This window comes from Pseudomonas sp. Mn2068 (genome assembly GCF_049319725.1).
GTDB classification, from domain to species: Bacteria; Pseudomonadota; Gammaproteobacteria; order Pseudomonadales; family Pseudomonadaceae; genus Aquipseudomonas; species Aquipseudomonas gingeri.
In genome coordinates this window covers 112,367-167,758 of sequence record NZ_JBMOUG010000011.1, presented here as the reverse complement: position 1 = coordinate 167,758, position 55,392 = coordinate 112,367, and the positions used below count along the sequence as shown (strand labels likewise).

53 protein-coding genes, 1 tRNA gene and 1 pseudogene (2 of these 55 only partly in view) are annotated in these 55,392 nt (G+C 62.9%); 32 read left to right on the top strand and 23 right to left on the bottom strand.

Going from position 1 to position 55,392, the window contains the following annotated elements:
* Nucleotides 1-1,833 carry the 3' portion of an ATP-dependent Clp protease ATP-binding subunit ClpA gene (clpA, locus tag ACL9RJ_RS23275; protein ID WP_017123850.1) on the top strand. The gene continues 438 nt to the left of window position 1, outside the view, so only the last 1,833 of its 2,271 coding nucleotides appear in the window; its start codon lies off the left edge, out of view; the stop codon is at nucleotides 1,831-1,833.
* Nucleotides 1,834-2,078: 245 nt separating this feature from the next.
* Here clpA and infA read toward each other — a convergent pair whose 3' ends face one another.
* From infA to trxB, 4 genes are all read right to left on the bottom strand, one after another.
* Nucleotides 2,079-2,297 (bottom strand): translation initiation factor IF-1, encoded by a 219-nt coding sequence (infA, locus tag ACL9RJ_RS23270; RefSeq protein ID WP_002553999.1) that lies wholly within the window; start codon nucleotides 2,295-2,297, stop codon nucleotides 2,079-2,081.
* 180 nt (nucleotides 2,298-2,477) lie between these two features.
* A complete protein-coding gene (locus tag ACL9RJ_RS23265; protein WP_178991472.1) occupies nucleotides 2,478-3,185 on the bottom strand; it encodes an arginyltransferase in 708 nt (235 codons plus the stop codon).
* Between the two features lie 55 nt (nucleotides 3,186-3,240).
* Nucleotides 3,241-3,921 (bottom strand): leucyl/phenylalanyl-tRNA--protein transferase, encoded by a 681-nt coding sequence (gene aat, locus ACL9RJ_RS23260; RefSeq protein ID WP_177088256.1) that lies wholly within the window; start codon nucleotides 3,919-3,921, stop codon nucleotides 3,241-3,243.
* A 9-nt stretch (nucleotides 3,922-3,930) separates the two neighbouring features.
* Nucleotides 3,931-4,881, bottom strand: coding sequence for a thioredoxin-disulfide reductase (gene trxB, locus ACL9RJ_RS23255; RefSeq protein ID WP_177088258.1), 951 nt, complete (start codon nucleotides 4,879-4,881; stop codon nucleotides 3,931-3,933).
* Nucleotides 4,882-5,117: 236 nt separating this feature from the next.
* Here trxB and ACL9RJ_RS23250 point away from each other — a divergent pair, with 236 nt between their 5' ends.
* From ACL9RJ_RS23250 to cysG, 6 genes are read left to right on the top strand one after another with little or no spacing between them, the layout of a single operon-like run.
* A complete protein-coding gene (locus tag ACL9RJ_RS23250; RefSeq protein WP_370591000.1) occupies nucleotides 5,118-7,592 on the top strand; it encodes a DNA translocase FtsK in 2,475 nt (824 codons plus the stop codon).
* 58 nt (nucleotides 7,593-7,650) lie between these two features.
* On the top strand, nucleotides 7,651-8,274 hold the full coding sequence (lolA, locus tag ACL9RJ_RS23245; RefSeq protein ID WP_017123855.1) for an outer membrane lipoprotein chaperone LolA: 624 nt from the start codon (nucleotides 7,651-7,653) through the stop codon (nucleotides 8,272-8,274).
* Between the two features lie 19 nt (nucleotides 8,275-8,293).
* Nucleotides 8,294-9,619 (top strand): replication-associated recombination protein A, encoded by a 1,326-nt coding sequence (locus tag ACL9RJ_RS23240; protein WP_177118297.1) that lies wholly within the window; start codon nucleotides 8,294-8,296, stop codon nucleotides 9,617-9,619.
* A complete protein-coding gene (crcB, locus tag ACL9RJ_RS23235) occupies nucleotides 9,616-9,990 on the top strand; it encodes a fluoride efflux transporter CrcB (RefSeq protein WP_177088262.1) in 375 nt (124 codons plus the stop codon). The genes ACL9RJ_RS23240 and crcB overlap by 4 nt, the downstream gene beginning before the upstream one ends.
* A 16-nt stretch (nucleotides 9,991-10,006) precedes the next feature.
* Complete coding sequence (gene serS / locus ACL9RJ_RS23230; RefSeq protein WP_177088264.1) at nucleotides 10,007-11,287, top strand: serine--tRNA ligase; 1,281 nt, start codon at nucleotides 10,007-10,009, stop codon at nucleotides 11,285-11,287.
* Nucleotides 11,287-12,681 (top strand): siroheme synthase CysG, encoded by a 1,395-nt coding sequence (gene cysG, locus ACL9RJ_RS23225; protein WP_177088266.1) that lies wholly within the window; start codon nucleotides 11,287-11,289, stop codon nucleotides 12,679-12,681. Before serS ends, cysG begins: the two co-directional genes overlap by 1 nt.
* 159 nt (nucleotides 12,682-12,840) lie before the next feature.
* Here the strand turns inward: cysG and ACL9RJ_RS23220 are convergent, their stop codons facing one another.
* The 7 genes from ACL9RJ_RS23220 to ACL9RJ_RS23190 all read right to left on the bottom strand — a co-directional run bounded on the left by ACL9RJ_RS23220 (nucleotide 12,841) and on the right by ACL9RJ_RS23190 (nucleotide 17,096).
* The gene (locus ACL9RJ_RS23220; protein WP_422765709.1) at nucleotides 12,841-13,839 is read right to left on the bottom strand and encodes a glutathione S-transferase family protein; all 999 of its coding nucleotides are present in this window, start codon (nucleotides 13,837-13,839) and stop codon (nucleotides 12,841-12,843) included.
* A gap of 88 nt (nucleotides 13,840-13,927) precedes the next feature.
* A complete protein-coding gene (locus ACL9RJ_RS23215) occupies nucleotides 13,928-14,929 on the bottom strand; it encodes a glycosyl transferase family protein (RefSeq protein WP_177088270.1) in 1,002 nt (333 codons plus the stop codon).
* Nucleotides 14,926-15,261 (bottom strand): TusE/DsrC/DsvC family sulfur relay protein, encoded by a 336-nt coding sequence (locus ACL9RJ_RS23210; protein WP_017123862.1) that lies wholly within the window; start codon nucleotides 15,259-15,261, stop codon nucleotides 14,926-14,928. The genes ACL9RJ_RS23215 and ACL9RJ_RS23210 overlap by 4 nt, the downstream gene beginning before the upstream one ends.
* A complete protein-coding gene (gene tusB / locus ACL9RJ_RS23205) occupies nucleotides 15,258-15,557 on the bottom strand; it encodes a sulfurtransferase complex subunit TusB (protein ID WP_017123863.1) in 300 nt (99 codons plus the stop codon). The genes ACL9RJ_RS23210 and tusB overlap by 4 nt, the downstream gene beginning before the upstream one ends.
* On the bottom strand, nucleotides 15,557-15,919 hold the full coding sequence (gene tusC, locus ACL9RJ_RS23200; RefSeq protein WP_017123864.1) for a sulfurtransferase complex subunit TusC: 363 nt from the start codon (nucleotides 15,917-15,919) through the stop codon (nucleotides 15,557-15,559). The genes tusB and tusC overlap by 1 nt, the downstream gene beginning before the upstream one ends.
* 1 nt (nucleotide 15,920) lies before the next feature.
* Nucleotides 15,921-16,313: a sulfurtransferase complex subunit TusD gene (tusD, locus tag ACL9RJ_RS23195; RefSeq protein WP_017123865.1), complete on the bottom strand. Its 393-nt coding sequence runs from the start codon at nucleotides 16,311-16,313 to the stop codon at nucleotides 15,921-15,923.
* Between the two features lie 111 nt (nucleotides 16,314-16,424).
* A complete protein-coding gene (locus ACL9RJ_RS23190; RefSeq protein ID WP_017123866.1) occupies nucleotides 16,425-17,096 on the bottom strand; it encodes a Bax inhibitor-1/YccA family protein in 672 nt (223 codons plus the stop codon).
* Nucleotides 17,097-17,218: 122 nt separating this feature from the next.
* Between ACL9RJ_RS23190 and ACL9RJ_RS23185 the strand changes: the two genes are divergently transcribed.
* From ACL9RJ_RS23185 to ACL9RJ_RS23175, 3 genes are all read left to right on the top strand, one after another.
* A tRNA-Ser gene (locus ACL9RJ_RS23185) sits at nucleotides 17,219-17,306 on the top strand.
* 377 nt (nucleotides 17,307-17,683) lie between these two features.
* Complete coding sequence (locus ACL9RJ_RS23180) at nucleotides 17,684-17,974, top strand: hypothetical protein (RefSeq protein ID WP_017123867.1); 291 nt, start codon at nucleotides 17,684-17,686, stop codon at nucleotides 17,972-17,974.
* Nucleotides 17,971-18,267, top strand: coding sequence for a type II toxin-antitoxin system RelE/ParE family toxin (locus ACL9RJ_RS23175; RefSeq protein ID WP_017123868.1), 297 nt, complete (start codon nucleotides 17,971-17,973; stop codon nucleotides 18,265-18,267). The genes ACL9RJ_RS23180 and ACL9RJ_RS23175 overlap by 4 nt, the downstream gene beginning before the upstream one ends.
* Before the next feature lie 142 nt (nucleotides 18,268-18,409).
* On the opposite strand, the gene ACL9RJ_RS23170 is transcribed toward ACL9RJ_RS23175, so the two are convergent.
* The 3 genes from ACL9RJ_RS23170 to ACL9RJ_RS23160 all read right to left on the bottom strand — a co-directional run bounded on the left by ACL9RJ_RS23170 (nucleotide 18,410) and on the right by ACL9RJ_RS23160 (nucleotide 22,161).
* Nucleotides 18,410-18,670, bottom strand: a complete 261-nt coding sequence (locus tag ACL9RJ_RS23170) for a hypothetical protein (RefSeq protein WP_017123869.1) — start codon at nucleotides 18,668-18,670, stop codon at nucleotides 18,410-18,412.
* A 213-nt stretch (nucleotides 18,671-18,883) separates the two neighbouring features.
* The gene (locus ACL9RJ_RS23165) at nucleotides 18,884-20,284 is read right to left on the bottom strand and encodes a glycerophosphodiester phosphodiesterase family protein (protein ID WP_422765708.1); all 1,401 of its coding nucleotides are present in this window, start codon (nucleotides 20,282-20,284) and stop codon (nucleotides 18,884-18,886) included.
* 272 nt (nucleotides 20,285-20,556) lie between these two features.
* Nucleotides 20,557-22,161: a tyrosinase family protein gene (locus ACL9RJ_RS23160; RefSeq protein ID WP_422765707.1), complete on the bottom strand. Its 1,605-nt coding sequence runs from the start codon at nucleotides 22,159-22,161 to the stop codon at nucleotides 20,557-20,559.
* 199 nt (nucleotides 22,162-22,360) lie between these two features.
* On the opposite strand from ACL9RJ_RS23160, the gene ACL9RJ_RS23155 reads away from it, so the two are divergent.
* From ACL9RJ_RS23155 to ACL9RJ_RS23110, 10 genes are all read left to right on the top strand, one after another.
* Entirely contained in the window at nucleotides 22,361-23,293 is a 933-nt protein-coding gene (locus ACL9RJ_RS23155) for a class I SAM-dependent methyltransferase (protein WP_177106762.1), read from the top strand.
* Between the two features lie 228 nt (nucleotides 23,294-23,521).
* Complete coding sequence (locus tag ACL9RJ_RS23150; RefSeq protein WP_422765706.1) at nucleotides 23,522-24,838, top strand: NAD(P)/FAD-dependent oxidoreductase; 1,317 nt, start codon at nucleotides 23,522-23,524, stop codon at nucleotides 24,836-24,838.
* Entirely contained in the window at nucleotides 24,835-25,752 is a 918-nt protein-coding gene (locus tag ACL9RJ_RS23145) for an ABC transporter permease (RefSeq protein WP_017123874.1), read from the top strand. Before ACL9RJ_RS23150 ends, ACL9RJ_RS23145 begins: the two co-directional genes overlap by 4 nt.
* The gene (locus tag ACL9RJ_RS23140) at nucleotides 25,749-26,564 is read left to right on the top strand and encodes an ABC transporter permease (RefSeq protein WP_103032900.1); all 816 of its coding nucleotides are present in this window, start codon (nucleotides 25,749-25,751) and stop codon (nucleotides 26,562-26,564) included. Before ACL9RJ_RS23145 ends, ACL9RJ_RS23140 begins: the two co-directional genes overlap by 4 nt.
* A 12-nt stretch (nucleotides 26,565-26,576) precedes the next feature.
* The gene (locus ACL9RJ_RS23135) at nucleotides 26,577-27,662 is read left to right on the top strand and encodes an ABC transporter substrate-binding protein (protein ID WP_422765705.1); all 1,086 of its coding nucleotides are present in this window, start codon (nucleotides 26,577-26,579) and stop codon (nucleotides 27,660-27,662) included.
* A 109-nt stretch (nucleotides 27,663-27,771) separates the two neighbouring features.
* Entirely contained in the window at nucleotides 27,772-28,851 is a 1,080-nt protein-coding gene (locus ACL9RJ_RS23130) for an ABC transporter ATP-binding protein (protein WP_017123877.1), read from the top strand.
* Between the two features lie 26 nt (nucleotides 28,852-28,877).
* Nucleotides 28,878-30,401 carry an aldehyde dehydrogenase family protein gene (locus tag ACL9RJ_RS23125; RefSeq protein ID WP_422765704.1) on the top strand — a complete coding sequence of 508 codons (1,524 nt, stop codon included), beginning with the start codon at nucleotides 28,878-28,880 and terminating at the stop codon, nucleotides 30,399-30,401.
* A gap of 103 nt (nucleotides 30,402-30,504) precedes the next feature.
* Nucleotides 30,505-31,347 (top strand): IclR family transcriptional regulator, encoded by an 843-nt coding sequence (locus ACL9RJ_RS23120; RefSeq protein ID WP_042934454.1) that lies wholly within the window; start codon nucleotides 30,505-30,507, stop codon nucleotides 31,345-31,347.
* Between the two features lie 144 nt (nucleotides 31,348-31,491).
* On the top strand, nucleotides 31,492-32,310 hold the full coding sequence (locus ACL9RJ_RS23115; protein ID WP_177088280.1) for an alpha/beta fold hydrolase: 819 nt from the start codon (nucleotides 31,492-31,494) through the stop codon (nucleotides 32,308-32,310).
* A gap of 215 nt (nucleotides 32,311-32,525) precedes the next feature.
* Nucleotides 32,526-33,764 (top strand): hypothetical protein, encoded by a 1,239-nt coding sequence (locus tag ACL9RJ_RS23110; protein ID WP_103032899.1) that lies wholly within the window; start codon nucleotides 32,526-32,528, stop codon nucleotides 33,762-33,764.
* Between the two features lie 47 nt (nucleotides 33,765-33,811).
* Here ACL9RJ_RS23110 and ACL9RJ_RS23105 read toward each other — a convergent pair whose 3' ends face one another.
* Nucleotides 33,812-34,717, bottom strand: a complete 906-nt coding sequence (locus tag ACL9RJ_RS23105) for a LysR family transcriptional regulator (RefSeq protein ID WP_422765703.1) — start codon at nucleotides 34,715-34,717, stop codon at nucleotides 33,812-33,814.
* A 95-nt stretch (nucleotides 34,718-34,812) separates the two neighbouring features.
* Between ACL9RJ_RS23105 and ACL9RJ_RS23100 the strand changes: the two genes are divergently transcribed.
* On the top strand, nucleotides 34,813-35,775 hold the full coding sequence (locus ACL9RJ_RS23100) for an NAD-dependent epimerase/dehydratase family protein (RefSeq protein ID WP_422765702.1): 963 nt from the start codon (nucleotides 34,813-34,815) through the stop codon (nucleotides 35,773-35,775).
* Between the two features lie 10 nt (nucleotides 35,776-35,785).
* Here the strand turns inward: ACL9RJ_RS23100 and ACL9RJ_RS23095 are convergent, their stop codons facing one another.
* Nucleotides 35,786-35,998: a hypothetical protein gene (locus tag ACL9RJ_RS23095; RefSeq protein ID WP_177106757.1), complete on the bottom strand. Its 213-nt coding sequence runs from the start codon at nucleotides 35,996-35,998 to the stop codon at nucleotides 35,786-35,788.
* Complete coding sequence (locus ACL9RJ_RS23090) at nucleotides 35,995-37,302, bottom strand: glycosyl hydrolase family 8 (protein ID WP_422765701.1); 1,308 nt, start codon at nucleotides 37,300-37,302, stop codon at nucleotides 35,995-35,997. Before ACL9RJ_RS23090 ends, ACL9RJ_RS23095 begins: the two co-directional genes overlap by 4 nt.
* A gap of 253 nt (nucleotides 37,303-37,555) precedes the next feature.
* On the opposite strand from ACL9RJ_RS23090, the gene ACL9RJ_RS23085 reads away from it, so the two are divergent.
* Nucleotides 37,556-39,427: an ATP-binding protein gene (locus tag ACL9RJ_RS23085; RefSeq protein ID WP_422765700.1), complete on the top strand. Its 1,872-nt coding sequence runs from the start codon at nucleotides 37,556-37,558 to the stop codon at nucleotides 39,425-39,427.
* 15 nt (nucleotides 39,428-39,442) lie between these two features.
* Here the strand turns inward: ACL9RJ_RS23085 and ACL9RJ_RS23080 are convergent, their stop codons facing one another.
* Nucleotides 39,443-40,147, bottom strand: a complete 705-nt coding sequence (locus ACL9RJ_RS23080) for a cyclase family protein (protein ID WP_177118305.1) — start codon at nucleotides 40,145-40,147, stop codon at nucleotides 39,443-39,445.
* Between the two features lie 287 nt (nucleotides 40,148-40,434).
* Nucleotides 40,435-41,337, bottom strand: a pseudogene (locus ACL9RJ_RS23075) (cupin domain-containing protein); the annotation flags it as partial.
* Nucleotides 41,338-41,441: 104 nt separating this feature from the next.
* Between ACL9RJ_RS23075 and ACL9RJ_RS23070 the strand changes: the two are divergent.
* The 5 genes from ACL9RJ_RS23070 to ACL9RJ_RS23050 are packed head-to-tail and all read left to right on the top strand — an operon-like array spanning nucleotide 41,442 to nucleotide 45,890.
* Nucleotides 41,442-42,002, top strand: coding sequence for a carboxymuconolactone decarboxylase family protein (locus tag ACL9RJ_RS23070; protein WP_177088293.1), 561 nt, complete (start codon nucleotides 41,442-41,444; stop codon nucleotides 42,000-42,002).
* A 49-nt stretch (nucleotides 42,003-42,051) separates the two neighbouring features.
* A complete protein-coding gene (locus tag ACL9RJ_RS23065; protein ID WP_177088295.1) occupies nucleotides 42,052-43,122 on the top strand; it encodes an acyl-CoA dehydrogenase family protein in 1,071 nt (356 codons plus the stop codon).
* Nucleotides 43,119-43,961 (top strand): ABC transporter ATP-binding protein, encoded by an 843-nt coding sequence (locus ACL9RJ_RS23060; protein WP_422765699.1) that lies wholly within the window; start codon nucleotides 43,119-43,121, stop codon nucleotides 43,959-43,961. Before ACL9RJ_RS23065 ends, ACL9RJ_RS23060 begins: the two co-directional genes overlap by 4 nt.
* Nucleotides 43,927-45,126 (top strand): ABC transporter substrate-binding protein, encoded by a 1,200-nt coding sequence (locus ACL9RJ_RS23055; protein WP_177118307.1) that lies wholly within the window; start codon nucleotides 43,927-43,929, stop codon nucleotides 45,124-45,126. The genes ACL9RJ_RS23060 and ACL9RJ_RS23055 overlap by 35 nt, the downstream gene beginning before the upstream one ends.
* Nucleotides 45,126-45,890 carry an ABC transporter permease gene (locus ACL9RJ_RS23050; protein WP_017123891.1) on the top strand — a complete coding sequence of 255 codons (765 nt, stop codon included), beginning with the start codon at nucleotides 45,126-45,128 and terminating at the stop codon, nucleotides 45,888-45,890. Before ACL9RJ_RS23055 ends, ACL9RJ_RS23050 begins: the two co-directional genes overlap by 1 nt.
* Nucleotides 45,891-45,926: 36 nt before the next feature.
* Here the strand turns inward: ACL9RJ_RS23050 and ACL9RJ_RS23045 are convergent, their stop codons facing one another.
* The 3 genes from ACL9RJ_RS23045 to ACL9RJ_RS23035 all read right to left on the bottom strand — a co-directional run bounded on the left by ACL9RJ_RS23045 (nucleotide 45,927) and on the right by ACL9RJ_RS23035 (nucleotide 48,251).
* The gene (locus ACL9RJ_RS23045; RefSeq protein ID WP_017123892.1) at nucleotides 45,927-46,160 is read right to left on the bottom strand and encodes a hypothetical protein; all 234 of its coding nucleotides are present in this window, start codon (nucleotides 46,158-46,160) and stop codon (nucleotides 45,927-45,929) included.
* 113 nt (nucleotides 46,161-46,273) lie between these two features.
* On the bottom strand, nucleotides 46,274-47,569 hold the full coding sequence (locus ACL9RJ_RS23040) for an ATP-binding protein (RefSeq protein ID WP_042934456.1): 1,296 nt from the start codon (nucleotides 47,567-47,569) through the stop codon (nucleotides 46,274-46,276).
* Nucleotides 47,562-48,251, bottom strand: coding sequence for a response regulator (locus tag ACL9RJ_RS23035; RefSeq protein ID WP_212810797.1), 690 nt, complete (start codon nucleotides 48,249-48,251; stop codon nucleotides 47,562-47,564). The genes ACL9RJ_RS23040 and ACL9RJ_RS23035 overlap by 8 nt, the downstream gene beginning before the upstream one ends.
* Before the next feature lie 198 nt (nucleotides 48,252-48,449).
* Between ACL9RJ_RS23035 and ACL9RJ_RS23030 the strand changes: the two genes are divergently transcribed.
* Entirely contained in the window at nucleotides 48,450-50,198 is a 1,749-nt protein-coding gene (locus tag ACL9RJ_RS23030) for an ABC transporter permease (RefSeq protein ID WP_017123895.1), read from the top strand.
* Between the two features lie 14 nt (nucleotides 50,199-50,212).
* Nucleotides 50,213-51,535 carry an AAA-associated domain-containing protein gene (locus ACL9RJ_RS23025; RefSeq protein ID WP_212810798.1) on the top strand — a complete coding sequence of 441 codons (1,323 nt, stop codon included), beginning with the start codon at nucleotides 50,213-50,215 and terminating at the stop codon, nucleotides 51,533-51,535.
* Nucleotides 51,536-51,665: 130 nt separating this feature from the next.
* On the opposite strand, the gene ACL9RJ_RS23020 is transcribed toward ACL9RJ_RS23025, so the two are convergent.
* Complete coding sequence (locus tag ACL9RJ_RS23020; protein WP_422765698.1) at nucleotides 51,666-52,244, bottom strand: DUF4337 domain-containing protein; 579 nt, start codon at nucleotides 52,242-52,244, stop codon at nucleotides 51,666-51,668.
* A gap of 208 nt (nucleotides 52,245-52,452) precedes the next feature.
* Between ACL9RJ_RS23020 and ACL9RJ_RS23015 the strand changes: the two genes are divergently transcribed.
* From ACL9RJ_RS23015 to ACL9RJ_RS23005, 3 genes are all read left to right on the top strand, one after another.
* Entirely contained in the window at nucleotides 52,453-52,737 is a 285-nt protein-coding gene (locus ACL9RJ_RS23015; protein ID WP_177088306.1) for a hypothetical protein, read from the top strand.
* A gap of 68 nt (nucleotides 52,738-52,805) precedes the next feature.
* A complete protein-coding gene (locus ACL9RJ_RS23010; RefSeq protein WP_422765697.1) occupies nucleotides 52,806-53,345 on the top strand; it encodes a GNAT family N-acetyltransferase in 540 nt (179 codons plus the stop codon).
* A gap of 122 nt (nucleotides 53,346-53,467) precedes the next feature.
* A protein-coding gene (locus ACL9RJ_RS23005) for a DUF637 domain-containing protein (RefSeq protein WP_422765696.1) crosses the window boundary here: on the top strand, nucleotides 53,468-55,392 show its beginning. It continues 5,881 nt past the right edge of the window; the window shows 1,925 of its 7,806 coding nt (coding positions 1-1,925); it begins with the start codon at nucleotides 53,468-53,470; its stop codon lies off the right edge, out of view.

Below are 55,392 nucleotides of genomic sequence, written 5' to 3'. Positions count from 1 at the left end.
GGGCACGGCGATCACTCCGAAGGCGAGCAGGATATGCAGGACGAAGAGGGCGGTGAGTCTTCATCTTCAGGCAATCCCCTGGATGCGTATGCCAGCAACCTCAACGAGCTGGCACGCCAGGGGCGTATCGATCCACTGGTCGGCCGCGAGATGGAAGTCGAGCGCGTGGCGCAGATCCTTGCGCGCCGGCGCAAGAACAACCCGTTGCTGGTGGGTGAGGCGGGCGTGGGCAAGACCGCGATCGCCGAAGGCCTCGCCAAGCGCATCGTCGACAACCAGGTGCCGGACCTGCTGGCCAACAGCGTCGTCTATTCCCTCGACCTGGGGGCCCTGCTGGCCGGTACCAAATATCGCGGCGACTTCGAGAAGCGCTTCAAGGCGTTGCTCGGCGAGCTGAAAAAACGTCCGCAGGCGATCCTGTTCATCGACGAGATCCACACCATCATTGGTGCGGGTGCCGCGTCCGGTGGCGTCATGGATGCCTCGAACCTGCTCAAGCCGCTGCTGTCCTCGGGTGATATCCGTTGCATCGGCTCGACCACCTTCCAGGAATTCCGCGGCATCTTCGAGAAGGACCGTGCCCTGGCCCGGCGCTTCCAGAAGGTCGACGTGTCCGAGCCTTCGGTCGAAGACACCATCGGTATCCTGCGCGGCCTGAAAGGCCGTTTCGAGCAGCACCACAACATCGAATACAGCGACGAGGCGTTGCGTGCGGCGGCTGAGCTGGCTTCGCGCTACATCAATGATCGGCATATGCCGGACAAGGCCATCGACGTGATCGACGAGGCGGGGGCTTACCAGCGCCTGCAGCCGGTCGAGAAGCGGGTGAAGCGCATCGAAGTGCCCCAGGTCGAGGATATCGTCGCGAAAATCGCGCGGATTCCGCCGAAACACGTCACCAGCTCCGACAAGGAACTGTTGCGTAACCTCGAGCGCGACCTGAAGCTCACCGTATTCGGTCAGGACGCGGCCATCGACTCGCTGTCGACAGCCATCAAGCTGTCCCGTGCCGGGCTGAAATCGCCGGACAAGCCGGTCGGTTCGTTCCTGTTCGCCGGTCCTACCGGTGTCGGCAAGACCGAAGCGGCACGGCAGCTGGCCAAGGCGATGGGTATCGAGCTGGTGCGTTTCGACATGTCCGAGTACATGGAGCGTCACACCGTATCGCGTCTGATCGGTGCGCCTCCGGGCTACGTCGGTTTCGACCAGGGCGGCTTGCTGACCGAAGCGATTACCAAGCAACCGCATTGCGTGCTGCTGCTCGATGAAATCGAGAAGGCCCACCCGGAAGTCTTCAACCTGCTGCTGCAGGTCATGGACCACGGGACCCTGACCGACAACAACGGGCGCAAGGCCGACTTCCGTAACGTGATCGTGATCATGACCACCAACGCCGGTGCTGAAACCGCGGCCCGGGCGTCGATCGGCTTCACTCATCAGGACCACTCGTCCGATGCCATGGAAGTGATCAAGAAGAGCTTCACGCCGGAGTTCCGCAACCGCCTGGATACCATTATCCAGTTTGGTCGCCTCAGCCATGAGGTGATCAAGAGCGTGGTGGACAAGTTCCTTACCGAGCTTCAGGCGCAGCTGGAAGACAAGCGCGTACAGCTGGAAGTGACCGACGCGGCTCGCAGCTGGCTGGCCGAAGGTGGCTACGATGCGGCCATGGGTGCACGTCCGATGGCCCGCCTGATCCAGGACAAGATCAAGCGTCCACTGGCCGAGGAGATCCTGTTTGGCGAGTTGTCCGACCATGGCGGTGTGGTACACATCGACATCAAGGATGGCGAGCTGACCTTCGACTTCGAAACCACGGCTGAAATGGCCTGATCCGGGCTGATGCAGTACCAGACAAAGGCGCCTTCGGGCGCCTTTGTTGTGTCTGCGAACCTGAGAATACCTTGCCTTCCTTTGTGGGAGCCGGCTTGCCGGCGATGACGGCCGATCAAGCGCTGCAAGGCTCGCAGGCCTCATCGCCGGCAAGCCGGCTCCCACAGAAGAAAGATTTCAGGGGGGGGGCAAAAAATGCGCAAACAAAAACGCCCGGCGGTGCCGGGCGTCTTGTATTGACCTGATTAGCGGGCGCGGTAGGTGATGCGCCCTTTGCTCAAGTCATAGGGCGTCAGCTCGACGCGCACTTTGTCACCGGTAAGAATACGGATGTAGTTCTTGCGCATCTTGCCGGAGATATGCGCGGTTACGACGTGCCCATTTTCCAACTCCACGCGAAACATGGTGTTGGGCAGGGTGTCGACGACAGTGCCTTCCATTTCGAAGCTGTCTTCTTTCGACATGCAGTAAAGCCCTCGGTGTCCAGTGAATGGCCCGGTGCAACTGCGCCAGGCAAAAGCGGCGTGCATTGTGCCCGAAAAACCACCTTCACGCCAAGTGGTTAGTGGTGCCGGCGAAAATAACCAGGCGTTTCCGGCGACGTCTGTCGCCGGAATGCGGGTGTTTTTGCGAGGGGAGGGGGGTTAACTGAGGGTCACCCAACGCTGGTTGATCAGCAGTTCGATCGGGCGATACTGGGTCTTGTAGTTCATTTTCTTGCAGTTCTTGATCCAGTACCCGAGATAGACCGCGTCCAGGCCCATCCGATGGGCTTCGCCGATCTGCCAGAGAATCGCGTAGCGACCTAGGCTGCGGCGTTCTTCGTTCGGTTCGTAGAAGGTGTAGACCGCCGAGAGGCCGTTGGGCAGCAGGTCGGTCACCGCCACGGCGACCAGCCGGCCTTCCAGGCGAAACTCGTAGAACCGTGAAAAGGGCAGGTCACGCACCAGGAAAGTCGAGAACTGGTCCCGACTGGGCGGGAACATGTCGCCATCGGCGTGGCGTTGCTCGATATAGCGCTGGTACAGGTCGAAGTACTCTTCGCTGAACCCGGGCTTGGCGGCCCGCACCTGGAGATCCATGTTGCGCTTGAGGATGCGTTTCTGCTGGCGGTTGGGCAGGAACTGCGACACGGGGATGCGCGCCGGCACGCAGGCGTTGCAATTCTGGCAATGGGGCCGGTAGAGGTGATCGCCGCTGCGACGAAATCCCATCTCCGACAGGTCTGCGTAGACATGCACGTCCATGGGCTGGCTAGGGTCGAGGAACAGCGTGGTGGCCTGCTCTTCGGGCAGATAGCTGCAAGAGTGGGGTTGAGTGGCATAAAACTTCAAACGCGCCAGCTCGGTCATGATCAACCCTCGGAATAAGCTTTGAATTAAGTGTAAGCCAGCCTGTGGAACTCGCCTAGGAAACCCACAGGGCCGTGTTGGGCTGGTCGAGATGGTGGCGCAGGTAGTCGGCAAAAGTGCTGCGGGGAATCGCCCGGGCGCCGAGACTGTGCAGGTGGTCGGTGGGCATCTGGCAGTCGATCAGGACAAAGCCCGCGGCCTTCAGGTGGTTGACCAGGGTCGCGAAGCCGACTTTCGAGGCGTTGTCGGCGCGGCTGAACATGGATTCGCCGAAAAACAGCTGGCCCATCGCCAGGCCGTACAGGCCGCCGACCAGTTGGTCCTGGTCCCAGACCTCGACCGAATGGGCGAAACCGCGCTCATGCAGTTGCAGGTAGGCATTCTGCATCGCCCCGGTGATCCAGGTACCGTCGGCGTAGGCGCGTGGCGCCGCACAGGCCTGGATGACGGCGGCGAAGTCGCGATCGAAGGTAACCTGATAGCGCTGCTGGCGCAGCAGCTTGCCCAGGCTGCGCGAGACATGCAGTTCGTCGGGAAACAGCACGGTCCGCGGGTCCGGTGACCACCAGAGAATCGGCTGGCCCTCGGAAAACCACGGAAAACAGCCGTGGCGATAGGCCTGGATCAGCCGATCGGCGGACAGGTCGCCGCCAGCGGCCAGCAGCCCGTTGGGTTCGCGCATGGCCTTGGCCAGCGGGGGGAATGTCAGGGAGTCGCGTTGTAACCAGGTCAGCATGGCATTCAATCAGTTATCGTCCAGGTACTTCTCGGCATCCAGCGCCGCCATGCAGCCGGCACCCGCCGACGTGATGGCCTGGCGATAGACATGGTCGGCGACATCGCCGGCGGCGAACACCCCGGGGATTTCCGTCGCCGTGGCATTGCCTTCGCTGCCACCCCGCACCTGCAGATAGCCGTCACGCATGGCCAGCTGGCCCTGGAACAGATCGGTATTGGGCTTGTGGCCGATGGCGATGAACACGCCGGCCAGCGACAACTCGCTGGTTTCGCCGCTCAGGCTGTCGCGCAGGCGGGCACCGGTCACGCCGCTCGCGTCGCCGAGCACTTCGTCCAGGTTCTGGTTCCAGTGCAGGCGGATATTGCCGTTGGCGGCCTTTTCAAAGAGCTTGTCCTGGAGGATCTTCTCCGAGCGCAATTTGTCACGCCGGTGCACCAGGTGCACTTCCTTGGCGATATTGGCCAGGTAAAGTGCTTCCTCGACGGCGGTATTGCCGCCGCCGACGACGGCGACGACCTGATTGCGATAGAAAAAGCCGTCGCAGGTGGCGCAGGCCGAAACGCCCTTGCCGGCAAAGGCCTCCTCGGAGGGCAGGCCCAGGTACTGCGCGGAGGCACCGGTGGCGATGATCAAGGCGTCGCAGCTGTAGATACCGTTGTCACCCTTGAGGATAAACGGCCGCTGCTGCAACTCCGCGGTGTGAATGTGGTCGTAGACGATCTCGGTATCGAAACGCTCGGCGTGTTTCTGCATGCGTTCCATCAGGACCGGACCGGTCAGGCCCTCGACATCGCCTGGCCAGTTGTCGACTTCGGTGGTGGTGGTCAGTTGACCGCCGGCTTGCAGGCCGGTAATGACGACAGGCTTGAGGTTGGCACGGGCGGCATAAACGGCAGCGCTGTAACCGGCGGGGCCGGAGCCCAGGATGATCAGGCGTGAATGCTTGGCTTCGCTCATAAAAACACCTCATAAGCCTTTGTCACAAAAGAGAATGCATGCTCAAATTGAAGAGCATGAAAAGCGCCGTTGGCTATGCTACACCCAAGCGGCAACGGCGTGGCATCGGGCGTGTAAACCCGTACAATGTCCATCATGTAACGATGATAGTTTCTGAAGTGGCAAGTGCCGATCATACAAAGGACTGATATTGAAAATAGTCCAGGTAGAGCCAGAGAACTGTTCACCTGCCCCGAATGGGCAGTATTTTGTCGTCAATCAACAGCTGGGCGCGCCTTGGGCGCAGGAAAAGACGCGTTTTGAAGAAATCCACCGCTACACCCCCTAAAGCAGTCGTGCCGCTCTGGCGTCAGCAACTGCACTATCGTCTCAAGGAAGGCGCGCTGATTGCCATCGGTGCCTTGTGCCTGTTCCTGATGATGGCCTTGCTTACCTATGGCAAGGACGATCCGGGTTGGAGTCACAACAGCAAGATCGACGATGTGCAGAACTTCGGCGGGCCTGCCGGTTCCTACAGCGCCGATATCCTGTTCATGGTGTTGGGTTACTTCGCCTACGTGTTCCCGCTGTTGCTGGCGATCAAGACCTGGCAGATCTTCCGTCAGCGCCATGAGCCCTGGCAGTGGAGCGGCTGGCTGTTTTCCTGGCGGTTGATTGGCCTGGTGTTCCTGGTCCTGTCCGGCGCCGCGCTGGCGCACATCCATTTCCATTCACCGACCGGCCTGCCGGCCGGTGCCGGCGGGGCGCTGGGCGAAAGCCTGGGCGACCTGGCCCGCAATGCCCTGAACATCCAGGGCAGCACGCTGCTGTTCATTGCCCTGTTCCTGTTTGGCCTGACGGTGTTTACCGACCTGTCATGGTTCAAGGTCATGGACGTTACCGGCAAGATCACCCTGGACCTCTTCGAGCTGTTCCAGGGCGCGCTGAATCGCTGGTGGGCGGCGCGTACCGAGCGCAAGCAACTGGTGGCGCAACTGCGGGAAGTCGATACCCGGGTCGAGGAAGTGGTGGCCCCGAGCATCGCCGACAAGCGCGAGCAGGCCAAGGCCAAGGAACGCCTGATCGAGCGTGAGCAGGCCCTGAGCAAACACATGTCCGAGCGGGAGAAACACGTTCCGCCGGTGATCGCCCCGGCACCGGTCAAGCCGCCGCAGCCGAGCAAGCGCGTGGAGAAAGAGAAACAGGCGCCGCTGTTCATCGACAGCGCGGTCGAAGGCACCTTGCCGCCGATCTCGATTCTCGACCCGGCCGAGAAGAAACAGCTCAATTACTCCCCGGAATCCCTGGCGGCCGTCGGCCACCTGCTGGAAATCAAGCTCAAGGAATTCGGGGTCGAAGTGTCGGTGGATTCGATCCATCCCGGCCCGGTGATCACCCGTTACGAAATCCAGCCGGCCGCTGGCGTCAAGGTCAGCCGTATCGCCAACCTGGCCAAGGACCTGGCGCGTTCGCTGGCGGTGACCAGCGTGCGGGTGGTGGAAGTGATTCCCGGCAAGACCACCGTCGGTATCGAGATTCCCAACGAAGACCGGCAGATCGTGCGCTTCTCCGAGGTGTTGTCGACCCCCGAGTACGACAACTTCAAGTCGCCGGTCACCCTGGCCCTGGGCCACGATATCGGCGGCCGGCCGGTGATCACCGATCTGGCGAAGATGCCGCACCTGCTGGTGGCCGGTACCACCGGTTCCGGTAAGTCGGTGGGTGTGAACGCGATGATCCTGTCGATCCTGTTCAAGTCCGGCCCGGAAGACGCCAAGCTGATCATGATCGACCCGAAGATGCTCGAACTGTCGATCTACGAAGGCATTCCGCACCTGCTGTGCCCGGTGGTCACCGACATGAAGGACGCCGCCAACGCCCTGCGCTGGAGCGTCGCCGAGATGGAGCGGCGCTACAAGCTGATGGCGAAGATGGGCGTGCGCAACCTGTCGGGCTTCAATGCCAAGATCAAGGAAGCCCAGGAGCGCGGCGAGCCGATTGCCGACCCGCTGTACAACCGCGAAAGCATCCACGACGAAGCACCGTTGCTGACCAAGCTGCCGACCATCGTCGTGGTGGTCGACGAATTCGCCGACATGATGATGATCGTCGGCAAGAAGGTCGAGGAACTGATCGCCCGTATCGCGCAGAAGGCGCGGGCGGCCGGTATCCACCTGATCCTCGCGACCCAGCGGCCCTCGGTGGACGTGATCACCGGTCTGATCAAGGCCAACATCCCGACCCGCATGGCCTTCCAGGTGTCGAGCAAGATCGACTCCCGGACCATTATCGACCAGGGCGGCGCCGAGCAGTTGCTGGGGCATGGTGACATGCTCTACATGCCGCCGGGCACCAGCCTGCCGATCCGGGTCCACGGCGCGTTCGTGTCCGACGACGAGGTACACCGGGTGGTCGAAGCCTGGAAGCTGCGCGGTGCGCCGGAGTACAACGACGATATCCTCAACGGTGTCGAAGAAGCCGGCAGCGGCTTTGAAAATGGCGGCGGTGGCGGCGGTGACGACGATGCCGAGACCGATGCGCTGTACGACGAAGCCGTGCAGTTCGTCCTGGAAAGCCGCCGGGCCTCGATTTCCGCGGTCCAGCGCAAGCTGAAGATCGGCTACAACCGGGCTGCCCGCATGATCGAGGCCATGGAAATGGCCGGGGTGGTGACAGCCATGAACACCAACGGCTCGCGCGAAGTGCTTGCGCCAGGGCCGATGCGCGACTGATCCTGTGCCGCGTGAGGTCACGCGGCATGCCTTTCAAACGAATTCCATGAGGACTCCCATGCGTCTTATCCGCATGCTGTTGTTGCCGGTTCTGGCGTTGACCACCTTGTCGGCCCATGCCGACCAGAAGGATGTGGCGCGCCTGACACAGTTGCTCGAAAAGTCTCAGACCCTGACGGCGCGGTTCTCCCAGCTGACCCTGGATGGCAGCGGCACCCAGTTGCAGGAAACCGCCGGTGAGATGTCCCTGCAGCGCCCGGGCCTGTTCTACTGGCACACCGATGCGCCCCAGGAACAGACCATGATCTCCGATGGCCAGAAGGTCACCCTGTGGGACCCGGACCTGGAACAGGTGACCATCAAGAAGCTTGACCTGCGCCTGACCCAGACCCCGGCCCTGCTGTTGTCCGGTGATGTGTCGAAGATCAGCGAAAGCTTCGATATCAGCGCCAAGGAAGCTGGCGGCGTGATCGACTTCATTCTCAAGCCGAAAACCAAGGACACTCTGTTCGACAGCCTGCGCCTGTCGTTCCGCAACGGCCTGGTCAATGACATGCAACTGATCGACAGCGTCGGCCAGCGTACCAACCTGCTGTTCACCGGGGTCAAGGCCAACGAGCCGATTGCGGCTTCCAAGTTCAAGTTCGACATCCCCAAGGGTGCTGACGTCATCCAGGAATAAGAGGTTTCAAACGCAGCCCATGGACCTGTTTAGCCGTGCCCCGATCGCTCAGCCCCTGGCCGCCCGTCTGCGGGCGACCAACCTGGATGAGTACGTCGGCCAGGAACACCTGCTGGCCCGGGGCAAGCCGTTGCGCGAAGCCCTGGAGCAGGGCGCGCTGCATTCGATGATCTTCTGGGGGCCGCCAGGGGTGGGCAAGACCACCCTGGCGCGGTTGCTGGCGGAAGTCTCGGATGCACACTTCGAAACCGTGTCGGCGGTGTTGGCCGGGGTCAAGGAGATCCGTCAGGCGGTGGAGGTCGCCAAGCAGCAGGCCGGGCAGTACGGCAAGCGCACCATCCTGTTTGTCGACGAAGTCCATCGGTTCAACAAATCCCAGCAGGATGCCTTCCTGCCTTATGTCGAGGACGGCACGCTGATCTTTATCGGCGCCACCACCGAAAACCCGTCGTTCGAACTCAACAACGCGCTGTTGTCCCGGGCCCGCGTCTATGTGCTCAAGAGCCTCGACGAAGCCGCCCTGAACAAGCTGGTGCAGCGGGCGCTGACGGAAGAACGTGGGTTGGGCAAGCGTCAGCTGAGCCTGGGCGACGAAGGTTTCAAGATGCTGTTGTCGGCGGCGGACGGCGATGGCCGCCGCCTGCTCAACCTGCTGGAAAACGCCTCCGACCTGGCCGAGGACGGCAGTGAGATCGGCGTCGAACTGCTGCAAAGCCTGCTGGGCGATACCCGGCGGCGCTTCGACAAGGGGGGCGAGGCCTTCTACGACCAGATTTCCGCCTTGCACAAATCGGTACGCGGCTCCAACCCGGACGGCGCGCTCTACTGGTTCGCGCGGATGCTCGACGGCGGTTGCGATCCGCTGTACCTGGCGCGGCGCGTGGTGCGCATGGCCAGCGAGGATATCGGCAATGCCGATCCGCGGGCGTTGAGCCTGTGCCTGGCGGCCTGGGATGTGCAGGAACGGCTCGGCAGCCCCGAAGGCGAGCTGGCGGTGGCCCAGGCCATTACCTATCTGGCCTGCGCGCCGAAAAGCAACGCGGTGTACATGGGCTTCAAGGCCGCCATGCGCAGCGCCGCCGAGCACGGTTCGCTGGAAGTGCCGCTGCACCTGCGCAATGCCCCGACCAAGCTGATGAAACAGCTGGGTTATGGCGACGAGTACCGTTATGCCCATGACGAGCCCGACGCCTATGCGGCCGGCGAAGACTACTTTCCCGAAGAACTCGAACCACAACCCTTCTACCAGCCGGTCCCGCGTGGCCTGGAACTGAAGATCGGCGAAAAGCTCAACCATCTTGCCGCGCTCGATCGCAAAAGCCCGAAACAACGGAGAAAGACTTGATTCGTACCGTACTTGCCGTGTCCGTCGCCGGTATCGTCGGCACCCTGGTGCGCTTTGCCACGGGCAATCTGATCAACGCCAATTGGCCGAAGCACTTCTATACCGCGACGTTGGCCGTTAATATCGTGGGCTGCCTGGTGATTGGCGTGCTCTACGGCCTGTTTTTGCTGCGCCCCGAGGTCCCGGTTGAAATCCGCGCCGGCCTGATCGTGGGGTTTGTCGGCGGCCTGACCACATTTTCATCCTTTTCACTGGATACGGTGCGCCTGCTGGAAAGCGGGCAGGGCCTCCTGGCTCTGGGCTATGTGGCCCTCAGCGTATTCGGCGGGCTGCTCGCGACCTGGGCCGGCCTGTCCTTGACCAAACTCTGAATAACGAGAAACCGACATGCTCGATTCCAAACTGTTACGTAGCAACCTCCAGGACGTAGCGGATCGTCTGGCCTCCCGTGGCTTCAGTCTCGATGTCGCCCGCATCGAAGAGCTGGAAAGCCAGCGCAAGGTGGTGCAGACCCGCACCGAACAATTGCAGGCCGAGCGCAATGCGGTTTCCAAAAGTATCGGCCAGGCCAAGCAGCGCGGCGAAGACATCGCGCCGTTGATGGCCAGTGTCGAAACCATGGGCTCCGAGTTGAGCGAAGGCAAGGTGGCGCTGGATGCCATCCAGTCCGAGCTGGACCAGATCCTGCTGGGTATCCCGAACCTGCCCCACGAGTCCGTGCCGGTCGGCGCCGATGAGGACGGCAACGTCGAAGTGCGCCGCTGGGGCACGCCGACCGCCTTCGATTTCCCGATCCAGGACCACGTCGCCCTGGGCGAGAAGTTCGGCTGGCTGGATTTCGAAACCGCCGCCAAGCTGTCCGGTGCGCGTTTCGCCCTGCTGCGTGGGCCGATTGCCCGGCTGCACCGCGCACTCGCGCAGTTCATGATCAACCTGCACACCAGCGAACACGGCTACGAAGAGGCCTACACGCCTTATCTGGTCCAGGCACCTGCGTTGCAGGGCACCGGCCAGTTGCCGAAGTTCGAGGAAGACCTGTTCAAGATCTCCCGCGAAGGCGAGGCCGATCTGTACCTGATCCCGACCGCCGAAGTGTCGCTGACCAATATCGTCTCCGGCGAGATCATCGATGCCAAACAACTGCCGTTGAAGTTCGTGGCGCACACGCCATGCTTCCGCAGCGAGGCCGGTGCTTCGGGCCGTGACACCCGCGGGATGATCCGCCAGCACCAGTTCGACAAGGTCGAGATGGTCCAGATCGTCGAGCCGTCGACCTCCATGCAAGCCCTGGAAAGCCTGACCGCCAACGCCGAGAAGGTCCTGCAACTGCTGGAGCTGCCTTACCGCGTCCTGGCCCTGTGCACTGGCGACATGGGCTTCAGTGCCGTGAAGACCTATGACTTGGAAGTGTGGGTGCCGAGCCAGGACAAATACCGCGAGATCTCGTCGTGCTCCAACTGCGGCGACTTCCAGGCCCGGCGCATGCAGGCGCGTTTCCGCAACCCGGAAACCGGCAAGCCCGAGCTGCTCCACACCCTGAACGGTTCCGGCCTGGCCGTGGGTCGCACACTGGTGGCCGTGCTGGAAAACTACCAGCAGGCTGACGGTTCGATCCGTGTGCCTGAAGTGCTCAAGCCCTACATGGGCGGCCTCGAGGTCATCGGCTGATGGAGTTCCTGCCGCTGTTTCACAACCTGCGCGGCAGCCGTGTGCTGGTCGTCGGCGGTGGGGAGATTGCCTTGCGCAAGTCCCGCCTGCTGGCCGATGCCGGCGCGCTGCTGCGGGTGGTCGCTCCCGAGATCGAGAGCCAGTTGAGTGAGTTGATCAGTGGCAGTGGCGGCGAAATGCTGCTGCGTGGTTATGGCGAATCCGACCTGGACGGTTGTGTGCTGATCATTGCCGCCACCGACGACGAGTCGCTCAATGCCCAGGTTTCCGCCGACGCCCATCGGCGTTGCGTGCCAGTCAATGTGGTGGATGCGCCGGCCTTGTGCAGCGTGATCTTCCCGGCCATTGTCGACCGTTCGCCACTGGTGATCGCGGTTTCCAGCGGCGGCGATGCGCCGGTGCTGGCGCGGTTGATCCGGGCCAAGATGGAAACCTGGATTCCTTCGACCTATGGCCAGCTGGCCGGGTTGGCGGCGCGTTTCCGGACCCAGGTGAAAACCCTGTTTCCCGGCGTGCAGCAACGCCGCGCATTCTGGGAAGACGTGTTCCAGGGGCCGATTGCCGACCGGCAGTTGGCCGGGCAGGGTGCCGAAGCCGAGCGCCTGTTGCTGGAGAAGATCAATGGCGCGGCCCCCAATGCGCCAGGCGAAGTGTATCTGGTGGGCGCGGGGCCGGGTGATCCCGACCTGTTGACCTTCCGCGCGCTGCGCCTGATGCAGCAGGCCGACGTGGTGCTCTACGACCGCCTGGTCGCCCCGGCGATTCTCGAGCTGTGTCGGCGTGATGCCGACCGTATCTATGTCGGCAAGCGTCGCGCCGATCATGCCGTGCCCCAGGACCAGATCAACCAGCAACTGGTGGATCTGGCTAAGCAGGGCAAGCGGGTGCTGCGTCTGAAGGGCGGTGATCCGTTCATCTTCGGGCGTGGCGGCGAAGAGATCGAGGAACTGGCGGCCCATGGCATTCCTTTCCAGGTGGTGCCGGGGATCACGGCGGCCAGCGGTTGCTCGGCCTATGCCGGGATTCCGCTGACGCACCGCGACTATGCGCAGTCCGTGCGCTTTGTCACCGGTCACCTGAAGGATGGCAGCACCGACCTGCCGTGGGTCGACCTGGTGGCACCGGCACAGACCCTGGTGTTCTACATGGGCCTGGTGGGGTTGCCGATCATCTGCGAACAGCTGATCAAGCATGGTCGTTCGGCGGACACGCCGGCGGCCCTGATCCAGCAGGGCACCACGTCGAATCAGCGGGTATTCACCGGCACGCTGGCCAATCTGCCGCAACTGGTGGCGGAGCATGAAGTCCATGCCCCGACGCTGGTGATTGTCGGAGAAGTGGTTCAGTTGCGCGAGAAGCTGGCCTGGTTCGAAGGTGCGCAATCGCAGGTGTGACACCGCTTTGCGATTGATGCCAATCCCAACTGTGGGAGCCGGGCTCGACGACATCTGCGGTGAACACCGCACCAATGTGGGAGCTGGCTTGCCGGCGATGGGCCCTTGAGGACGCCATCGCCGGCAAGCCAGCTCCCACAGGTTTTCGCGTTGCGTCCGTCAGCCTTTCCAGACGCCACGTCCTGCCAGCCGCTCACGATCATGTTCTGCCATGAAATCCTGCGCCGGTCCCTTGGGCACAATCCCCGTGGGATTGATGGTGCGATGACTGGCGTAGTAGTGCCCCTTGATATGGGTAAAGTCCACCGTCCCGGCCACCCCCGGCCACTGATACAGCTCGCGCAGCCAGTTCGACAGGTTCGGATAGTCGGCAATGCGCCGCAGATTGCATTTGAAGTGTCCGTGGTAGACCGCATCGAAACGAATCAGCGTGGTGAACAGGCGCACATCGGCCTCGGTCAGGTACTCGCCCGCCAGGTAACGGTTTTCCGCCAGATGTCGTTCCAGATGGTCGAGCTCGGCAAACACATCGTCGAACGCGGTTTCGTAGGCCTCCTGTGAAGTCGCGAAGCCGGCCCGGTAGACGCCATTGTTCACCGCCGGGTAGATCCGTTCGTTCCAGCTGTCGATCAACCCGCGCAAGGTTTCGGGGTAGAAGTCCAGCCGGTTGCCGGTCAGCCCGTCGAACGCGCTGTTGAACATGCGGATGATCTCCGCCGACTCGTTGCTGACGATGCGCTGCAGCTTTTTGTCCCACAGCACCGGCACGGTCACGCGTCCGGTGTAGTCGGCGGTGTCAGCGGTATAACGCTGGTGCATGAAGGCTAGGTTGTCGAGTTGATCGCCGCTGGAGCCATGCTCCCGGTCGAAGGTCCAGCCGTTTTCCAGCATCAGCCAACTGACCACCGAGACGCCGACCAGCGCTTCCAGGCCCTTGAGCTTGCGCAGGATCAGGGTGCGATGGGCCCAGGGGCAGGCCAGGGAGACATACAGGTGATAGCGCCCGGCCTCGGCGGCAAAACCGCCTTCGCCACTGGGGCCCGGTTTGCCGTCGGCGGTGACCCAGTGACGGCGTTGCGCCTGTTCGCGCTGGAAGGCGCCGTCCTTGCTGCTTTCATACCACTGGTCATGCCAGCGGCCTTCGATCAAGAGACCCATCGGAAACTCCTCGGCAGATGTGCGTTGGAGTCCAGTCTAAAGTGATTCGTTCGAAGAAATAGCGCAAATCCCCGGGGTGAATGATCGACTAAATCGATCTATTGCGGGCATCCCAGTACCGTCGCGCCTGTTCGAAGGCTTGTTCGCGAGGCAGGCCAAGGCCGCGCAGGGCCAGGGCCATGGTCGACAGCAGGGCCAGTTGCGGATAGCTGTCTTCGACGTCGCCACGCCATAGCGCCTTGAGGTGCTCGGGTTCCAGCGTCGCCGGTTTGACATGGCGCTGCTCGGACAGGGCGGGCCATTCTTCATCCCAGCTTTCGCCGTTGGCCGTCCCGTAGAGATGGCTGGGGCTGTCGGGATTGACCTCGATCTCACCACCATCGCCTTTGATCACAATGGCCGTATCGCCCAGCAGGCCACTGGCATCGCGATGCACGGCCTGGTAGCCGGGGTGGAAGATGCTTTGCAGGCCGCAGCGGGCGCCCAGCGGATTGAGAATGCGCGCCAGGGAGTGGATCGGTGAGCGCAGGCCCAGGGTATTGCGCAGGTCGATCATCCGCTGCAATTGCGGCGCCCAGTCACCCAGGGGAAAAAAGGCGATATTGCCGCTGGCCAGGGCCTGTTCGACGGACTGCCAGTCGCGGCACAATGGAATCTGCAGGGTGTCCAGCAAGTGCTCGGTGTACAGCCGGCCCGCGGTATGGGCGCCGCCGCCGTGCATGAGGATCTTCACGCCGTTCTGGGCCAGGCACTTGGCGGCTAGCAGATACCAGGGCAGGTGGCGCTTCTTGCCGGCGTAGGTCGGCCAGTCCAGGTCGATCGGCAGGGCCGGCGCATTGAGTCGCTCGCGCAGGGCCTCGGTGAAACCGGCCAGTTCCTCCGGGCTTTCTTCCTTGTGGCGCAGCAGCATCAGGAAGGCGCCGAGCTGGGTGTCCTCGACCTTCTCGTCGAGCAGCATGCCCATGGCTTCGCGGGCTTCCTCGCGGGTCAGGTTGCGGGCGCCGCGCTTGCCCTTGCCGAGAATTCGCACGAAGGACGCAAACGGGTGTTCGGCGGGCGTTTCGGTGATCAGGGGAGCAGGATTGGTCATAGACAATTCGTCGGCTTGGGCAGGCCCGCCAGCTTGGCGGCGAGTTTGGCGGGAGTGCCGTTGAACAGGCGGTTGAGGTGCAGGCTGTTGCCTTTTTCGGCACCCAGTTTCAAGGCGGTGTACTTGATCAGTGGGCGCGTGGCCGGCGATAGGTCGAACTCCTGGTAGAAACCGCGCAGCAACTCGAGAATCTCCCAGTGCTCGGCGCTCAGCTCGATGGTTTCCCGGGCGGCGAGGGCGCTGGCGACCTCGGGCGACCAATCGCTCAGCTCCACCAGGTAGCCGTCCTTGTCCAGGGCGATGTCCTGGCCGTTCACAGTCAGGGTATTCATAGCCAGGTATTGACCTTGTCGTAGCGGACCGACAGCTCGACGAACCCCGGATAGTCCACGCGCGTGGCCCAGTCCGGGCATTCCAGGCCGCGGGCCAGCAGGTCTTCGTCGAGCGCGAACAGGCGCAGCTCGGCGGCACGTTCTTCCAGGGCTTCGAGCGGCAGGCTGCGCGGTTGCAAGGCGTAGACCGCGTCACCGGTGAGCAACAGCGCATCTTCGCTACCCAGCAGGCGCAGGCAACTGCCCAGGCGGCTGTCGGTAAACGGGGAGTGAGACAACACATGCAAGGTCGACATCAGAGCGTGATCACCTGGTCATAACGATTAACGAGGGCGACGATTTCTTCGGCCGTGAGCAGGCTCAGGTCCTCGCCGGCGACCTGGCTGGCAAAGAGCCCCCGGTCGGCCAGGCTGTCGCGACAGGCGTACAGGTCTTCGACGCCGAACAGTGACAGCGCCTGGAGGTTAGCGGTCAGGTCTTTCTGCTGCAGGGCCTTGGCATTCTGCCCGGACGTCAGCTGGAACACCCCGTCATCCATGAACAGCAGGCCGATGGGCAGGTCGAAGGCGCCACCGGCCAGCACGATATCCAGTGCCTCGCGGGCGCCTGGCCCGGACCACGGTGCCTGACGGCTGATAATCAACAGGGACTTGGGCATTTCAAGGCCCTCCGAAACAGATCAGTCGGTCGGCGGCCTGCACGGCATCGTGCAATTGCCCCAGCCCGGAGAGTTCCCAGGGGCCGCCCAGGTTCACCGCCGCGCGTTGGTAGCGCTGGGCTTCTTCACTGTTGAGTACGCCACGTCGCAGCGCCGCGGCGATGCAGACCACGCCATCGAGCTGGTGCTCGCTGACGAAGGCGGCCCAGTCTTGCGGCAGGTCCTGTTCGTCCTGGGGGGTGACCACATTGCTCGACGCGCTGTGCACGCCATCCTGGTAAAAGAACAGCCGCACAATCTCATGCCCACCGGCGAGCACTGCCTGGGCGAACAGCAGGGCTCGGCGGGAGGAGGGCGCGTGGGGCGCGGAAAACAGCGCAATGGCAAACTTCATGGGGGACTCTGTCAGCAAATCTGCCGTCATGATAAGGCCAGAAACGCCAGGAAGCTAAATCGCCGACAACAAAAAGCCCGCCGAAGCGGGCTTTTTGTCTGAGAGATGCGATCAGTCGTCGCGACCCATGATGCCGAAGATCTGCAACAGGCTGATAAACAGGTTGTAGATCGATACATACAGGCTGATGGTCGCCATGATGTAGTTGCGCTCGCCGCCATGGATGATGGCGCTGGTCTGGAACAGGATGCAGACCGAGGAGAACAGCACGAAACCGGCGCTGATCGCCAGCTGCAAGCCGCTGATGTTGAAGAAGATGCTGGCCAGCGTTGCGCCCAGCAGGACGAAGAAACCGGCGGTGATGAAGCCGCTGAGGAAGCTCATGTCCTTGCGGGTGATCAGCACATAGGCCGACAGGCCGCCGAAGACCAGGGCGGTCATGGCGAATGCCGAGCTGACCACTTCAGCGCCGCCCTGCATGCCCAGGTAGCGGTTGAGGATAGGGCCGAGCAGGAAGCCCATGAAACCGGTCAGGGCGAAGGCGGACACCAGGCCCCAGGCCGAGTCGCGCAGCTTGTTGGTGAGGAAGAACAGCCCGTAGAAGCCGATCAGCACGACGAAGATGTTCGGGTAGCCGACACGCATCTGCTGGGCGACGAAAGCCATCACGCCACTGAAGGCCAGGGTGAGGGCCAGAAGGCTGTAAGTGTTGCGCAGGACGCGGCTAACCTCTAGCTGCTCAGCCTGCACGCTGTTGTTAACGGCGTAATCCTGTTCGCGCATGGCGAAACTCCTTCGGGTTTGAAATGTTCAGTCGCAAAGATCATAACAGAGGCTCTGTAACAAGCTATCACGAGAGTTTGACAGTGTGTTTCATTACGGTATTATGGCGCCCGCAATGCATAGGAGGTGTGGCCGAGTGGTTTAAGGCAGCAGTCTTGAAAACTGCCGACTGTAACAGGTCCCAGAGTTCGAATCTCTGCGCCTCCGCCATACTACACACCACAAAGCCCCGATAATTCGGGGCTTTGTCGTTTCTGGGCTGTCTTGTTATGGGCGGGCCGTATGTGGGCATCTTCGGATGCGCCGGGGTCCAACTAGCCGGTACGCCAACCCATACGGTTCCGCCCATCCTGAATGGCGTCGGGAGGCGGTTTAACGCTAGTTGGAGAATTCATCATGATCGAACATTTCGAGCCCATCCGTACGCGCTGCTAATTTCATGGTGGCTGAGTGTGAGAGGGCTGGCGATTGGCCGAGATATGCCAGTTGGTCGACTGAGCATGCCTGATCTTGTGGCAGACGCTCCTACTCTGTATGGATCATGCTTATACTGTGTCTATACAGTGTAGTGCTGATAGGAGGAGATCATGTCCGAAGCCACTGTTGTCATCCGGGTCGATGATGAGTTGAAGACAGCCTTTGCCTCCGCGGCCAAGGCGGCGGATCGCACGGCTTCGCAGCTGCTGCGCGATTTCATGCGTGATTTCGTGCGACAGCAAGGCGAACAGGTCGAGTATGACACCTGGTTACGTCAGAAGGTCGAGGTGGCCAGAAGTGCGGCCAGGGCTGGACACAGCAAGTCTGGTGAAGAGGTCGAGGCCTACTTTGCACAACGCCGAGCCGAATCGTTGCGCAAAGCTGATGAGGCCGGGCGGTGAAGCTGATCTGGACCGATCCGGCGATTGCGGATCGTCTCACCATCTACGATCACATCGATGTTGAAAATCCTCGGGCTGCGGTGGAACTGGATACGCTTTTTGTCCAGGCGGCCGAACATATCTGTAATCATCCGGCGATGGGCCGAAACGGAAAAATTCCGGGAACCCGTGAGTGGGTTGTGCACCGACATTACCTTCTGGTGTATGAGCACATTGCAGACAAAGTGCTCATGTTGGCGGTGGTTCACACCGCTCGCCAGTGGCCCCCATTATTGGACGATGAGTCATTCTGAGGCATACATCGTCGAAATCTCCGAACAGGAGAGTTCCTGCTGGGCCAAACGAACGGCCTCTTTTCTTCCCCCGGCCTGCTTTTTCAGAAAAGTTCGCAGAGGTGACAGCTGTCTCGAGACCTGGACCACGGCGCACGGCGCATCATTCAGGTGCCCGTTCCTGTTTCTTCCTGCTGGCAGCCGCCTCCGCGGCAAGGCACTCCAGGGCAAACTGCTCGGTGTAGGTCATCTGAATGGGGGTGGTTTCGCCCTTGACGGTTCTTTCGCCATCAAGGATGTATCGGATGCGCTTGTCGGTCACTCCGATGCGTTTGGCAATCCATGACGGTGTTTGTCCGATACGCGAAATCAGCTTGTCGGCATATTCGGTGGAAGGGTTGTAGCGCTCTGCGTTGGGTGTCATGTGACGTCCGGGTAAAAGTGGGGCTGCAATGCCTGGGTAGGTGCGACACGGTGCACCAATTATTCGATGGTGTCGCGACCTTGATGAAGCACCACATGCCTTGTGTCTGCGCACCATGTGCAACCCGCACGGAAAAACCTGCCTTTCTCCGAACGTCCCCCATGAAGGCGGGACGGGAATGAGCCCCCATCAGCAGGGGCGGAGTCGCGTCGTTTAACGCGCGACCTCCTTGAGATAGAGCTTGCGGGCAGCGAATGCGGTCGGCGTGAAGTCTGTAAATACGCCATCGACACCGGCTCGGAAAAAGGCCAGGTATTCCGCCGTTGGGTCGCCCTTGTAGGCACCTGCCAGGTATTTCGCTTCGTTGCGGAAGGTGAATATATGGACGAACAGATTGGCCTTGTGAGCATCGCTGATCAGGTTGGTCGGCTTGAGGGTGTCGGCCTTGTCCAGGCCGGCGTCGGACGATGCCCCCCGGGCGACGGTGAGGGCCATTGCCTGCGGCTTCCACGGACCGATACCGTCGGCGTAGGTCCTGACCTCGGCCAAGCCTGCTGGCGTCAGCATCGCCCCGAAGGAGCGTGGGTCGCCTGCTACGGTCCAGCTGTAGGGGCGGCCGCTGACGAACGTGTTGGGTTTGTCCGTGATGAAAATGGTTTCGCCCGTCTTGAAGTTGACGCCGTTTCCATCGACCAGTTGAACTGCCCTGGATTTCAGGCCGATGGAGCGCAGGTATTTCAGGCTGGCCGGGTCAAAGCTTTGCACAAAGACCGGGGCTTCCTTGCGATTGAGATCGTTGTCGTCGAGGGCTTTGAGGATTGCCTTCTCGAACGGACGGCTGCCCGGTGCGCCGCAACCATTGGCAATGGCCTGGGCGTTGTTCCAGATCGGGTTTTTACTTTCCGGATAGACCGTAATGACACGACCCGTCGCTGCGCTTTCAGCCTTTGCAATATCGATCACGTCCTGAAAACTCAAGATCGGCAACTTGCCGTTCAATTCGCCTGGGCGCTGGTCGCGGGCATCGTACGTGGTGCCGCCGATCCACTGCCGCAGTTCGGCCATGGTGAAATCGCTGATTGACCAGTCGTTGGTATGGTCTTCGCCATCAACGACCAAGGATTTCAGGACTGATTTCGGATCCTTGGGATCGGTCAGGTCACTCAGGTAGCGGGATGGGCCATTTTCTGCCGTGGCAGGGTAGCTGACGTTGACCAGCACACCTGGAACCGTGCGCTTGCGGCGGGCAACTTCGGCGTTCGTCCTGGCGACTTCGCTGATGTTGGTGTTGTCGCTCAACCAGGGATTGTGTCGAGCCACCAGGACGCAGTCCCGGGTCATGTGCAGGTCCAGTTCGAGCGAATCTGCGCCCGCCTCGGCGGCCTTCTCGTAGGAGGCTCGCGTTTCTTCCGGATACAGGCCTGGCAGGCCACGATGCCCGATGATCAGCGGTGCTGCACCGTCAAGGGTCTTGAACGAAGCCGCGGCGGTTGATCCGGTGCCGGGTGAGTGCTCGTTCGTACTGTTACAGGCACTCATCAACAGGCCGCATCCAACAACGATAAAGCGGGCAAGACACTTTGTGGCAAGGGGCAGGCCTGGGTGAGTATGCATGTGCAGTCCTTCAAGAGGGCAAGAGCGGTGATCTCCAACGGTACTGCAGGCGCGTGACGAAATCATGGCGGGACCGGTACGACCGGTGAGGTCTTCGTTACCTGGGATTCATAGGGGGAGGCGTTGCGGGCCTGGATAAAGTACATCGCAGTTGCCGAGCGTTACCGACTGGAGAAAACGACACCAACCGCGTCGGAGCAGGGCCGGTCAGGCGCAACGACCGAAGATTGCCTTCGGCCGTCGCGCCAGGGGTGGGCAGGGCCCGCCCTGGATCAGTAGATTTCCAGCTGGAACGGCGTGTCCGCGACGGCGTTGCCGGTGCTGAGCAGGTCCGCGGTCTTCGGCCGTTTCAGGACCTTGTCGCGGGTCTGCACTTGCACCTCGATGCTGCTGTCTTCAATGGCCGAGTTGTCGGCGTTGAGGGGCAGCTTGAAGGTGGCCGTGGCTTCCAAGTGCGTCTGGCAGTTCATGCACCCTTCGACGTGCCAGCGACTGAGCACCGGTTGGGTCCCCAGGTACTCGCGCTTGCCATCGACTTCGGCGTAGGCCGAGATCAGGAACGAACCACGGATTTTCGCCCGGTTGATACGGCTGACCCGCAGCGTCTTGCCGGCGGGTTGCACGGCCTCGGCCTTGAACAGCAACTGCTTGGCGGGCTGGGCGTAGGCATCCAGGGAACCCTTGCCATAGACGTAGCCCAGTTGCTTCTCGATATTGATGCAGTCACGGGTGGTGAAGGCTTTGCCGTCAGCCTTGACGAAGGGATCCAGGGAGGTGTCCAGGCCCAATATGGCGTCTGGATCCCGGCCCGCGTCGCCCGCCGGAGGTTGCGCGTCTTTGTAGCCGGCTCCGGGATCCGTGGGATCGATGCTGAACTCATCGGTGGCCCCTTGCCGACGCTGCCAGGTCCAGAACACGTAGTCGATAAAGCAGTGATGGAAGAAGAACACCGGGTCCAGGCCGGCGGTTTCGTTCTCGCCCATATCGCCGTTGGCTCCAGGAATCGCCGAGCTGTCGCCCGCGCCCGGATAGTCGAAACCGCCGACCGCGAGGTGCATGAAGTTGTGTGGCTCCTCCAGTGACACATGGTGGGGCCCCGTCGGGTCTGCCTTGTTCTTCGCGCCTGCCGAAGTCGTGTTGGAGAACAGGGTGTAGTCAGGGGCATCGAGGCAGCTTTCGAAGCGACTGAATACTTCGCCGCGCCACTTGCCACCGATCTTGATCTTGCCACTCAGCCAGGTGCTGACGTTTTCATTGAGGTAGGTGGTGTTTTTCTTCGGGTCCTTGAACTGGGCGTTGTGCAATGCGGTGGCCGCGCGGTCCGCGTCGGTGCCTACCAGCCCGGACAGCGGATAGCGCACGGTCTCGTAGCCTTCGGGCTTGCTGTAGATGATGGGGTTGTCCGGTGTCACCGGGAGCTCATCGGTGATGGCCTGCGGAAACACGAAGGAGCGCAGCGGGTTGTCGATCTTCTGCCCGTTGATCACGAAGGATTCCTGGGTCAGGGCCGAAGGAAGACCGTTTTCCCGCGAATGCTCGCTGCATTCATCCCAGAACGGCAGGGTGACGTTGCTACATCCGGGAATACTGCGCAATGCCTCTTCCAGGCGCCAGAGATAGGCGCGGTGCCAGCTCGGGAAGAGCACCGTGCCGTGCTGGCAGTAGCCGCCCCACCATTTGGCGTCGGTCTTGCCTTTACCACGGAACGGCTCGCCATGCAGGCCGCCGATGGAGAAGAAGGAGTTGGGGTGGCTGGCGGGAAGATCCTTGATGCCTTTCCAGGCGAGGATCAGGGCTTCAAGTTCATCTTTCTTGCCGTGGTCATAGTCGTACTGGATATCACTGAGAGAACGGCGTACACGTGGGGTGGATGACATGGTGACCTCCTTGTTGCCGGGTATCCCGAAAAACTTCGGGGGACTACTGCCTGATGCAGCATATCCGGGATCTGGCAACGTGCCAGTATGGGCGCCAAACGGTCATGGATAGGTTAGATTGACGGGTCCAAGGCACGCGGATTTCCCCGCATGCACGGTCAGTGTGTGCTGATAATCAACGTGGGCAGGAGTTGCGCCAGTGGTCAATGTGACGGATAAGGAGTTCAACGCAGCGTTGCCGGTCATGCAAAAGCTGCTATGGGCCGATCAGAAAGACAGGGAGCGGTTGCAGGGGCATGCGCTCAACATCATTCCCGCCAATTTCTACTCCAACACGCCTTCGATTTCCGAGACGCTGGGCTCCTACGAATACAGTGAGCCGGATCCTCCGTATCTGGCCTGTGGGATATTCGATCAACAGAAGCTGCGCATGGAGCTCGCCGAGCTGGTTCCCTATGCGGCCGATTTTTCCCCTGTAGAAGCCGGGAACGAGGAGACGTGCACCGCGTACTTCTGGAAAAACAGCCAGTTTTCCTACAGTGATGCCATGTCCTATTACGCTTACGTCAGGCGTATCCGGCCCCGGCGCATTGTGGAAATCGGCAGCGGGTTTTCATCATTGATTGCCCTCGAGGCGCTGCGGAAAAATGGCGCGGGCACGCTGAGTTGCATCGAGCCCTTTCCGAGGTCTTTCATCGCCTCGCTTGGCCGTGAAGGGGCACTCGACTTGCAGGTGCAACGTGCCCAGGACATCACCATAGAGGCATTGAACGCCACTCTGGAAGATGGCGATATCCTGTTTATCGACTCCACGCATACGGTAAAGACCGGCAGTGATTGCCTGCACATCTACCTTCGGCTGCTGCCCCGAATCACCCGGAAAATATTCGTGCATGTTCACGATGTCTTTCTTCCATTCGGCCTGCCGCAGCGCTGGCTGATCGATCACCAGATCTATTGGACGGAGCAATATCTTCTCCTGGCGCTGTTGATTGATAACCCGCGGGCCAGGTTGTTGTTTGGCAGTGCCTACCACAAGCATTTCAATGCCGATCTGTTGGACAGCCTCATGCACGGTCGCTATGAAAGTGGCGGTGGCAGTTTCTGGTTCGAATACGATGGGCGCCAATAGAATCATCAAACGCTCTGCCCGGCCCTGAATGGCCGGGCTTTTTCAAGCCTCCTGCTTGTCTTCCTGCCCGGGCCTGCTCCAGTGCCCTGTACCTCCTCCCCAAAAAGCCATCAAACCACGACGCCATTGTCCTGAAAGCGACGCCTTTGTCTGTGGGCGTATTGCAAAGATATTTCAAGAAGGTATTAATATAGATATGCGTATATCGAATATCGATACAGGTGAATCTTGAACGGCTCTTTGAATCCTTTCAGTTGTCTCTGGAGTGACGCGTCATCTGCCACCTCCCTGACCCGGGCGCTGCCTGCCAAGGCGCGTTGTGTCGTTATCGGAGCGGGTTATACGGGGCTGAGCAGCGCGCTGGAGTTGTCGAGGCGGGCTGGCGCGACAGCGGGGGAAGGCATCGTGGTGATTGACGCGATGGCAGTTGGCGAAGGAGCCTCCGGACGCAACGGCGGCCAGGTCATTCCCGGGTTGAAACTCAATCCCGAGCAACTCGTCCAGCGTTTCGGCGACAAGCGGGGTCCTGCCCTGGTCGAGGCCGTCGGCGGTGCCGCCGGGCATGTCTTCGAGCTGATCAAGCGCCTGAACATCGACTGCGAGGCCCGCCAGGATGGCTGGCTGCAGGCCGCACACAATGGCGCCAGCCTGTTCGACCTGGAACAGCGCGCGGCCCAGTGGCGAGGGCTGGGGGCCGATGTTCGGATCCTGGATGGCGCCCAGACGGCAGCGGCACTGGGCACCTCGATCTACCAGGGCGCCTTGCTCGACCTACGGGCCGGCCAGTTGAATCCCTACCGATACGCGCAGGGACTTGCCGCCGCCGCGCGGGCTCAAGGCGTGGACATCTTCGAATGCACCCCCGCGCTGGAACTCAAGCGTCGGAACGGTCGCTGGGTGGTGGTGACGGACAAGGGCGAGATCGAAGCCGGGCAGGTGGTCATCGCCACCAATGCCTACTCGTCACCGCTGTTGCGTGCCTTGCCACACACTTACGTGACCCTGTGGAGCCTGCAAGCCGCGACGGCGCCATTGTCCCGCGACCTGGACCCGCAGATCCTGCCCGGCGGACTGCCGGTATCGGATACCTTCCGGGTCCTGCGCTATTTCCGGCGCAGCGCCGATGGTCGTTTCATCCTCGGGACCCGCGGGGCGTTCCGTGATCAGTTGGGGCCCGTCGACCTGGCCCGTGTGCGCCAGGAAATGCTGCATATCTACCCGGCGCTCGAAGCGGTCCCGCTGACTCACTGCTGGACTGGCCGCGTCGCCGTCCCAGCCGCTTCCATCCCCTTGCTCAGCCAGCCGGAGCCAGGGCTGACAGTAGCGCTCGGCTACTATGGTCGAGGCGTGGCCATGGCCACCCGGATGGGCTCGTTTGTCGCCGATCTTGTGCAGGGCCTGCCAGCCAGCGAGATCGTGTACCCGGTCACGCCGTTCAAGGCGATGCCCGTTGCCCCGCTGCATCGCACCGTCGCGCAGATCACGGCCAACGTAATGCGTGTACGGGACCTGATCGAGCGACGTGCCAGAGGAGGGCGCTCATGAGCCTGTCTCCCGATAGACCGACCGTCGCGCTGCCCGGCGCTGCCGGTGCCGTGGTGGTGCGCCGTTCCCGGGCAAGGTTGTTCGATGCCTTGCTGAATCTTCCCGGCGGGCTGATCACCTTCACCCTGATCCTGTTCGCCCTGGGGCTGCTGCTGTTCATGAGCCTGCGGGTGAACGACGGGCAGATCCTCGGCACGGCCTTCACCCTGGACAATCTCAAGCAGGCGTTGATCGACCCGCTGACCCGGCTGGTGCTGCTGCGCTCGATCCTGCTCTCGGCCATCGTCACCTTCGCCACCGTTGCGCTGGCGTATCCGGTGGCCTACTTCCTGGCCTTTCACGCCGGTCGCTGGCGTCACCTGTTGCTGTTCCTGGTGACGCTGCCGTTCTGGACCAGCTACCTGCTGCGGGTCTTTGCCTGGAAGATCGTCCTGGCCTACAACGGCGTGCTCAACTCCGGGCTGCTGCACCTGGGGCTGATCGACACGCCGCTGAACGGCATGCTCAACACCCCGACGGCAGTGGTCATCACCCTGGCTCATGCCTACGCCGCGTTCGCCGTGCTGCCGCTGTTCATCTCTCTGAACGGGCTGGCGCGCAACTTGCTCGAAGCCGCCGACGACCTTGGCGCCACTCCGCGCCAGCGGTTCATGCGGGTGGTGCTGCCGCTGTCGATGCCTGGCGTGCTCTCCGCCGCGCTGGTGGTTTTCGTCCCGACGGTGGGGGACTACGTGACGCCGGCGCTGGTCGGCGGTCCGGACAGTTCAATGATCGGCACGCTGATCCAGGCCCAGTTCGGCAAGGCCAACGACTGGCCCGCCGGTGCCGCCCTGGCGGTGATCAGCATGCTCACCATTGCCGTCGTCGTGCTGCTGGCGCAATGGATCTTCACCCGCTGGAGTACCCGCACATGATTGCCTCACGTTTTCCCGGCCGTCACTGGCTGGTCGGTTATGTCGCGCTGTACCTGGTGTTTCTGTACCTGCCGACGCTGCTGATCCCGATCTTTTCCTTCAACGACTCCATTGCCCCGGTATTTCCGCTCAAGGGCTTCACCCTGCAGTGGTACCAGGGCCTGATCGACAACCCGCGCCTGAGCGACGCGGCCCTGAACAGCCTGTGGGTGGCGACTTTTGCGGCAGCGATCGCCACCGCCGCCGGTTGCCTGATCGCCTACGCCGACCTGCGCCGCAGCACGCCGTTGGCCCGGGGGATTTCACTGCTGGCGCGGCTGCCGATCCTGTTGCCGGGCGTGGTGCTGGGGATCGCCCTGCTGGTGGGGGTGAACCTGATCGGGCCGGGGCCATCGCTGGGTTCCATCATCGTTGGCCATGTGTGCTTCTGCCTGCCGACCACGGTGGTGGTCATGCGCAGTCGTTTCGCGGCCTTTCCCCGCAGCCTTGAAGAGGCCGCGATGGATCTGGGCGCGGACGAGTGGACCACCTTCGTCCGGGTGGCCTTGCCGCTGGCACTGCCGGGCTTGCTGTCGAGCTTCATGCTCGCCTTCATCACCTCGTTCGACGAGTTCATCGTCGCCTTTTTCCTGGTGGGCACGGAGCCGACCCTGCCCATCTATATCTGGAGCCAGCTGCGCTTTCCCAAGCAACTGCCCAGCGTCATGGCGCTGGGTACGGTGATCCTGGTCACCTCGGTGATTCTCGCTGCGTTGGCCGAAAGCATTCGGCGTCGCGGCACTCGTCCCTCTGCCACTACCACAATGAAATAGCTCGGAGGTCTCATGAAAATCCGCAGGACTGAAAAACGCTCGTGGGTAATCGGTCTGGGCGCTTTTGCCCTGAGTTTCACGCTGTTCCAGCAGGCCGCCAATGCCGCGGACTCGGACAAGCTGACCTACTTCACGTGGTCGGGGTACGAGTTGCCGCAATTCCATGGCGACTTCGACAAGGCTCATCCCAAGCAGGTGGATATCTCGGTGTTCGGCGACGATGACGACGCCCTGTCCAAGGCCCGCGCGGGCTTTCACCCCGATCTCGCGCACCCTTGCTACGACAAGCTCGAGCGCTGGAAGCAGGCCGGCCTGATCCAGCCACTGGACCCGGCGCGCCTGAAGAACTGGGACCAGATCTTCCCGGTGTTGCGCAACCTGCCGGGTATCGTCGATGCCGACGGCAAGGTCTGGATGGTGCCATGGGACTGGGGCAACACCTCGATCCTGTACCGCACCGACCTGGTCAAGAACCCGCAAGCCAGCTGGAGCATGCTCTTCGATCCGAAGTCGCCGTATGCCGGGCGCATGGCGACCATCGACGCGGTCCACGACACCCCGCTGGTGGCCGCGGTCCTGTCCGGCGTCGACCCGTTCGCCAAGATGACCCCGGAGCAACTGGACAAGGTCGGCGCGATGCTGCGCCAGCAGCGGCCGATCATGTCGTCGTACACCACCGACATGACTTCGGTCGAACAGGCGCTGGCCAGCGGTGAACTGGTGGCCGCCATGGCCTGGAACGCCTCGGCCACCGCGCTGAAGAAACAGAACGTGCCGGTGGCCTTCATGAAGCCCAAGGAAGGCATGCTGACCTGGGTCTGCGGCATGGTCATGCTCAAGGATGCCAAGCATGTGGACCTCGCCTACGACTTTATCAACGCGCGCCTGAGCGCCGACTCGGGGGCCTCGCTGATCAATGAGTACGGTTATGGCAGCGCCAGCCAGGCGGCCTTTGCCAAGGTGCCGGCGGCCAAGCTGGAAGAACTGGCGCTGCCCAACGACCCGGAAAAAATGCTCCGCGAGACGGTGCTGACCAAGCCGATTCCGAGCAATGACGAACTGGCCAAGCTGTTCGAACGGGTCAAGGCGGGCGGCTGACCGAGTACCCGGCCGATGCCCGAGGCGCCGGCCGGTGCAACCTGACTGATCAACGCCATTTGCGGAGCAACCTACTGTGTCCAATTCCTGCGTGGTAAGCCTCAGAGGCGTGAGCAAGCGTTACACGGAAAAAATCCTCAGTGTCGACAACATCGACCTGGACATTGCCAGTGGTGAGTTCATCAGCCTGCTGGGGCCCTCCGGCTGTGGCAAGACCACGACCTTGCGGTTGATCGCAGGCTTCGAGGGGCCGACGGCGGGACACATTTTCATCGATGGCCAGGACCTTACCGAGGCACCGCCTTATGGCCGGCCCGTCAATACGGTGTTCCAGGATTACGCCTTGTTCCCGCACCTGAATGTCAGTGACAACGTCGGTTTCGGCCTGAGCCTGGCTTCGGTTCCGGCGGCTGAAGCGCGCCAACGGATCAAGGCCATGCTCGAACTGGTCGGCCTGGCCGACAAGGCCAAGGCCCGGGTGCAGGATCTCTCCGGCGGCCAGCAACAGCGGATCGCCATGGCTCGCGCGCTGGTCTGCCGACCACGGGTGTTGCTGCTCGACGAACCGCTATCGGCCCTGGATGCGCACTTGCGCCAACACATGCAGGTGGAGCTCAAGCGCTTGCAGGCCCAGCTCGGCACCACCTTTGTGATGGTCACCCATGACCAGACCGAAGCGCTGTCGATCTCCGACCGGATCGCCGTCATGCGCGCCGGTCGCATCGAGCAGGTGGCCAGTCCGGCAGCTCTCTATGACGAACCGGCGACGCCTTTCGTGGCCGGCTTCATCGGTGCCAGCAACCTGTTGCAGGGGGAGGTGACCGATACCGGCAATGAGCTGGTCGGCGTGAAGGTCGGCGCGTTGCAACTGACTGCAAAAAGCCAGGCGCCGCTGCGCGCCGGCGACCGCGTCACCGTGTCGCTGCGCCCGGAAGACCTGCGCCTGCAACCTGACGGGCCGCAACGTACCGGTCAGGTCGGTGCCCAGGGCCAGGTCCTGCAGACGCTGTTCCATGGTCGTGCCCTGCGCCTGCAGATCCGCCTGCCGGGTATCGACAGCCTGACCCTGGATCTGCCCCGTGATGTGGTGGCCCGGGAGTGTCCGGCGCTACGGGCGGGCGACAGCATTTACCTGAGTGTTTTCCCGGGTGCGGCACGGGTGTTCGCTACACCTGCCGTCCTGCCCTGAGTCCGGATCTTTCGAGGAGTTTTTTCATGAGCGCACCGTTTCAAACGCTGGCCCAGCGCAGCACCGCCGACTGGCATCAACGCTTGCAGGGCTTCGACTACCGTATCCAGAACTTTATCGACGGCGAGCGCTGCGACGCTCTGTCCGGGGCCACCTTCGACGTGGTCAACCCGGCCACCGGCCAGGTCCATGCCACGGCGCCACGCAGCGAGCAGGCCGACGTCGATCTGGCGGTCAAGGCGGCCCGCAAGGCGTTCAGTGCCGGCGGCTGGTCGCGCCTGGCGCCTCGGGAGCGGATGGCGGTGCTGTATCGCTTTGCCGACCTGATCGAAGCCAACACCGAAGCGCTGGCGATGCTCGATGTACTGGACACGGGCAAACCCATCAGCGACATGCTCGAGGTCGATATTCCCGGCTCTGTGCTGTCGTTCCGCTTTTTCGCCGAAACCATCGACAAGCTCGAAGGCTCCGTCACCAGCACCACGCCCGAAGCGCTGCACTATATCCTGCGCCAGCCCCTGGGGGTGGTGGGCCTGATCGTGCCGTGGAACTATCCGTTGCTGATGGCGGCCTGGAAACTGGCGCCGGCCCTGGCCATGGGCAATACCGTGGTCCTCAAGCCGGCCGAGCAGTCACCGGGCAGCGCGGTCCTGCTGGCCGAGCTGTTTGTCCAGGCCGGCGGTCCGCCCGGGGTGTTCAACGTCGTCCAGGGCCATGGTGCGCAGGCGGGGGCGGCCTTGGCGCTGCACATGAATGTCGACAAGATCGCCTTCACCGGCTCGGTGGAGGTGGGCAAGAAAATGTTCATCTATGCCGGCCAGTCGAACATGAAGCGGGTCACCACCGAATGCGGCGGCAAAAGCCCGCAGATCATCCTCTCCGATGTGGCGGACCTGGACCGCGCCGTCAGTTACGCGGTCAACGGCATCTTCGCCAACCAGGGCGAGGTGTGCAACGCCGGCTCCCGCCTGCTGGTGCAGGACAGCCTGTATGACGAATTCGTCGAGCGCTTCAGTGCCGTTGCCCAGGCCCGCTACCTGCCGGGCGATCCGTTCGATCCGCGGACGAAGATGGGCCCGATGGTGTCGTTCGACCAGCAGCGGCGTGTGCTCGGCTATATCGACAAGGCGCGGGAAGAGGGAGGGCGACTGGTGTTTGGCGGCACGGTGCCACAAGGCCTGGAGCACGGCGCCTATGTCAGCCCGACACTCTATGCCGACATCGACCCGGCCATGACCCTGGCCCGCGAAGAGGTCTTCGGCCCGGTGGCGGCGGCCATCCGGGTCAGCGGTCTGGACCACGCGCTGAGCATTGCCAACGACTCGATCTACGGACTGGCGGCGTCCGTCTGGACCCAGGACATCGACAAGGCCCTGACCTTCGCCCGCGATGTGGAAGCGGGTATCGTCTGGGTCAACTGTTTCGATCACGGCGACATGACCCAGCCGTGGGGCGGCTTCAAGCAATCGGGCAATGGCCGTGACCGTTGCCTCGAAGCGTTGACCCAGTATTCGCAGACCAAGTCGATCTGGGTCCATCTCAACCGTTGACCGACGGGGTCGCCGCGGGGCGTGCTGGTTCTGCCCCGCGACGATGCCTATAATCCGCCGGGCTTGCGAGGCCTTCATCCGTCCACCCATCATCCGAGAGTTCATGAGCACGTCAGAGCACATCCCCCCCGAGAAAGCGTCGGCAGACAAGTCTTCGGCCGAGCAGTCGCCGTTGTTCGCCAGCACCCTGGCGCGTGGACTGGAGGTGATCAGGGCCTTTCGAGCCGGTAATCCGAGCATGAACCTGCCGGAGATCGCTGCCGCCACCGGCATGACCAAGAGTGCCGCGCAGCGTTTTGCTTTCACCCTGGAGTCCCTCGGCTATCTGCGCAAGGACCCGCAAAGCAAGCGTTACCAACTGACACCACGGGCATTGTCCCTCGGTTTCGGCTTCCTGCAGACCGACAGCCTGATCGACCGGGCGACGCCGTACCTGCACCAGCTCAACCGCGAATGCCACGAGAGCTGCAACCTGTCCGAGCCCGACGGCCACGACATGGTCTTCGTCGCGCGCTTCCCCAGTCATAACCAGGTGATGATCCCGATGCCCCTTGGCCTGAGCCTGCCCATGTATTGCACCGCTTCGGGGCGGGCCTATCTCGCCTATCTGGAACCAGGGGAAAGCCATGCGCTGCTGAGTGCCATGCCCCGGCCGCAGCAGACCAGCGCCACCATCACCGACCTCGACGAATTGTCCAGGGTCATCACCAGGACCCGTGAAGAGGGCTACTGCATTATCGAGGGGGAATATTTCCTCGGCGACATCAGCCTGGCCGCGCCGATTCTCGATGCCGCGGGGATGCCGCTGGGCGCGATCAATATCTCGGTGCCCGCCAGCCGCTGGAACCTGGAAGACGCCCGGCGCGAACTGGCTCCGGCGCTGATCCACACCGCCCATGCGATCTCCAGCGCCGGCCAGAGCCAGCGGGCCGGAGGCTTTCGCTAGCCGGCGCCACCGTCGCGGCAACAGACAGCACATATCTGCAATTCCTGTCGTCCAGCGACGGGGATAGTGACGCAGGTCCCCGGCATTCCCGCCAGCGGCCCGCTACTTCCCTTCCTGCGACTGCAAGCACAACAGGAGTTGTTCATGAGCACGTTCGTGACACGCGATGGCACCGAGATCTATTACAAGGACTGGGGCTCCGGCAAACCGGTAGTGTTCAGCCACGGCTGGCCGCTGGATGCCGACATGTGGGAATACCAGATGGAGTACCTGAGCAGCCGCGGTTATCGCACCATTGCCTTCGACCGGCGCGGTTTCGGTCGCTCCAGCCAGCCCTGGGACGGCTATGACTACGACACCTTTGCCGATGACCTGGCCGGGCTGATCGAGCACCTCGATCTTGAAGCGGTCACGCTGGTGGGGTTCTCCATGGGCGGCGGCGATGTCAGTCGCTACATCGCCCGCCACGGCAGCCGCCGGGTTGCCGGCCTGGTATTGCTGGGGGCGGTGACCCCGTTGTTCATCCAGACCGACGACCATCCGCAGGGCGTGCCGAAAGCCGTGTTCGATGGCATCAGGGCCGGCCTGCTCAAGGATCGTGCGCAGTTCATCGCCGATTTCGCCAGCCCGTTCTATGGCACCAACCACGGCCAGGTGGTTTCCCAGGGTGTGCTGACCCAGACCCTGAATATCGCCCTGATGGCTTCGCTCAAGGGCACCGTGGATTGCGTGACCGCGTTCTCGGAAACCGACTTTCGCGCGGACATGGCCAGGATCGATGTGCCGACCCTGGTGATCCATGGCGACGATGACCAGATCGTGCCATTCGAGGCCACCGGCAAGCTGGCCGCCGCGATGATTCCAGGCGCGCGGCTCAAGGTCTACGCCGGCGCCCCCCACGGTTTCGCCGCGACCCATGGGCAGGCGCTGAACGAGGACCTGCTGGCCTTCCTCGCGGGCTGATCCACCGCGACACGGCGGGTGACCATCGTCAACCTGGCCAGGGCCGCGACTGATGCCCGGGGCCAGCGGTGGTCCCCGGGCGTCGACGGCCAGAACGGAGCGAAGATCCGCCAGTGTGTGTGGTAGTGGGGTGGCCCCTCGCGGTTGCCGGTTTGCTCCATCGTTCTGCAAGGCCGCCAAGTGCGGTGGTCAGCAAACGCGGAGAACACACCTACATGCCTACATCCACTGACAGCGAAGTTTCCCTTGAACCTCCCGAGGAGACGGGGGCGTACTTCGAATGGTTGATCGACACGCTGCTCGTTGAGTTTGATGACGCCGACATCGAGCCGATTTGCGTGGCCAGCGGTATCGACGAACCTGTGCTGCACCAGGTCTATCCCCAGGCACGGCAGCCCCCGGCATTTTTGCTCGATACCGTGGAGCGCTTCCGGCTCGACCGGGAGATCAGGCGCTTTATCGAGCATCCCGAAGACGAGACACCGGCAAAAGATGCCGACGTACAACGCTATCTGCAACAAGTGGGACTGCAACTGATCTGGCCCACGTCACGGGTCTTGCAGCTGTTCGAAGCAGGAACCGCCAACCGGGTCGAATACCCGCGGGACAGCGCCGAGGACTTGCCGCGAATCTCGGTCAGCGAGGCTCAATTGATGGCCGGCGACCTGTGGATCAGCGTGCTGAATCATCTGGATGACGAGCAGATCAGGGAGTGGCTGGGGGCTGACTACGCCTCGGCCGCAGACCGCCTGTTGGCGTTGAGGCGCAAAGCCGGTGAAGCCCTTGCCCGGCGCCGTCACGAAGTGTTCGACATCTGTTATCAGTTCCGGCAGCAGTCGGGCGATTCCCAGGTGGGGCAGGTCAGAAGATTCTTTGCCGATCTGCCGACCTCCATGGTACGGGAACTGATCGCCCGGGCTGACGAGGACGAGCTTGGTCAGTTATCCACTGCGCAGGTGGCCCCCCCGCGGATGCTCCGGGATGCGCAGTGGTATCGCCAGCAGTTGCGCTTGAACCGCGCGTACGAGGGGCTCTACCTGGCCTCGGCGGCTGGAGAGGACAGCGATGTGCTGGTGCTGCACACCCTGGAAACCTTGCCTTGCTGGCCCGGCTGCATGCGGATCGAGGTGCGCCAGGATAGCTCCGCGGGGACCTTGCTGGACAGCATCGGTCTTGAGCAGGCCGAGTTGCAGCGGGTGCTGGTACGGGCGGATGGGCGCTATCGGGTCTACAACGGCCGGGGCCAGACACTGGGTGAGGCGGTGGATATGGTCACGGCCTTGCGGGCGGCCCTGCCCAGGTCGGTGCGCAGGACGCTGGACATGCCGCTTGAAGCCGATGCCAGTGCATTGAGGGCCCTGCTTGTCGATCACACGCCGTTGCCCCGCGTGCAATTGCTCGCGGCGTTGGGAATGACTGCCGTATCGCCGCCGGTGGCGGTCATGCGCCGCTAGCGGTCCCGGGCTTTTGCCGGTTCGTCCGGCTGCTGCCCGGCGAGTCGTCAATGTCCGCCGGGCGTCATCCTGGTGTGGGCCTGCAGGCACTGCACCAGGGCATCGAACACCGCCTTGCAGCTCGCGCTGGCCCGCAGGTCCTCGTGCATGGTCACCCAGGTTTCCAGCTGGAAGGTGAAATGCTCGCCGAGGACCCGCACCAGGTTCGCATCGCGCTGGGCCAGGGCGCTCTGGCAGATGCCGATGCCACAACCGGCGCGGATCATTGCCAGTTGCGCCAGGTTGTTGTCGGTGCGGAGGGTGAAGGTTTTTCGCTGCCAGCTGGGGAGCCGCTTGCTCGCGGAACGCACGAAGGGTGTTTCACTGTCGAAGCCGATCAGTGCGTGTCGGGCGAGATCCGCCGGGAGGTGGGGTGTGCCTTGCCGTTGCAGATACTCGCGATGGGCATAGAACCCCAGTTCCACCTCACCGATCCTGCGGGCAATCAGGGCGTCCTGGCGCGGCGTGGTCATGCGCACGGCAATGTCGGCTTCCCGCTGGAGGAGGTCGAGAACCCGGTCCGTAGCCAGCAGTTCGATCCTCAGTTGCGGATGAGCCTGCCGCAGGCGGGCGAGCATCGCCGGTAGCACCTCCACCGCGATCACTTCGCTGGCCGAGATCCGTACTGTGCCGTTGACCTGCCCACCCTGGGCCGTGGCCGCGCGCTCCAGGGCGGCGGCGGTATCGCGCATCGACTCGGCGTAGCCACGCAGGCCCAGGGCGGTCTCGGTCGGTAGCAAGCCGGTTTGCGAGCGGATGAACAGCGGCTGCCTGAACGAGGCCTCAAGCGCGGCGATATGCCTGCCGGCGGTGGGTTGGGTAATGCCCAGCGCCCGCGCCGCGCCCGAGAGCGAGCCCTCTGTCAGCACGGCCAGAAAAGTACGGTAGAGCTCCCAACCTATCGATTTGTCCATGCATAAATGTATGGCTGATCGCTTCTCTTGTGCAATTTATTTGATGAAGGATCGGGCCCAGACTTTGCTCACCACGACTTTTCCGGAGAGCGGACATGGCAATGAACAACAAGGTACTGGTCCTCGGGGCCAGCGGCGGTATCGGCGGTGAAGTGGCACGGCAGCTGCGCGACGGCGGTTGGCAAGTGGTGGCGTTGCAGCGTGGGCTGGCCCTCGAGTGCGAGCAGCGCGATGGCATGACCTGGCTGCGTGGCGATGCGATGAACCGCGGGGATGTCCTGCGCGCTGCCCGGGGTTGCAGTGTGATCGTCCATGGCGTCAACCCGCCGGGCTATCGCAACTGGGCGACGCTGGTGCTGCCGATGATCGACCACAGCATCGCCGCGGCACGGGCCGAAGGCGCTACCGTGGTGTTGCCCGGCACGGTCTACAACTATGGTCCGGATGCCTTTCCCGTTCTGGATGAGGAGTCCCCCCAGCGGCCATTGACCCGCAAGGGCCTGATCCGTGTCGAACTCGAGGCGCGGCTGCGGGCCGCCACCGACGACGGCGTACGGGTGATCGTGGTGCGGGCGGGCGACTTCTTCGGACCCCGGGCCGGCAACACCTGGTTTTCCCAAGGCCTGATCAAGCCGGGAAGGGCGGTCAGGGTCGTTCATCTGCCGGGGGCGACGGGTGTTGGTCATCAATGGGCCTACCTGCCGGATGTGGCCAGGACCATGGTCGAGTTGCTGGCCCGGCGGGAGCGGCTGGCCCCCTTCGCGACCTTTCAGTTCGCCGGCCATTGGGATGCCGATGGCACCCAGATGGCCGAGGCGATCCGGCGGGTGGTCGAGCGCACGGGTGGGGCGGTGAAGCGACGGGCATTTCCCTGGTGGCTGGTGCGCCTGGCCGCGCCCGTGGTGCCGACCTTCCGCGAGCTGCTGGAAATGCGCTACCTGTGGCAGCAACCGGTGCGCATGGACAACGCCAGGCTGCTGGCGGTGCTGGGCAAGGAGCCGCACACGCCGCTGGACCAGGCGGTGGTCGCGACACTGGTGGGGCAGGGTTGTCTCTAGCCCGCGGAGCTCAACGCTTGTGGATCTTGATGTCATGCACGCCCAGTGCCCGGGCGACCTCCTCCAACCGGGTGTCGTCGGTAAAGAGCGCACCGTGATGGGCGCAGATCAGGATCAGCGCATGCTTGCCGGACAGCTTGTGCACGCAGGCTTTCAACTGGGCGGACAGGCGCTGCCGATGCAGCCGGTAGCTGACATTGAAGGTGTTCACCGGCTTCATCATGGGCTGTCGAACCACACGGGAGTCAGGGGCTTCTGCCAGTGTCCGGACATGACCAGCATGCCCAGCAGCTTCAAGGTATTGGCGTAGTAGTCATTGCTCGACAGCGACTGTTGCTGGAGGTCATCCCATATCCCGTTCAACCAGGACTGGTTGTCGCCACTGATCATCGCGCTGACGCCCAGCGCGGCGATGAAGGCAGGGCTGTCGCTGCCTTCGTCGGCCAGGGGCTTGCCGTCGAGCAGGTAGCCGTCGTGAAAGGCCTTCGGGCGGTTGGTGGTGCTGTTCCGGGCCCAGCGGTTGAACGGTACGAGTGCGCGGAAGGCCCGTTGATCGCCGTACAGCAGGTAGTCCAGGCCGACCCGCCAGGGATAACGGGCCGCGTTCCAGGAGTAGTCACCGTCGTGCGCGCCCTCGAGCAGTTCGCCGCGGGCGGGAGACGGCGACTGGTTGAGACGGCTGATAAAGTCCGGCATCAGGCCGGTGTCCTTCGCATGATTGCGCAGGATGCTCTTGATAATGAAGTAGGTTCTGTCGCGCACGCTCAGCCAGCGGCGGTCCTGGGTCGCGAGAAAAAAGGCATACAGATGCGAGGTCATGAAATCGGAGGAACGGGTGCTGAACTCGATCTCCGGATTGTCGTCGGCGTTGACCCAGTCGCCGAGCAGCAGGTGGCTGGCATTGGGATGCACCTCGTGTTCGAGAACGGCCTTCATCACCGTTTTCGCTTCGCCCAGGTAGTCGATCTGGCCCTTGCTGCCCCAGGTCTTGTCGGCCAGCAACAGGGCATAGGCGATATCCATATCACCGTCGGTGGCACTGTTTTCCCCGCCGAACGGAGTGCCGGCATTGCCGCAACCATGGATCTGGTTCCAGGCCATCAGGCCGCGATCCGATCTGGCCGGATGATCCTGGAAGTAGCGGAACATGCCGTCGAAAACGGTTTTCGCCTGGGGATCGGCAGCGGCCATCATCACGCTGATCAGCATGGCGTAGCCATGGGCTTCGGAGACCGTCAGGGTCCCCGGCGCGGTACCGCCACCCACGGTTTTGCCGTCGGCGTCGACCTTGACCAGGTAACGCCCGGTTCCGCAGGCCTGGGTCAGGTAGGTGGTTTTCCAGTCGTTGTAGAAGGCGATCAGTTGCCGGTCCAGCTCGGCTCTGGGCAGATGGTCGGGCTGGATCGTGCCCGGAAAGTAGCTCGCGGCGACAAAGGCTGGCCGCGCCGGGGTATCGGCGCCCAGGGCGGCGGCGGCCAGGCAGGCCGCCATCAACAGGACGAACAGTTGCAGGGTAAGGCGATGCACGAAATGACTCTCCAGCCTGATCCGGTGCGGATGACATCCGCTGGCGCTATTGCAGATGGGCGGCAGCGTAATGTTCGGCTCGCCAGGCTGCTGTAACGGGCTGTAACCGGTGCTTTCGCCACGAAAACAGGGTGCGGGAATCCCTCAGGGCCGGCGAATTGTGTTCCTGGGGTGCATGACTTATCCTCGGCGGCGATGGATGCCCGGCGCGGTCTGGACGCTCGGGAACTGACGGCAATGGAGGCCGTAACGCATGTTCAAGGTCAGGCGAAAAATTGGCGTTCTGCTGCTGGTCTATATCGTTGGGGTCAGTGGCTACATCTACTATCTGCACGCCCAGGCCCAGCGGATCCTGACCGACAGCATCAACAACAAGTTGTTGCATGCGGCCCTGGGCGGTGCCGCCATCCTCGGCGACCAGTACCACAACGGGCTGGTCGACAAGCATTCAAAGTCCGAAGCCGAAGACCTCGATGCCATCCGCAAGCTTTCGCGCTTCAACGAGTCCATGGGCACGGCTTTTGTCTATACCGTGATCAAGCGGGGAGGAGAGGCCATCCTCGTCAGTTCCAGCGCCTCGGCCAAGGAAGTCCGGGAAAACAACTTCGTCCGCTTCTTCGATCCCTATCCCGATGCGAGCCAGACGCTGCTCGACAGCTTCGACCTGACCACTCCGAGCTGGATCGACTACACCGACCACTGGGGCGATTTCCGCGCGGTCTTTGTTCCCATGAAGTCCCAGGACGGCACGCCTTATGTCGCCGGGGCGGAAATTACCCTGGCCGAGTACTACCACGAACTCAACCAGGACTCCCTGCACCATATCGTGCTGGCGATCCTGGTCTTTCTGTCTTTCAGTCTCCTGTTCGTCATCGACTCGGTGCGCATGCGCGCCCATCTTCGCCAGATGCAGGTCAATGAGCAGGTATTGAAACAGGCCAAGATTGCCGCTGAAGAAGCCGATCGCATGAAAAGCCAGTTCCTGGCGACCATGAGCCATGAAATCCGCACGCCCATGTATGGCGTCATCGGGGCCACCGACCTGCTGTCCGCCACGGCGCTGAGCCCGGCACAAAACGACCTGCTGACCACTATCCATACCAGCGGCAAGACGTTGCTGGCGCTGATCGACGACATTCTCGACCTGGCCAAGATCGAGTCGGGAAAACTGGACCTGCGACCCCGTGTGTTCGAACTGCGACCCCTGATCACCTCCAGTGTCGAAGTGGTCCGGCAGAATATCCAGGACAAGCCGATCACCCTTGAGGTCACCGTCTTCCCGGATGTTCCTTCGTTGGTCAAGACCGATGCCGACCGTCTTCGCCAGATCCTGATCAACCTGCTGGGCAATGCGATCAAGTTCACTGAAACGGGAGAGGTTTCACTGACCGTCTCGCTCGGTGACGGCGCTCCGGCCCGGCTCAATTTTTCCATCCGCGATACCGGTGTCGGCATTCCCACGGAACGGCAGGGCAGCCTGTTCAAGCCTTTTACCCAGTTCGAGGGGGCGAACAACCAGCGCTTCACCGGCAGCGGGCTCGGCCTGTCGATCTGCAAGAACCTGATTGAGGCCCAGGGGGGCATCCTGTCCTTCAGCAGCCTGTTTGGTATCGGTTCGACCTTCACCTTCTCGCTGCCGATCGAGCCTTTTTCAGACATGGAAATCCCCATTGCCTCCGAGCACCCGGCAGTGGGTTTCGACGCATCGTTCGCCGGGCATTACCCGTTGGATATCCTGCTGGTGGAGAACCACGAACTGAACCAGAAGGTTGCGATGGCGATGTTGCAGACCCTGGGCTATACGCCCGATCTGGCCTCTGACGGTCTCGAGGCGCTTGAGCGGTGCCTGCGTTCGACCCCGGATGTCATCCTGATGGATATCAACATGCCGGGCATGGATGGCCTGGAGGCCATCCGCCGGATCAGGGAACTGCCGCTGGGTGACCAGTGCTATATCGTTGCCTTTACCGCCAGCGCGTTCTCCAACGAGATCGAGCGTTTCCGGGTGGCCGGCGCCAACGATATCCTGACCAAGCCGGCCAGCTTCCAGGGCTTTGCCGAGGTGTTGCGACGTTCGACGGACTACCGGAAACAGTTCCAGACCAGCGCTCCGGCAGTCGAGTGATTTCGAACCCGGGGGTCAGGGGGCGAATGCCATGACCGAGGCGGGGGAACCGGAGCCGTCCTGAAGTCGCAGGATACCGATGACCAGCGTGGTGCCCTTGGCCGGCAGCTGGTCGAGGTTGGTCAGGCACTCCAGGATGATGCCGTTTTTCGCCAGGACCTGGCTGTTGGTGGCATACACCGTGTCCTGGCCCGGATCGGCGCCATGGGTGTCGGTGCCGACGCCCGCGATATGGCGTTCGTTGACCAGGAAGGTGGCGGTATCGGTGCCGAGCCCTGGGAAGTGCAGGCCACCCTTGTCATCGGCGTTGAAAAAGCGCTTGGGATCGTTCCAGAAGTCCTGCCACCCGGTGTAGAGCAGCACCACGGAGTCCCGGGCGATAGGCCCATGGGCGTGTTCCCAGTTCTTGATGTCCTGGATGCTGATCACATAGTCGGGATTGGCCTTGGCCTGGGCCCGTACATCGATCACCACCGCCGGGCGCACCAGCGACTGCGGTTTGTAGGCATCGATCCCGACGCCATCGGCGTGAAAGCTGTTGGGGGCATTCATGTGGGTGGCGCTGTGTTCGCCCATGCTGAAGCTGCGCAGGTAGTAGCCGTCCTTTTCCTGGGTGGCCACGACATTGAAGTTGACGGGAGGGTCGTGCGGCCAAAGCGGTATGGAGGGGGAGATGACGTGACTGAGGTCGACGATCTTTCGAAACTGGATACTCTGCATTCCCTTTGCTTCCTTTTCCCCTGCGAAACCCTGAGTGATGCCGGTTGCCAGCCATACGGCCAGCAGCCCGGCAGACAAGCGCCTGAGCCGTGCCTTGTGTTGTATTGAAAATTCCATGATATATCTGCTCCTTCGGACATCAAGGGGCCCCTGCCCTTGATTCCAGTGGAGTCTATCCATTCTTGGTACAGGGATGGTAAGGAGATTCAGGCTGTTTGCCAGGAATTGTCTGTAGGTTTATTCCTTGATGCCGGCGTTTTTTCATTGGGCTGATGGCTTGCCGTCTGTTCGTGCTGTCTGCGATAAGCCCCCGGTTGCACCCCGACCGCCTTGGCAAAGGCCCGGGTAAATGCCGCGATCGACTGATAGCCCACCGCCGCGCAGACCTGTTCCACGGTGTTGTTGGCCTTGAGCAACTGGCAGGCATGGCGGATGCGCAAGGCCAGCAGCACCTGGCCCGGCGACTGTCGGGCCAGTTCGTTGAAGCGCTTGAAAAACGCCGAGCGCGACATCCCGGTACAGGCCGCCATGCTTTCCAGCGACCAGCTTTCGCCGGGGCGCTCGATCAACTGTTCCAGCAGAGGCGCGAATCCCGGGTGCCGGGCCAGCGCCACCAGTCCGCCGAGGTCCTGGTTGCCCGCCACCTGCTGGCGCAGGACATACAGGAACAGCAGGTGACTCAAGCGCTCCAGCAATGCCGGGGAAGGCGCCGGTTGCCGCTGGCACTCGTCCAGGATCAGTTCGAACAGGGCCCGGGCCGCCGTCGATGAGGGATCGCCGGCGCGCAGGACGATCCAGTCCGGCAACCCGTCGATGATCAGCGACGACAGCCCCGAGCGGAAATGGAAGAAGCCGCAGACCAGGCCCACGCCATCCTGGGCCTCGCCGTCCAGCGCGGTCATCGCCATGCGTGGCAGGTCCCTGGCCCGGGTGCTGTCCTCGGCGCTCGACAGCCTATAGTCCAGGTCGCGCAGCAGAAACACCGCGTCCCCGGCATGCAAACGCACGCCAGCTTGCGCTCCATCAATATGCAGCCAGCAATGTCCCTGCACGATCAGGTGGAAGCTGGCCCGCGCCAGGCCATGGGTGCTGGCGTGCCAGCCACCGCAGTAGCGCCCGACATGAAACAGGCTGGTGTCGAGCTCGAGGCTCTCTAATAACCAATCAACCAGTGGGCTGGACGAAATCATCTAATGGAAACACTCAGGAGCAAGTAAACGCTACTTTAGAATATGGATCGGAATTCTTATAACCAACAGACTTGCCGGACATCTCATCAACTGGAGTCCACGCCATGTCGCGCGTCACTTTACACACTCTGCAAAGCGCCCCTGAAGCGGCCAGGCCTTTTCTGGAGAACGCTCAGAAGAACTCCGGGTTTATCCCGAACCTGCTCGGCGTGCTCGCCAACGCACCGGCGGCCCTGGAAACCTACGTTACGGTATCGGGACTAAATGGCAAAGCCGAGCTGAGCCTGGCCGAGCGCGAAGTGGTGCAGTTGATTGCCGCCACCACCCACGGTTGCGATTTCTGTGTCGCCGGGCATACCGCGGTGGCGGTGAACAAGGCCAGGCTGCCGGACGAGGTGGTCAGTGCCTTGCGCGGGCAAAGCGAACTGCCCGAGGAAAAACTCGAAGTACTGGCTAGCTTTACCCGGGAAGTCATCGCCACCCGCGGCAATGTCAGCGACGAGACCTTCAGCGCCTTCACGGCGGCCGGCTACACCGAGGGCAATGCCCTGGAAGTGATTCTCGGCGTCAGCCTGGCGACCCTGTGCAACTTCGCCAATGTCTTCGCCCGCACGCCGCTCAATCCCGAGCTGGCCAAGTACCGCTGGCAAGCGGCGGGTCAATGATTCAACGGCGCCGGCAATGGCCGGGCGCCGCGTTCGAGGAGAGAACCACATGCTTGATCCGGCATTGAGCCAATGGCTGGACGAACACGCCCAGGCCCTGGACCTGGGGCAATGCGACCCGCAGTCGGTGTTGTCGCGACTGGCCGCCGCGCGGGTGCTGCGCGTCGGTGTCGAAGAAGCCCAGGGTGGCAGCGGTGGCGATATCGCCGATGCCGTGGAAACGCTCGCCGGCGTTGCCAGCCATTCCCTGGCGGCGGCCTTTGTCTTCTGGGGCCAGCGGGCCTTTATCGAATACCTGCTGCAGAGCCCGAATCGTGGCCTGCGTGAACGCCTGCTGCCATCGTTGCTCAGTGGCGAGCTGGCCGGGGCGACCGGGCTGTCGAACGCGATGAAGTTTCTCTCGGGCATCGAGTCGCTGCAGGTGCGTGCACGCTCCCAGGCCGATGGCTGGCAACTCGACGGTCGCCTGCATTGGGTGACCAACCTGCGCAAGAGCGGGTTTGTCGTGGCCGCGGCGATCGAGCGCGAGGAGGGCGGGGTGCCCTTTGTACTGGCGATTCCAGATGGACTGGAGGGCGTCAGGCGCTCTGCCGACCTGCAACTGATGGGCCTGCAATCGAGCAATACCGCGGCCATCGATCTGCAACAGGTCAGCGTGAGCAGCGACTGGTTGCTGCACGAAGATGCCAAGCGTTTTCTGCCGGCGGTACGCCCGGCGTTTCTCGGCCTGCAATGCGGCATGGCGATCGGCCTGAGCCGGCGCGCCCTGAGTGAGGTCGCCGGCCATCTGCAGGACGGCCGCTCGATTCTGCGCGAGCCCCTGCTGGAGCAACGCCATGTGCTGGAGCAGGCGGTGGAAGCCCTCAAGAACGGTCTGCTCGATGGTCGTTTCCTCACCCGTCCCGCCGACCTGTTCCAGATCCGCATCACCCTCGCCGAGTCCGCCGCCCAGGCGGTGCAACTGGAATTGCAGGCCAGCGGCGGCAAGGCCTACCTGAGCGAGCACGGCAGCGGTTTTGCCCGGCGCTGGCGCGAGTCGGCGTTCGTGCCGATCGTCACCCCGAGCCTGGTGCAACTGCGCGCCGAACTGCAACGTCAGGCGCGGGAAGCGGCGGCATGAGCACCTCCTTGCTGCAAGCCCGGCAGATCAGCCTCGGTTACCCCCGTGAGCAGGGTTGGCACACCGTGCTGGAGGGTTTCGATCTCGACCTGAAACCGGGGGAAGTGGTATCGATCCTCGGTCCGAGCGGGGTCGGCAAGTCGAGCCTTTTGCGGGTCCTGGCGGGCTTGCAGGCGCCCCATGGCGGCCAGGTGAGCCTGCTCGGGGAATCCCTGAACGGCCCGCACCCGCGGGTGGCGGTGGCCTTCCAGGACCCGAGCCTGCTGCCCTGGCTGAGTCTGGAAAAGAACGTTGCCTTTGGCCTGGACTTTGCCCGACAGCCCTCGTTGAGCCAGGAACAGCGCCAGGCGCGGATCAGTCATGCGATTGCCTCGGTCGGCCTGTTGCACGCCCGCGACCAGTACCCGGCGCAGCTTTCCGGCGGCATGGCCCAGCGCACGGCGCTGGCCCGCTGCCTGGCGCGCTACCCGCAGGTGCTGCTGCTGGACGAACCGTTCGGCGCGCTGGACGAAGTCACCCGCGCCGACATGCAGCAACTGTTGCTGCGGGTGATTGCCGAACACCGCACTGCGGCGGTGCTGATCACCCATGACATTGATGAAGCCCTGCTGCTCTCCGAGCGCATCCTGCTACTGGGTAACAGCCCGGCGCGGACGCTCGGCGAATGGCGCATCGACCTGCCGCAGCCACGTGCCGAACTGGTGGATGAACTGGGTGCCCTGCGTATCGATATTCTCAAAACCCTTCGGCGGGCGAGCCGCAATCCCCTCAACTCAACGCAGCCCGAACCGTCGGAGATGGATCATGTGCCTGGACGACTTCACCCACACACGTCGTGACTTCCTCAAACTCAGCGCCTTGCTGACCGCTGGCGGTGCCTTGCCGCTGCTCAATAGCCTGCAGGCCCGCGCGGCCTCGGAGCCTGACGCACCGGTACGCATCGGCTACCTGCCGATCACCGATGCCACGCCCTTGCTGGTGGCCCATAACAATGGCCTGTTCGAAGCCGAAGGGATCAAGGCCGAGCGCCCGGTCCTGCTGCGCAGCTGGGCCCAGGTGATCGAGGCGTTCATTTCCGGGCAGGTCAATGTGATCCACCTGCTGTCGCCGATGACGGTCTGGGCCCGCTACGGCAGCAAGGTCCCGGCCAAGGTGGTGGCCTGGAACCATGTCGGCGGCTCGGGCCTGACCGTGGCTCCGGGGATCACCGAGGTCAAGCAACTGGGCGGACAATCGGTGGCGATTCCGTTCTGGTATTCGATCCACAACGTGGTGGTGCAGCAGTTGTTCCGCGATCATGGCCTGCAACCGGTGAGCAAGCCCGCCAACGGCGTGCTGGCGGCCAACGAGGTCAACCTGGTGGTGTTGCCGCCCTCGGACATGCCGCCGGCCCTGGCCAGCAAGCGGATCGCCGGCTATATCGTCGCCGAGCCGTTCAATGCCCTGGCCGAGGAACTCAAGGTCGGCCGGGTCCAGCGCTTCACCGGCGATATCTGGCGCAACCATGCCTGCTGCGTGGTGTTCATGCACGAGCAGGACCTCAACAACCGTCCCGAGTGGTCGCAGAAGGTGGTCAACGCCATCGTCAAGGCGCAGCTCTGGACCCGCGACAACCGCGCCGAGGCCGCCAGGCTGCTGTCCAAGGACGGCACCAACCGCTACACCCCGCACACGCCGCAAGTGCTCGGCCGGGTGCTGGTGCCCAACGCCGTCGAGCGTGATGCCTACCTCGCCAGCGGGGCGATCCAGCATGGCAACTGGGATGAGCAACGCATCGACTTCCAGCCTTATCCGTTTCCCAGCTACACCGAGGAACTGGTGCGGCGCCTGAAGGACACGCTGATCGAGGGCGACAAGGGCTTCCTTGCCAACCTCGATCCGCAGCAGACCGCCCGCGACCTGGTGGACGACCGCTTCGTGCGCAACAGCATCGCCGCCGTGGGTGGGCTCAAGGCGTTCGGTCTGCCCGACAGCTTCGAGCGCAGCGAGGAGTTCAGTCTCTGATGGGCAAGGCGTCTTCACCGTTGTGGAACTGGGTACTGGGTATCGCCGGGTTGTTGAGCCTGCTGCTGGCCTGGTGGCTCGGCGTGCACCTGTTCGGCAGCGCGGATGGGCTGGCGGCGCGTTTCTCGCCCGAGGCGACCCTGACCAGCCTGGTCGAACTGCTCGGTCGGGCCGAGCTGTACGAGCATGTGCTGGTCAGCCTCAAGCGCATCCTTGTCGGTCTGTTGCTGGCGTTGCTGATCGGCGTGCCCCTGGGCCTGCTGATCGGCAGCTATCGTCACCTGGAGGCCGCGACCACTCCGGCGTTCCAGTTCCTGCGGATGATTTCCCCGCTGTCGTGGATGCCGGTGGTGGTGATGCTGATGGGCGTGGGCGACCAGCCGATCTACTTCCTGCTGGCGTTCGCGGCGGTCTGGCCGATCCTGCTCAACACCGTGGCCGGGGTGCGTCAGCTCGACCCACGCTGGTTGCAGTTGAGCCGCAGCCTCAGCGCCACCCGTTGGGAAACCCTGCGCAAGGTGATCCTGCCGGGTGTCCTGGGCCATGTGCTGACCGGCGTGCGCCTGTCCATCGGCATTCTCTGGATCGTGCTGGTGCCGTGCGAAATGCTTGGCGTCAGTGCGGGGCTGGGCTACTTCATCCTCGACACCCGCGACCGGCTGGCCTATTCGGAACTGATGGCAATGGTGCTGCTGATCGGCGTGCTGGGCTTTGCCCTCGATGCCCTGGCGCGTGGCCTGCATCGGCGCTGGGCGCATGCCTGAGCGTTCCCGCCTGCCAGCGCCCAGGCGCTCCTGCGATCAGATAACCCTGCCCGGGGCGCGCCGGCCGAAGGTTCTCTTGAACGAGAGCGCGATCAGCGTGCCGTTTTTTCCCGGCAGCAGCAGGTCGGGAGTCGGGGACCGGGCGTCGTGTCGTGCCGGCCCGGGCCGGTCGACTTCGGTGCCCACGGGCTGGCCCTTGGCACTCAGCGCCACGGTGCCGAGTCCGGCAATGATCAAGGGAAGCAACAGTCGCTGTCTGAAGGAAGCCATGGCGCACACTCCTGCCTGGGTTGAGGGAGAGCATCCGTGCCCTGTCGATAGCGGCAGGGTAGCGATGGCCGGCAAGCGCTGCTGTAACGGGCTGTAACGCGGCGGTTGTGGTCTCAGTCGGGCCGCAGTGGCAGGACCAGGCTGAAGCGGGCACCGCCCAGCGGGCCACGGGACACCGACAGCTCGCCGCGATGCCAGTGTGCCGCCCGTTGCGCCAGCGCCAGGCCCAGGCCGAACCCGCCCGGCTGTTCGGGACCGCTGGACAGTCGCACGAAGGGCTCGAAAATCTTCTCCCGGTCTTCGGCGAGGATGCCCGGACCATCGTCGTCGACGTGCAGGACCAAGTGATTTTCACCCTGGCGCAGGGCGCTGATCCGCACATGGGAGCGGGCATAGGCCACGGCATTGCCCAGCAGGTTGCGCACGATCAGGTGCAGCAGGGCGCTGTCGCCAATCAGCTCGAGTCCCGGCGGATCGGTTTCCAGTTCCAGGCGATGCCGGTTGCCGTCGAGCAGGGCGAATTCGTTTTGCAGCCAGCTCTGGATCAGGATCGGCTCATTGTTCAGGTTGGCCGGTGCGCCGGCCAGCTTGGCGAAGGTCAGGCTGGCGCGGACCAGCGATTCCAGTTCCTCGATGTCGACCTGCAAGCGTTCCTGCAGGCGCTTGCGGGTGGCTTCGTCTTCGCTGCGGGTCAACAGCACCAGGGCGAAGCGCAGCCGTGCCAGCGGCGTGCGCAATTCGTGGGACACCGCCTGGGACACTTCCTTGTGCCGCTCGCTCATGGCGGCGATGTCCTGGGCATGCTGCTGCAGGGTCAGCAGCAACGGTCGCCACTCCTTGCCCACGGGGGGCAGGGTGACGGTGGGCGTGCGGACCATGCCGCCCAGGCAGGCGGCGAGGGCGGTCATGTCGCGCTGGTGCTGGCGTCGGCGTCTCCAACCCAGGCCCAGGAACACCAGGACCGGTGCCCCGGCGGCGAAGGCGGTAAACCAGTAGATCGGCGTGACGAAAAAGTCATCGAGCGAAGCGCTGACCCACATGGGACCGAACTGGATCAGCGTCTCGTCGTCCAGCGGGTAATAGGCGATCTCTTCATCGACATCCTGCACCGCCTCGTGGTGTTCGAGCATGGTGTCCGCCTCCGGCGGCACGTCGATGCTGTCGCGCTCGACCAGGTTCACCGGGTACTGGAAGTGCTGGCGCAGCACATCGAGCCTGACCTCGCGCTGCTTGGCGGACAGTGGCTTGAGTTGCTGCGCGATCAGGTAGCCGGGGCCGGTCATCAGGCGCCGGAAGCTGGCCTCGCTGACGGCCACCGAGGCACCGGCCGACAGCCACAGCAGGTACAGGGTCAGCGCGGTCCAGAGCAGGCCGGCGACAATGGCCATCCAGCGCCTGGGTTCAAACATGGCTCGGCCCGATTTCGACGAACAGATAGCCCTGGGCCGGAACGGTCTGGATGGTCACCGGGCATTCCAGGCCGACCAGCTTCTTGCGCAGCCGTGACACACGCATGTCGATCGAACGGTTCAGTCCGTCGTACTCGAGGCCTCGCAGTTGCTGCAGCAGCTTTTCCCGGGTCAGCGGCACGCCCGGCTGGCGCGAGAAGATATCCAGCAGTTCGTACTCGCTGGCGGAGAACGCCAAGGCGGTGTCGTTGAGCCACGCCCGGCGGTTTTTTGCATCCAGCTTGAACGCACCGAACTCATAGCCTTGCGGTGGCGCCTGGCGATGGCGTCGCAGCAGGGCACGAATACGGGCCAGCAGCAACAGCGGGTCGATCGGCTTGACCACATAGTCGTCGGCCCCGACATCGAAGCCGACCAGTTGCTCGGTGTTCTCATCCAGGGCGGTCATCATCAGGATCAGCCCCGGATACCCGGCGCGGATTTCCCGACACAGGCTGAAGCCGTCCAGGCCGGGCAGCATGACGTCGAGGATCAGCAGCGCCGGTTGCTCTTCGCGGATGCGCCGGACGGCCCGGTCGCCGCGGTGCTCGATGGACACGTCAAAGCCCTCGGAGCGCAGGAACTCCGCCGTGAGCTGGGCCAGGGGGCGATCGTCTTCGATCAGCAGCAGGGTGTCTGACATCGTCGGCAAGGTCGTCGGGTTTTTGAAAGCAGGCACGGCTCGAAGGGGTGAGCACGGTGGGAAATGTAACACAGTGATGACAACGTCATATCGTTCAGCCGCGGTTGGGGTGGGCTGTGCAATTCTCCCCCCGAAAATGACATGAATTTCATGTGGCTGGTCTAGTCTCCCTTCGGAACATTGCTGGAATCGCTGACTATGAACAAGGTATTTCGTCACTACATTCCAGCCAGCACCCGGCGCCTGCTGCCCAATCGCTGGGACCTGATGGCCATGCCGCTGGTGGTCGGTTTCCTGCTGTTCCTGTCGATCGGCGCGCGGGAAACCTGGGCGCCGATTTCCACCTTGCAGAGCCAGGTGATCTCCCTGGATCCGGCCAACCTGCCGGAATACGCGATCCGCACCACCCTGCGCATGCTCGCGGCCATGGTCGCGGCGCTGGTCTTCACCTTTATCTACGGCACCCTGGCTGCCAAGAGCCGGCGTGCGGAAAAGCTCCTGGTGCCGGTGCTCGACATCCTGCAATCGGTGCCGGTGCTGGGCTACATCTCCTTTACGGTGACCTTTTTCCTCCTGTTGTTCCCCGGGCGGGTGCTGGGGGCGGAGTGCGCGGCGATCTTCGCGATCTTCACCAGCCAGGCCTGGAACATGACGTTCAGCTTCTACCAGTCGCTGCGCATGTTGCCCCGCGACCTGGAAGAAGTATCCAGCAGCCTGCAACTGTCCGGCTGGCAGAAGTTCTGGAAGCTCGACGTGCCGTTCGCCATCCCCGGATTGGTATGGAACATGATGATGAGCATGTCCGGCGGCTGGTTCTTCGTGGTGGCCTCGGAAGCCATCACCGTCGGCGACAAGACCATCACGCTGCCGGGGATCGGGTCGTACCTGGCGCTGGCCATCGACCAGCGCGACCTCTCGGCGGTGGGCTACGTGATCCTGGCGATGATCGTGGTGATCCTGATCTACGACCAGTTCCTGTTCCGACCCCTGGTGGCCTGGGCGGACAAGTTCCGCATGGAGGACACCTCGTCCCAGGGCGGTGCCCCGGAGTCCTGGGTGCTGCGGCTGATCCAGCGGACCCGGGTGATCCAGCGCCTGATTCGTCCGGTGGTGCGTGCCGTCACCCGGCTCGGGCATCTGCGCCTGAGCCTGAACCGGCCCCGCCGCCATGCCGGGGGCGCCGCCGCCAACCCGACCGCCTCGCGGGTGGTCGACTGGGTCTGGGGCGCCTGTATCGGCGCGCTGACGCTCTATGCGCTGTACCACATCGTGCTGTATGTCAGCAGCGAAGTGACCCTCGGCGACGTCGGCCATGTACTCGGCCTGGGCTTGATCACGCTGCTGCGGGTGGTGGTGTTGATCGGTGTCGCGTCGCTGATCTGGGTGCCGCTGGGGGTGATGATCGGCCTGCGTCCGCACCTGGCGGAAAAGATCCAGCCGCTGGCGCAGTTTCTCGCCGCGTTTCCGGCGAACCTGCTGTTTCCGGTGTTCGTCATCGTGATCCTGCACTTCCAGTTGAACCCGGATATCTGGCTCAGTCCGCTGATCGTGCTCGGCACCCAGTGGTACATCCTGTTCAACGTGATCGCCGGGGCCAGCGCCTTCCCCAATGACTTTCGCGAAGCCGCGGCGAACTTCCATATCCGTGGCTGGCAGTGGTGGCGCAAGGTCATGCTGCCGGGCATTTTTCCCTACTACGTGACCGGTGCGATCACCGCCTCCGGTGGTGCCTGGAACGCCAGCATCGTCTCCGAGTTCGTCTCCTGGGGCCAGGACAAGGTGGTCGCCCACGGCCTGGGCGCCTATATCGCCCAGACCACCGCCGCCGGCGACTTCCCGAAAATCACCCTCGGGGTGGTGGTCATGTCGTTGTTCGTCGTGCTGTTCAATCGTCTGGTCTGGCGGCCGATGTACGCCATTGCCGAAAACAAACTCCGTATGAATTAACCCGAGTCGGTCTCATGAATAGTCATACCGAATACACCAGCGCTGCCCGTGAAATCTACTCGCTGACCAACGTGAGCAAGGGCTTTGGCAAGGGCAAGGATGAACGGCAGGTGCTCAGCGAGGTGGACCTGAGCCTGCACGAAGGCGAGATCGTCGGCCTGCTGGGACGCTCCGGTTCGGGCAAGTCGACGCTGCTGCGAATCATCGCCGGGCTGATCCAGCCGACCTCCGGTGACGTGCTCTACAACGGCACGCCCCTGGCCGGGCCGGCGAAGGGCGTGGCCATGGTGTTCCAGACCTTTGCCCTGTTTCCCTGGCTGACGGTGCTGGAAAACGTCGAGGCGGGTCTGCAGGCGCTGCAGGTCGAGCCCAGGGAAGCGCGCAAGCGGGCCCTGGCCGCCATCGACCTGATCGGCCTCGACGGTTTTGAAAACGCCTACCCGCGCGAGCTGTCCGGCGGCATGCGCCAGCGCGTGGGGTTCGCCCGCGGGCTGGTGGTCAACCCGACCCTGTTGCTGATGGACGAGCCGTTTTCCGCCCTCGACGTGCTGACCGCGGAAAACCTGCGGACCGACCTGCTGGAACTGTGGAGTGGCGGACAACTGCCGATCAAGTCGATCCTGATCGTCACCCACAACATCGAGGAAGCGGTGCTGATGTGCGACCGCATCATGGTGCTGTCCTCGAACCCCGGGCGGGTGGTGGCGCAGATCAAGGTGCCCTTTGCCCATCCGCGCAACCGCCTTGACCCGATCTTTCGCAAGATGGTCGACGATATCTACGCGCTGATGACCGACCGGCGCAGTGCCGATGCCCGTACCGGCAAGGCCGAACTGCAACTGGGCAGCCGTCTGCAGGAAGTGCCGACCAACCTGATGGCCGGCCTGATCGAGGCGCTGGCGGCCGAGCCCTACCACGGTCGGGCAGGCTTGCCGAACGTGGCGGAGCGGTTGCTGCTGGAGGTCGACGACCTGTTCCCGGTGGCCGAGATGCTGGAGCACCTGGGCTTTGCCGAACTGCGCGGCGCCGATATCTCCCTGACCGAGGCGGGCAAGCTGTTTGCCGAGTACGGCACCCAGGAGCGCAAGGTCATGTTCGCCGACCATCTGCTGCGCCAGGTGCCGTTGGCGGCGCGTATCCGCCAGGTCCTGCAGGAGCGGCGCGGCCACTGGGCGCCGCGGGTGCGCTTCGAACAGGAACTGGAGGACTCCCTCAGCGAAGACTTCGTCGAGCAGACCCTGGAAAGCGTGATCAGTTGGGGCCGCTACGCCGAAATCTTCTCCTACAACGACAGCACCGAGACCTTCAGTCTGGACGACGTGGAGGGCGAGAGCTGATACCCGTACGCCGCGAAACCTGCAGGAGCTGGCTTGCCGGCGATAGCGTCCGCAAGGGCGATGCAAGGCTCAATGCCCTCATCGCCAGCAAGCCGGCTCCTGCAGATCGGTGTTCCGGCACAACTTACCGTCAGATATGCAGCCAGGCCAGCGAGCCGAGTACCACGCTCGCTGCCGCTGCGGCGTAGGACAGGCGCTTGAGCCATTCGCGGCGAGTCAGCAAGGTAATGGCCGCCATCGAAATGGCGATCTGGATGGCCGTCATTGCCTGGGCCCAGCGATGATGCTGATGCAGGGCTTCCTCCGACCTGGCATCCCATTCACGGCTCTGGGTTTCCAGGCCCTCGGCTTTCTGCCGCACCGCTTCCTTTTCCTTCTTGTAGCGCTCGGCTTCGGCGTTGTAGTGCGCGGCATCCAGTCCCGGGATATGGCTGGCCATTTCCGAGAGGTTCTGGCGGCTGGACTTGGCCTGGTAGTAGTTCCACTGGTTGGCGGCTTCGGTCTTGATGATCGCGGCGTTGTTCTTGTCCATCGCCGCTTCGCTTTCCGTGGAGCCCGCCTGGTAGCTGAGCATGGCGCCGATGGTCGCCATGATGGCGGTCATCACCGCGATCCGACTGGCAAAACCGTCGCCGCGGGCATGGGCGTGCTCGGTGGTGTGTTCAACGTGTTTTTCGTGAGGGCTGGGGACTTCGAAGGCTTCGCTCATAAACGCTGGTCTTTGGGTGGAAAGTGCGGGGAGCGCAGTGTAAGGCCAGTGCTGGCAGAAGGCTCTAGTTCAAAGATGAAGATTCAAATACACGGTTATCCGGCAACGATGCGCAGTGACGATGGACATGCGTTCGACAGTCCTGAAGTGCTACATTGGCCGCCGCGCAAGGAGTGCCTGTTGCGCTTGACCTCGGCAGGAAGCTGGAATGCCCCACACGTCTGACCATAACGCTCCCGAACCTGAACAGGGCCGGAACTGGTTTGCCTTCCTGGTCACATTCATCGTGTGCACGGCGGTATTCCTGGGGGTGTATTTCGTCCGTCTCAACCTGGAAGTGGATCGCGAGCGCGAAGCCCTGGCCGAACGGTTGGTGCGCTGCCGCGAACAGCGCCTGAATACCCTTTCCAGCCCGCAGTTCCGAGCGACACTGCAGGAAAACTGCAGCAGCATCGAGGCCGAATTCCTCACCCGCTTCGGCTACGCCCGGTAACGTTCAGCCGATGAAACCCAGCGTGATTTTGCTATCGTTGGCCCTTTGTTGCCGAACCCGAGAGTCCGATGCCTGCCGTCCGCCCCGCACGTCCCGATGATATTCCCGCCCTGGCAGCGGTCGAGCGTTCCGCTGCGTCGATCTTCCGCGAGATCGGACTGGCCTGGGTCGCCGAGGGCGAGCCGTTGCCGGGTGATTATCTGGAGCAGCTATGCCGGCATCACACCCTGTGGGTCGCGGTGGATGGGGCCGACCAGCCGGTGGGCTTCCTGGCGGCGGAGACGATGGACCGATCGTTCTTTATCGTCGAACTGTCCGTCCATGCCGCGCACCAGAAACGCGGCCTCGGCGCGCAACTGATGGCGGCGGCAATTGCTTGTGCGAAGGCCGAGCAGTTCGCGACCGTCAGCCTGACGACCTATCGGCACCTGCGCTGGAACGCGCCGTTCTATGCCCGGCTGGGGTTTGTCGAGGTCGAGGCGGGCAGTCTTGGAGAAGAGCATGTCGCGCAGTTGCAGCATGAGGTTGCGGTGGGGCATGAGGCGGCGTTGCGGTGTGTGATGGTCAAGTATTTGAAGCCGCTCAACGGGTTGTTGACGTCAGGATGATGGCTATTTAATATCTTGCAATCATTTTGATATCATTTCGTGCAAAAGAAACGGGCTGCCTGCGTCTTTCATAGACAAAACAGGGCGCCCGTTTTTTTGTGCGGATCGCCGAGATTTTTGACATGGACGTCCGCCACTTCGCCTTCCTTGCGCGCCAACCTTCTGCTGCCCTGAAAAACCGCGGGCACTTCCTCGGACTGCCCAAGCGCGGCCTGGCGTTCCTGTTGGCGAACGTGATGTTCTGGCAGCCGCTGTGGGCCCAGGCGGACGGTATCGTGGTCAGTGCACCAGGGACTTCGCTTGGGCAAGCGGCAAACGGCGTACCTATCGTCAATATCGCTGCACCGAATGCCAGCGGCCTGTCGCACAACCAATTCAAGGATTACAACGTCGGCGCCAACGGGGTCATCCTCAACAACTCGACGCAGAACCTGCAAAGCACCCAGTTGGGTGGCTACATCCTCGGCAACAGCAACCTAAACGGCCGTGCCGCCACCACCATCCTCAACGAAGTCAACGGCGGCAGCCCCAGCCAGTTGCGTGGCTACACCGAAGTGGCGGGGCAGTCGGCCCATGTGATTGTCGCCAACCCTTACGGCATCAGTTGCAGTGGCTGCGGCTTTATCAACACGCCGCAGGCGACCCTGACCACCGGTAAACCGGTGATCAGCAACGGCCAGGTGTCGGGTTATCAGGTCGACCAGGGCAGCGTGTCCATCGAAGGCGCCGGGATCAATGCCAACAATATCGACCAGTTCGAAATCATCACCCGCTCGGCCCGGCTCAATGCCGAGATCCAGGCGAAGAACCTGGCGATCATTGCCGGCGCCAACGATGTCGATGCCAAGACCCTCAAGGCCACCGCCCGCACGGCCAATCCGGCCAATGCCCCGCAACTGGCCATCGATTCCTCGGCGCTGGGCGGCATGTACGCCGGGGCGATCAAGCTGGTGGGCACCGAAGCCGGTGTCGGGGTCAAGCTCGACGGCAAGATGGTCGCCAGTGGTGGCGATATCCAGCTCGATGCCAACGGCCATCTGAGCATGGTCGACACGGCGGCGAGCGGAGCGGTCAACGTGAAGGCTCGGAGCCTGGAAGCCAAGGGCACGGTCTACGCCGGTACCACCCTGGACATGCAAACCCAAGGCGATCTGACCAGCCAGAACAACCTGGTCGCCAAGGACCGCATCACGCTGAGCAGCGGCGGCCAGCTGAGCAACAACGGCATCATCGAAGCCGGGGTCAATCTCGATAACACCCGTAACAGTGAAGGCGACGTCAGCGTCACGGCGCAGAACCTCAACAACGCCGGCAAGACCATCCTTGCCAGCCGTGACCTGTCGATTACCACCACACAAACCCTGAACAACCAGGGCGGCACCCTGAGCGGCCAGCGGCAGACCACGGTCACCGCCGACACCCTCGACAACCAGAACAAGGGCCGGGTACTCAGTGCTGCGCAACTCAACCTGACCGCCGACAAGGCACTGAACGGGCAGGGCGGCCTGATCAATAGCGTCGGTCAGTTGAGCGCCACCCTCGGCCATCTGAACAACAACGGCGCTGAAGTCTCCAGCAAGGGCGACGCTACCCTGATCCTGGGCACGATGGACAACCTCACCGGCGTGGTGATGGCTGAAAACACCCTGGGCATCACCGCCAGCGACACCCTGAACAACCAGAACGGCCTGCTCTCCGGCTGGCAGGGGCTGACCCTCAACGGCACGACCCTGGACAACCGCAACAGCGGCACCGTCTCCAGTCGCAACGGCGATGTCGGCGTCACCCTCAGCGGTGCGCTGCTCAACAGTCATGCCGGCGCGGTGGTCAGCCAGAAGAGCCTGACCGTCCGGGCCGACAGCCTCGACAACAGCGACAAGGGCGTACTCTCCAGCGCGGCCGGACAACGGCTGACCGTCACCGGCCTGCTGGACAACAGCCTGGACGGTTCGATCAGCAGTGGCGCGGCACTGACCCTGCAAGCGATGGCCCTTAACAACGGCGGCACAGTTAGCGCCGTCGATGCCCTGAGCTTTACCGGCACGGA

Bases quoted from the DNA above. Each gene is read 5' to 3' on its own strand.
- trxB (WP_177088258.1), bottom strand. From the start codon at position 4,881: ATGAGCGAAGCCAAGCATTCACGCCTGATCATCCTGGGCTCCGGCCCC.
- ACL9RJ_RS23165 (WP_422765708.1), bottom strand. From the start codon at position 20,284: ATGCATACTCACCCAGGCCTGCCCCTTGCCACAAAGTGTCTTGCCCGC.
- aat (WP_177088256.1), bottom strand. From the start codon at position 3,921: ATGCTGACCTGGTTACAACGCGACTCCCTGACATTCCCCCCGCTGGCC.
- ACL9RJ_RS23085 (WP_422765700.1), top strand. From the start codon at position 37,556: ATGTTCAAGGTCAGGCGAAAAATTGGCGTTCTGCTGCTGGTCTATATC.
- serS (WP_177088264.1), top strand. From the start codon at position 10,007: ATGCTCGATTCCAAACTGTTACGTAGCAACCTCCAGGACGTAGCGGAT.
- ACL9RJ_RS23060 (WP_422765699.1), top strand. From the start codon at position 43,119: ATGAGCACCTCCTTGCTGCAAGCCCGGCAGATCAGCCTCGGTTACCCC.
- ACL9RJ_RS23240 (WP_177118297.1), top strand. From the start codon at position 8,294: ATGGACCTGTTTAGCCGTGCCCCGATCGCTCAGCCCCTGGCCGCCCGT.
- ACL9RJ_RS23160 (WP_422765707.1), bottom strand. From the start codon at position 22,161: ATGTCATCCACCCCACGTGTACGCCGTTCTCTCAGTGATATCCAGTAC.
- ACL9RJ_RS23110 (WP_103032899.1), top strand. From the start codon at position 32,526: ATGCCTACATCCACTGACAGCGAAGTTTCCCTTGAACCTCCCGAGGAG.
- ACL9RJ_RS23050 (WP_017123891.1), top strand. From the start codon at position 45,126: ATGGGCAAGGCGTCTTCACCGTTGTGGAACTGGGTACTGGGTATCGCC.
- ACL9RJ_RS23055 (WP_177118307.1), top strand. From the start codon at position 43,927: ATGTGCCTGGACGACTTCACCCACACACGTCGTGACTTCCTCAAACTC.
- ACL9RJ_RS23145 (WP_017123874.1), top strand. From the start codon at position 24,835: ATGAGCCTGTCTCCCGATAGACCGACCGTCGCGCTGCCCGGCGCTGCC.
- ACL9RJ_RS23170 (WP_017123869.1), bottom strand. From the start codon at position 18,670: ATGACACCCAACGCAGAGCGCTACAACCCTTCCACCGAATATGCCGAC.
- ACL9RJ_RS23080 (WP_177118305.1), bottom strand. From the start codon at position 40,147: ATGCAGAGTATCCAGTTTCGAAAGATCGTCGACCTCAGTCACGTCATC.
- ACL9RJ_RS23210 (WP_017123862.1), bottom strand. From the start codon at position 15,261: ATGAATACCCTGACTGTGAACGGCCAGGACATCGCCCTGGACAAGGAC.
- tusD (WP_017123865.1), bottom strand. From the start codon at position 16,313: ATGAAGTTTGCCATTGCGCTGTTTTCCGCGCCCCACGCGCCCTCCTCC.
- ACL9RJ_RS23115 (WP_177088280.1), top strand. From the start codon at position 31,492: ATGAGCACGTTCGTGACACGCGATGGCACCGAGATCTATTACAAGGAC.
- ACL9RJ_RS23040 (WP_042934456.1), bottom strand. From the start codon at position 47,569: ATGTTTGAACCCAGGCGCTGGATGGCCATTGTCGCCGGCCTGCTCTGG.
- ACL9RJ_RS23030 (WP_017123895.1), top strand. From the start codon at position 48,450: ATGAACAAGGTATTTCGTCACTACATTCCAGCCAGCACCCGGCGCCTG.
- ACL9RJ_RS23120 (WP_042934454.1), top strand. From the start codon at position 30,505: ATGAGCACGTCAGAGCACATCCCCCCCGAGAAAGCGTCGGCAGACAAG.
- lolA (WP_017123855.1), top strand. From the start codon at position 7,651: ATGCGTCTTATCCGCATGCTGTTGTTGCCGGTTCTGGCGTTGACCACC.
- ACL9RJ_RS23190 (WP_017123866.1), bottom strand. From the start codon at position 17,096: ATGCGCGAACAGGATTACGCCGTTAACAACAGCGTGCAGGCTGAGCAG.
- ACL9RJ_RS23100 (WP_422765702.1), top strand. From the start codon at position 34,813: ATGGCAATGAACAACAAGGTACTGGTCCTCGGGGCCAGCGGCGGTATC.
- ACL9RJ_RS23070 (WP_177088293.1), top strand. From the start codon at position 41,442: ATGTCGCGCGTCACTTTACACACTCTGCAAAGCGCCCCTGAAGCGGCC.
- ACL9RJ_RS23035 (WP_212810797.1), bottom strand. From the start codon at position 48,251: ATGTCAGACACCCTGCTGCTGATCGAAGACGATCGCCCCCTGGCCCAG.
- ACL9RJ_RS23125 (WP_422765704.1), top strand. From the start codon at position 28,878: ATGAGCGCACCGTTTCAAACGCTGGCCCAGCGCAGCACCGCCGACTGG.
- tusB (WP_017123863.1), bottom strand. From the start codon at position 15,557: ATGTCGACCTTGCATGTGTTGTCTCACTCCCCGTTTACCGACAGCCGC.
- ACL9RJ_RS23015 (WP_177088306.1), top strand. From the start codon at position 52,453: ATGCCCCACACGTCTGACCATAACGCTCCCGAACCTGAACAGGGCCGG.
- ACL9RJ_RS23095 (WP_177106757.1), bottom strand. From the start codon at position 35,998: ATGATGAAGCCGGTGAACACCTTCAATGTCAGCTACCGGCTGCATCGG.
- ACL9RJ_RS23045 (WP_017123892.1), bottom strand. From the start codon at position 46,160: ATGGCTTCCTTCAGACAGCGACTGTTGCTTCCCTTGATCATTGCCGGA.
- cysG (WP_177088266.1), top strand. From the start codon at position 11,287: ATGGAGTTCCTGCCGCTGTTTCACAACCTGCGCGGCAGCCGTGTGCTG.
- ACL9RJ_RS23105 (WP_422765703.1), bottom strand. From the start codon at position 34,717: ATGGACAAATCGATAGGTTGGGAGCTCTACCGTACTTTTCTGGCCGTG.
- ACL9RJ_RS23020 (WP_422765698.1), bottom strand. From the start codon at position 52,244: ATGAGCGAAGCCTTCGAAGTCCCCAGCCCTCACGAAAAACACGTTGAA.
- ACL9RJ_RS23065 (WP_177088295.1), top strand. From the start codon at position 42,052: ATGCTTGATCCGGCATTGAGCCAATGGCTGGACGAACACGCCCAGGCC.
- ACL9RJ_RS23025 (WP_212810798.1), top strand. From the start codon at position 50,213: ATGAATAGTCATACCGAATACACCAGCGCTGCCCGTGAAATCTACTCG.
- infA (WP_002553999.1), bottom strand. From the start codon at position 2,297: ATGTCGAAAGAAGACAGCTTCGAAATGGAAGGCACTGTCGTCGACACC.
- ACL9RJ_RS23250 (WP_370591000.1), top strand. From the start codon at position 5,118: ATGGGCAGTATTTTGTCGTCAATCAACAGCTGGGCGCGCCTTGGGCGC.
- ACL9RJ_RS23215 (WP_177088270.1), bottom strand. From the start codon at position 14,929: ATGACCAATCCTGCTCCCCTGATCACCGAAACGCCCGCCGAACACCCG.
- ACL9RJ_RS23135 (WP_422765705.1), top strand. From the start codon at position 26,577: ATGAAAATCCGCAGGACTGAAAAACGCTCGTGGGTAATCGGTCTGGGC.
- tusC (WP_017123864.1), bottom strand. From the start codon at position 15,919: ATGCCCAAGTCCCTGTTGATTATCAGCCGTCAGGCACCGTGGTCCGGG.
- ACL9RJ_RS23140 (WP_103032900.1), top strand. From the start codon at position 25,749: ATGATTGCCTCACGTTTTCCCGGCCGTCACTGGCTGGTCGGTTATGTC.
- ACL9RJ_RS23010 (WP_422765697.1), top strand. From the start codon at position 52,806: ATGCCTGCCGTCCGCCCCGCACGTCCCGATGATATTCCCGCCCTGGCA.
- ACL9RJ_RS23265 (WP_178991472.1), bottom strand. From the start codon at position 3,185: ATGACCGAGCTGGCGCGTTTGAAGTTTTATGCCACTCAACCCCACTCT.
- ACL9RJ_RS23220 (WP_422765709.1), bottom strand. From the start codon at position 13,839: ATGGGTCTCTTGATCGAAGGCCGCTGGCATGACCAGTGGTATGAAAGC.
- ACL9RJ_RS23180 (WP_017123867.1), top strand. From the start codon at position 17,684: ATGTCCGAAGCCACTGTTGTCATCCGGGTCGATGATGAGTTGAAGACA.